This is a genomic window from Pseudomonas sp. B21-059, from assembly GCF_026016285.1.
Classification (GTDB): domain Bacteria; phylum Pseudomonadota; class Gammaproteobacteria; order Pseudomonadales; family Pseudomonadaceae; genus Aquipseudomonas; species Aquipseudomonas danubii.
On record NZ_CP087201.1, the window covers coordinates 1838078 to 1893093 of the forward strand.

Sequence of the window (55016 nt, forward strand, 5' to 3'; positions counted from 1 at the left end):
TATTCCTGCTGTCCGACGGGGTGATCGACACCTGCAACACCGCCGATGAGTTGTTTGGTGTGGAGCGGTTGCACCGGGTGTTTGCCGCCAACCGCGAGCAGGAGCGACTGTTCGAGGAGATTCAGCAGGCCCTGGAGGACTTTGGTGGCAGTGCCCGGGACGATGTGAGCATGGTCGAAGTCGGCTTGCCAGAATTTCCCAGGCTGGCGCCGCCGGCCCCGGTGTACTCCGACAGCGGCCAGTCCTGTCCGCTGGATTGGTCGGTGAGCTTCGAGTTCCGCGCCGCTACCCTCAAGCGCTTCAATCCTTTGCCGTATCTGTTGCAGTTGTTGCTGGAGGTGCACGGCCTGCGCTCCCAGAGCGGGGCTCTGTACAGCGTGCTGGCCGAACTCTATTCCAATGCCTTGGAGCACGGTGTGCTCAAGCTCGACTCCCGGCTTAAACGGGATGCCGAGGGCTTCAGCCGCTATTACCGCGAGCGATCCGTGAGGCTGGCGGAGCTAGAGGATGGCTTTGTGCGGGTGCATTTGCAGGTGCAGCCCCTGGAGACGGGAGGGCGCCTGATAGTGCGGATCGAAGACAGTGGCGAGGGGTTCGATGTCGCGGCGATCCTGGCTCGGCCCAACGATACCGAGCGCTTGTCGGGGCGCGGCGTGAGCCTGATCCGACAGATGAGCCGCCAGGCGGTGTGGGCGGACGATGGGCGCAGTGTCTGCGTGGAGTTTTCCTGGGAGGCTCTGGCATAATCCTGGGGTTCTTGATCAAGGAGTGAACAAGTGGCTGAGATACATCTGGACCACACGGTGCTCAACGCATTGCAGGAAGTCATGGAGGATGAATACCCCGTCCTGCTGGACACTTTCGTCTGCGACTCCGAGGAACGAGTGCGGCTGTTGCGCAAGTCCGAGGATGCTCTGCAGCTAGTGGCGACCGCCCACAGTCTCAAGGGCAGTAGCAGCAATATGGGGGCGATCCGCCTGGCTGAGCTCTGTCATGAGCTTGAGGTGCGGGCCGGACAGTCTGCCGTTGATGGCATTCGCCAGCTGGTGGGGGAGATCGATGGCGAGTTCGCCATTGTCCGGCGCTTGTGCGAGCAGGAATTGCAGCGCTTCCACTGCTGAGAAACGACCTTTTGTCAGCAGGTTGATAAAGCTGGCTCGACCTTTGCAGTCAAGTCTCTGAACTGTACCTTTGATCCCCGTGCAGCGGAGACTGTCCCATGGCTGTTACCCCTAATTCGCTTCTTCAGGCCACAGCTCAGGCCAACGCTAAGTCCAAGACTCAAGCGGCCCCTGCCAGCCCTCTGGCAAGCGTTGCCGAGCCTGGGGACAAGGCGTCCAGCTTCGCGCAGCTCTATGCCAAGGAGTCTCAGAGCAAGCCGCAGAACAAGTCGCCGGCCCTCGCCGACAACTCGCCCAAGCCCGTACGGGACAAGAGCGTCGACAACAGTCCGAAGAAGGATGTTGCCAGCGATCAGTCTGCCGCGCCGCAGCCGGCGGTTGCCGATAGCGGCAAAACCTTGCCTGCCGATAAGCCGGTGAGCAGCGACAGCAAGCCCGCCACTGCCGCCAGTGATGACAGCAAGCCGGCCGATACCACGCAGGCCGACGCCTCGGTGGATCCGGCGCCGGTGGACCCGAGTCTGTTGCCGGCGATCCAGCCGCAACCCCAGGTTGCTGAAGTGCCGCCGCCGGTAGTGGCTGCGCAACCTCAGGTGGAAGTGCCCGTGGCGCCGCCCGCTGGGGTGGTGGCAGCGGTAGTGGCGACGGTGGCGCCTGTGGCGGAGCCGCCCAAGGAGGCCTTCGATCCTGAGGCTGATCCGCTGGATGCCTTGCCAGCGCTGCGTCTGGCCATGGAGCAAGGCGGGCATGTCTCGGCTTCCAGTCAGTCTCAGCCCAAGGCTGCACCTGCGAATGCCGATGCCGACGGTCAGTTGACGTCGGTGCAGAACTTCGCCAATGGCATGGCCGGCATGCTTGAGCAGCACACTAGCAAGAACAGCACCGAGCAGGGCGGCGAAAAGGCCTTCACTGGCCTGATTGCCGACGGCCTGAAAGACCTCAAGGGGGCTTCCAGCGATACCCGGGTGGATGATTTCGCCAATCGTCTGGCGGCCCTGACTCAGGCCGCGACGCCGAAGACCGCCAATGCGGTGCCGGTCAACCAGCCGCTGGCCATGCACCAGAGCGGTTGGACCGATGAAGTGGTCAATCGGGTGATGTACCTGTCCAGCGCCAACCTCAGGTCGGCGGACATTCAGTTGCAACCTGCGGAGCTGGGACGCCTGGATATTCGCGTACACATGATTCCTGATCAGCAGACCCAGGTGACCTTCATGAGTGCCCATGCCGGTGTCCGTGAGGCCCTGGAAGGGCAGATGCACCGTATGCGAGACATGTTCAGCCAGCAGGGGTTGGGGCAGGTGGACGTCAACGTTTCCGACCAGTCTCGCGGCTGGCAGGGTCAGGAACAGGCGCAGCAGGAGCAGAACCGCAGGAGTGGTTCCAGCACCAGTGGCACGCGCCTGGACGGTGGCGACGAAGAGTTGCCCCATGGCGTGGCTGAAGTGGCTGCCCCGGTGCAGACCGTGATTGGCACCAGCGCTGTGGACTATTACGCCTGATTGAGTGACAGAGGGGGCGTGGCCGAGAGAGCTCGCCATGCCCCTTGCTTCTCCTTCCCCGCTGCTTATCCCCCCATTTCGGACAAATCTGGCATAACACTTGCTCTTGCCTTGCCGTGCGACTGTGAACCCCCGAATAGTGACGGATTATTGGCATGGCGAAGAGCGAAGCAGCAGAAAAACCCACCGCAGGGAAAAGCAAACTCAAGCTTATCCTCTTGATTGTTCTGGCGTTGTTGCTGGCCATCGGCTTGTCGGTCGGCGCCACCTGGTACTTCATGCACAGTGCTCAGAGCAAGCCTGCGCCGGTTGCGGAAACCGCCAGCAACGTCAAGCCGGCAGCGATCTACGAGCCCATGGCCCCGGCCTTCGTCGTCAACTTCACGCAGAACGGTCGTCAGCGCTATATGCAGGTGAGCATTACCCTGCTGGCGCGCAACCAGGCCGACCTGGATGCGCTGAAAGTGCACATGCCGGTGATCCGCAACAACCTGGTGATGCTGTTCTCAGGACAGAGTTTCGACACCCTGGCGACTCCGGTTGGCCAGGAAATGCTCCGCCAGAAGGCCACTGCCAGCGTCCAGGAAGTGGCGCAGAAAGAGGTGGGCAAAGTGGTGGTCGAGCAGTTGCTCTTTACTAACTTCGTACTGCAGTAGGAACACGACATGGCCGTGCAGGACCTGCTGTCCCAGGATGAGATCGATGCGCTGCTCCATGGCGTCGACGACGGTCTGGTACAGACCGAACACGCTGCCGAGCCCGGCAGTGTCAAAAGCTACGACCTGACCAGCCAGGATCGCATCGTCCGCGGACGCATGCCGACCCTGGAAATGATCAACGAGCGTTTCGCCCGCTATACCCGGATCAGCATGTTCAACATGCTGCGTCGTTCCGCCGATGTGGCGGTAGGTGGCGTGCAGGTTATGAAGTTTGGTGAGTACGTGCACTCGCTGTATGTGCCCACCAGCCTCAACCTGGTGAAGATCAAGCCGCTGCGTGGCACGGCGCTGTTCATTCTCGACGCCAAGCTGGTGTTCAAACTGGTGGACAACTTCTTCGGCGGCGACGGCCGCCACGCGAAGATCGAAGGGCGTGAATTCACGCCTACCGAGCTGCGGGTGGTGCGCATGGTGCTGGAGCAGGCCTTCGTCGATCTGAAGGAAGCCTGGCAGGCGATCATGCCGGTCAACTTCGAGTACATAAACTCGGAAGTGAACCCGGCCATGGCCAACATCGTCGGCCCCAGCGAAGCCATCGTGGTGTCGACCTTCCACATCGAACTCGATGGCGGTGGCGGCGACCTGCACGTGACCATGCCGTACTCGATGATCGAGCCAATCCGCGAAATGCTCGACGCCGGCTTCCAGTCTGACCTGGATGACCAGGACGAGCGCTGGAGCAAGGCACTGCGCGAGGACGTGCTGGATGTGGCAGTGCCGCTGAGCGCCACCGTGGCCCGTCGTCAGTTGCGCTTGCGGGACATCCTGCACATGCAGCCGGGCGATGTGATCCCGGTGGAACTGCCGGAAGACATGATCATGCGTGCCAACGGCGTACCGTCGTTCAAGGTCAAGCTGGGTTCCCACAAGGGCAACCTGGCGCTGCAAGTGATCGAGCCGATCGAGCGCCGTTGAGCGGCGCTCCAACCTGTTTGCTGTTCAATGAATTTTTGCCCGTCGAGGACCCAAGATGGCTGACGAAATTAACTCCCAGGACGACCAGGCACTGGCCGATGAATGGGCTGCTGCACTGGAAGAAACCGGTGATGCCGGCCAGGCCGATATCGACGCCTTGCTGGCCGCCGATGCAGGCGCCGCATCCGGCTCCGGGCGTTTGCAGATGGAAGAGTTCGGCAGCATGCCCAAGAGCCATGAGCCGGTCACGCTCGACGGTCCCAACCTGGACGTGATTCTCGATATCCCGGTATCGATCTCCATGGAAGTGGGCAGCACCGACATCAACATCCGCAACCTGCTGCAGCTCAACCAGGGGTCGGTGATCGAGCTTGATCGCCTGGCCGGCGAGCCGCTGGATGTGCTGGTCAACGGCACCCTGATCGCCCATGGCGAGGTGGTGGTGGTCAACGAAAAGTTCGGTATTCGCCTGACTGACGTGATCAGCCCCAGCGAACGCATCAAGAAGCTGCGCTAAGTGAACAAGCTGCTTGGCGTGGTCGTGCTCGGTTTGCCCCTGGGCGCCCTGGCTGCAGAGTCGGCGGTGACAGCTGCGGCTGCAGCCCCGGCAGTGGGCAGTGTCAGCGGGCAGTTGACCCAGCTGGTGCTGGGCCTGCTGCTGGTGATCGGGCTGATTTTCTTCCTCGCCTGGCTGCTGCGCCGGGTGCAGCAGGCCGGTCCCGCCGGGAAGGGGCAGGTGATCGAGTTGATCGGCTCCCGGGCCCTGGGGCCGCGCGATCGCCTGGTGCTGGTGCAAGTGGGCAGCGAGCAGATTCTGCTGGGCCTGACCCCGGGCACCATCACCCCGCTGCATGTACTCAAAGAACCGGTGCAGGTGCCCAGTGCCGAGCAGGCGACGCCCGAGTTTGCCCAGCGCCTGATGGAGCTGTTGGGCAAGGATCATAAGGATAAGAAGTAATGCCGTTGCGCATCATCTTGACGTTGGCACTGATGTTGGTGGCGCCGCTGGCGCTGGCGGCCGACCCGTTGTCGATCCCGGCGATTACCCTGGGCACCAATGCCGACGGTCAGCAGGAATACTCGGTCAGCCTGCAGATCCTGTTGATCATGACCGCGCTGAGTTTCATCCCGGCGTTCGTCATGCTGATGACCAGCTTCACCCGGATCATCATCGTTTTCTCGATCCTGCGTCAGGCCCTGGGTCTGCAGCAGACGCCGTCCAACCAGATCCTCACCGGCATGGCGCTGTTCCTCACCATGTTCATCATGGCTCCGGTGTTCGACCGGGTGAACCAGGATGCCTTGCAGCCTTACCTGGCGGAAAAACTCACGTCCCAGGAGGCGGTGGCCAAGGCTCAGGTGCCGATCAAGGACTTTATGCTGGCGCAGACTCGCAGCAGTGACCTGGAGTTGTTCATGCGCCTGTCCAAGCGCACCGACATTGCCAGCCCCGACCAGGCACCGCTGACCATCCTGGTGCCGGCCTTCGTCACCTCGGAGCTCAAGACGGCCTTCCAGATCGGCTTCATGATCTTTATCCCGTTCCTGATCATCGACCTGGTGGTTGCCAGTGTGCTGATGGCCATGGGCATGATGATGCTGTCACCGCTGATCATTTCCTTGCCGTTCAAGATCATGCTGTTTGTTCTGGTGGATGGCTGGGCCCTGATCATCGGCACCTTGGCGGGCAGTTTCGGTGGTGTTTAAAACCTTGTTTGCGGGTGCTCGACAATGACTCCTGAAGTCGCGGTAGACCTGTTTCGCGAAGCCCTCTGGCTGACCACCCTGATGGTGGCAGTGCTGGTGGTGCCCAGCCTGCTGGTGGGCTTGATGGTGGCCATGTTCCAGGCGGCCACCCAGATCAACGAACAGACCCTGAGCTTTCTGCCGCGCTTGCTGGTGATGCTGGTGACCCTGATTGTCGCCGGTCCCTGGCTGGTGCAAACCTTCATGGAATACATCCGTCAGTTGTACGGCAGTATTCCTCAGCTGATCGGCTGAGCCGATGTCCCTGTTGGCGCTGACCGACACTCAGATCAGTACCTGGGTGGCGAGCTTCATGTTGCCGCTGTTCCGGGTCACCTCGCTGCTGATGGTGATGCCGATATTCGGTACCACTCTGGTGCCGCGTCGCGTGCGTTTGTATTTCGCCCTGGCGATTACCGTGGTCATAGTCCCGGGCCTGCCGCCCATGCCCGAAGTGCGTGCCTTGGATCTCAGCGGCCTGCTGCTGATTGCCGAGCAGATTCTGATCGGTGCGGTGCTGGGGTTTTCCCTGCAGCTGTTCTTCCAGTCCTTTGTGATCGCCGGGCAGATCGTGGCGATCCAGATGGGCATGGGCTTCGCTTCCATGGTCGACCCTACCAACGGCGTCTCGGTGGCGGTGATCGGGCAGTTTTTCACCATGCTGGTGACCCTGCTGTTCCTGGCCATGAACGGCCATCTGGTGGTCTTTGAAGTCCTTACCGAAAGCTTCACCACCCTGCCAGTGGGCGGTGGCCTGATGGTCAACCACTACTGGGAGCTGGCGGGCAAGCTCGGTTGGGTCATGGGGGCTGCGCTGTTGCTGGTACTGCCGGCGATCACCGCGCTGCTGGTGGTCAACATCGCCTTTGGCGTGATGACCCGAGCCGCCCCGCAATTGAATATCTTCTCCATCGGCTTTCCCCTGACGCTGGTGCTCGGCATGGGCATTGTCTGGGTCAGCCTGGCTGACATTCTCAATCAGTATCAACCGCTGGCCTCCGAGGCCCTGCAGTTTTTACGCGAACTGGCAAAGGCGCGTTGAGCCATGGCAGAAAGCGAGAGCGGTCAGGACAAGACAGAAGACCCCACGGAGAAACGCAAGAAGGACTCCCGGGAAAAGGGTGAGATTGCCCGTTCCAAGGAGCTCAATACCCTGGCCGTCATGTTGGCAGGGGCGGGCGGTCTGCTGGTATATGGCGGTGGTCTGGCCCAGGACCTGCTGGAAATCATGCGTCTGAATTTCTCCTTGCCCCGGGAGGTGCTGCTCAGCCCGGGAGCCATGGGGCAGTACCTGCTGCACTCGGGCAAGATCGCCATCCTGGCGGTGCAGCCGGTGCTGCTGACCTTGCTGCTGGCGGCCATCATCGGGCCGATTTCCCTCGGGGGCTGGTTGTTCGCGGGCAAGAGTCTGGCGCCCAAGTTCAGTCGGATGAATCCGGCTAGTGGTCTTAAGCGGATGTTTTCCACCAATGCGTTGATCGAGCTGCTCAAGGCCCTGGCCAAATTCGGCCTGGTGCTGTTCGTGGCGCTTTCGGTGCTGTCGGCGGACATTGATGATCTGCTGCGCATTGCCCACGAACCGCTTGAACTGGCGATCATCCACAGCGTCCAGGTGGTGGGCTGGAGCACGTTGTGGATGGCGTGCGGGCTGATCCTGATCGCGGCGGTGGATGTGCCGGTGCAGATTTACCAGGCCCATAAGAAGTTGTTGATGACCAAGCAGGAGGTGCGTGACGAGCACAAGGACCAGGAAGGTCGTCCTGAGGTCAAACAGCGGATTCGCCAGACCCAGCGCGAGATGTCTCAGCGGCGGATGATGGCGGCAATTCCCGAGGCTGACGTGGTGATCACCAACCCGACTCACTACGCCGTTGCCCTCAAGTATGACGCCGAGAAGGGTGGGGCTCCGGTGTTGCTGGCCAAGGGCAGTGATTTCTTGGCCCTGAAAATCCGCGAGATTGCCGTGGCCCATGAAGTGATGCTGCTGGAGTCGCCGGCTTTGGCGCGTTCCATCTATTACTCCACTGAGCTTGAAGAAGAAATCCCTGCGGGCCTGTACCTGGCGGTGGCGCAGGTCCTGGCCTACGTCTATCAGATCCGCCAGCACCGCGCGGGCAAGGGCAAGCGTCCGGACCCGCTCAAGGACTTGCCGATTCCGGCGGATCTGCGGCGCGACACTGGCGGCAAGCAATCCTCGGGCGGCCCCATCGAGCCTGTGTAGCTGTAGGCATGCAGGGCCTGGCTTGCCAACGAGTGCGTCCTGCTTTCGTCAGAAAAATGGCTAATTGCCATTATTTCGCCTTGTAACCTTGTTTCTTGCAGCTGACCCAGGGCGCTTCGCTAGCCGACAATGGTGGTCCTGCGGTCTTGTTCGCCGGTAGCCCGGTTCTTCCTGGTCAAGGATGGGATTGCGCCGCTTTGGCAAAGTTGGAAGGCTTCTTGCAGTAGCAGCCCCGAGCCGCTTCAGGCGTCAAAAGTTTGCTTTACGGAACGGGGTAAATCGGTGGATCGCTCTCAGTTAATCAACACGGCTCGCAGTAACCTGGTTGACCTCGGTCGAGGCAACCTGGGTGTACCTGTGCTGCTGTTGGTCATGCTGGCCATGATGATGCTGCCAGTGCCGGCGTTCCTGCTGGATGTGTTCTTCACCTTCAACATCGCCCTGTCGATCGTAGTCCTGCTGGTCTGTGTGTACGCCCTGCGACCACTGGATTTCGCGGTGTTCCCCACCATTCTGCTGGTAGCCACCTTGTTGCGGTTGGCACTCAACGTGGCCTCGACCCGGGTGGTGATGCTCCACGGTCAGGAAGGCCATGCCGCCGCCGGTAAGGTGATCCAGGCCTTCGGTGAGGTGGTGATCGGCGGTAACTATGTCGTGGGTATCGTGGTCTTCGCGATCCTCATGATCATCAACTTCGTGGTGGTGACCAAGGGTGCCGGACGGATCTCCGAGGTGAGCGCGCGCTTCACCCTGGATGCCATGCCCGGCAAACAGATGGCCATCGACGCCGACCTCAACGCCGGCCTGATCGATCAGAATCAGGCCAAGCTGCGCCGTCTGGAAGTGGCCCAGGAGGCCGAGTTCTACGGCTCCATGGACGGTGCCAGCAAGTTCGTTCGCGGCGACGCCATCGCCGGCCTGCTGATCCTCTTCATCAACCTGATCGGCGGCATGGCGGTCGGTATCTTCCAGCACAACATGACCTTTGCCGACGCCGGCAAGGTCTATGCCTTGCTGACCATCGGTGACGGTTTGGTGGCGCAGTTGCCATCGCTGCTGCTGTCCACCGCGGCCGCCATCATGGTGACTCGTGCTTCGGGCTCCGAAGATATGGGCAAGCAGATCAACCGGCAGATGTTCGCTTCGCCCAAGGCGCTGGCAGTGGCTGCGGGCCTGATGGCGGTGATGGGGCTGGTGCCGGGCATGCCGCACTTCTCCTTCCTCAGCCTGGCGGCAGTGGCCGGTGGTGCGGCTTATCTGCTCTGGAGAAAGCAGAACCTGGTCAAGGTCAAGGCTCAGGAAGAAGTCCAGCGTCAGCAAGACTTGCTGCCTTCTCCGGCTCGGGCCATGGAGACCAAGGAGCTGGGTTGGGACGATGTGACTCCGATCGACATGATCGGCCTGGAAGTTGGCTACCGCCTGATTCCTTTGGTGGATCGCAACCAGGGCGGGCAACTGCTGGCGCGGATCAAGGGTGTGCGCAAGAAGTTGTCCCAGGACCTGGGCTTCCTTATGCCCACTGTGCATATCCGTGACAACCTGGACCTGGCCCCCAGTGCCTATCGCCTGACCCTGATGGGGGTGATCCTGGCGGAGGCGGAGATCTATCCGGATCGCGAACTGGCGATCAACCCCGGGCAGGTCTACGGCACCCTCAACGGTATCTCGGCCCGTGACCCGGCCTTTGGCTTGGAGGCGGTGTGGATCGAAATCAGCCAGCGGCCTCAGGCGCAGTCCCTGGGCTACACCGTGGTGGACGCCAGTACCGTGGTCGCCACCCACTTGAACCAGATTCTGTACAAGCACTCCAGCGAGCTGATTGGTCACGAGGAGGTGCAGCAGCTGCTGCAAGTGCTGGCCAAGAGTTCGCCGAAGCTGGCCGAGGAGTTGGTGCCGGGTGTGCTGTCGTTGTCGCAGTTGCTCAAGGTGTTGCAGGCGCTGCTGGCCGAACAGGTGCCGGTACGGGACATCCGCAGCATTGCCGAGGCGATCGCCAACAATGCCGCCAAGAGTCAAGATACTGCCGCTTTGGTTGCCGCGGTTCGGGTCGGCTTGTCTCGCGCCATCGTCCAAAGCATTGTAGGTACTGAGTCTGAGCTGCCTGTGATTACCTTGGAGCCAAGGTTGGAACAAATTTTGCTCAGCAGTTTGCAGAAGGCAGGACAAGGCCAGGAAGAAGGCGTTCTGCTGGAGCCAAGCATGGCTGAAAAGCTGCAACGTTCGCTGATCGAAGCGGCGCAGCGTCAAGAGATGCAAGGTCAACCGGTGATTCTGTTGGTAGCGGGTCCGGTCCGCGCCATGCTCTCGCGGTTCGGGCGTCTCGCCGTTCCCGGGTTGCATGTGCTGGCGTACCAGGAAATTCCCGACAACAAGCAAGTGACCATCGTTGCGACAGTAGGGCCCAACGGCTGAGGTAGTGGGTTATGCAAGTTAAGCGTTTTTTCGCCGCCGATATGCGTCAGGCCATGAAACTGGTTCGTGATGAGTTGGGCGCTGAAGCCGCCATTATCGGCAACCGGCGGATTGCCGGGGGCGTCGAGTTGACGGCTGCCCTGGATTACAAGTTGTCAGCCTTGTCGCCGCGGGTTCCGAACATGGAACTTGAAGACGAGTTGCGCAAGACCCAGTCGCGTATCGTCACCGCCCAGGCCGAACTGAGCCTGCGGGGCGAGGGCGACAGTGCCTCGATCACCAATCGCCAGTTGTTCGCCGGTCTGCCGTTGACTGCCGCCGAGCCGCTGATCGAGCCGACCCTGACCGAGCGTCCGCGTCCGGCCCCGGCTCCTGTTGCTCCGGCGCCCGATAACCGGGCCTTGGACTCCATGCGTTTCGAACTCAACGGTCTGCGTGAGCTGCTGGAAGTGCAGTTGGGCTCCCTGGCCTGGAGCCAGTTGCAGGGCAGCCGCCCGGAGCAGGCCAACCTCTGGCGTCGCCTGCAGCGCATCGGCCTGTCCGGCCCGCTGGCGCGCGACCTGCTGGCACTGATCAGCGAAATCGACGAGCCCCGGCAGGCCTGGCGCATGTTGCTGGCGCACCTGGCGCGGATGATCCAGACCCCGGAAGTCGAGCCACTCGAAGAAGGGGGGGTGATTGCCATGGTCGGTCCTGCCGGCATGGGCAAGACCACCACCCTGGCCAAGCTGGCAGCGCGCTATGTACTCAAGTACGGCGCACAGAACATTGCCCTGGTGAGCATGGACAGCTTCCGTATTGGCGCCCAGGAGCAGCTCAAGACCCTGGGGCGCATCCTTAATGTGTCGGTGACCCATGTCGATCCTGGTCAGTCCCTGGCTCAAGCCCTGGACCCGCTGCTGCGCAAGCGCGTGGTGTTGATCGACACCGCCGGCCTGCAAGCCAGCGACCCGGCGTTGCGCATGCAACTGGAAAGCCTGGCCGGTCGTGGGATTCGGGCGAAGAATTACCTGGTGCTTGCCACCACCAGCCAGAAGCAGGTGCTGACGGCTGCCTACCACAGCTACAAGCGCTGCGGTCTGGCCGGTTGCATCCTCACGAAACTGGATGAAACAGCTAGTCTTGGCGAGGTCTTGAGCCTGGCCATCAGTCACGAATTGCCAGTGGCCTATCTCACCGATGGCCCACGGATTCCCGACGATTTGCATCTGCCTCGCCGTCACCAGTTGGTGAGTCGTGCTGTCAGTGTGCAGATGCAGGAAGAACCCAGCGAAGAAGCCATGGCCGACATGTTCGCTGACCTCTATCACAGCCCGACCAAGCGGGTCGGCTGAGGTAGACATGAATAGATTGCAGTGTATCTACATCGATGGTCTGCCATGCATTGTTCCAATGGTGAACGCGCAGCCAGTTATGTGGCCCCGTCTAAGTAAGACAAGGTAAAGAAAGAACATGGGCAGCATGCATCCCGTACAGGTGATTGCGGTGACCGGCGGCAAAGGTGGCGTCGGCAAGACTAATGTGTCAGTGAACTTGTCCCTGGCTCTGGCTGAGCTCGGTCGGCGGGTCTTGCTGCTGGACGCCGATCTGGGACTGGCCAACGTCGATGTCCTACTGGGTCTGACCCCCAAACGCACCCTGGCGGATGTCATCGAAGGGCGCTGTGAGCTGCGCGACGTGCTGCTCCAGGGGCCTGGCGGCATTCGCATCGTTCCGGCCGCCTCGGGCACCCAAAGCATGGTGCACCTGAGTCCTGCCCAGCATGCGGGCCTGATCCAGGCCTTCAGCGACATCGGCGACAATCTCGATGTACTGGTGATCGACACCGCTGCGGGCATTGGTGACTCGGTAGTCAGTTTCGTCCGCGCAGCCCAGGAAGTGTTGCTGGTGGTCTGCGATGAACCGACCTCCATCACCGACGCCTACGCGCTGATCAAGTTGCTCAACCGCGACTACGGCATGAACCGTTTCCGGGTCTTGGCCAACATGGCCCAGAGTCCTCAGGAAGGGCGCAACCTGTTTGCAAAATTGACCAAGGTCACGGATCGTTTCCTGGACGTGGCCTTACAATACGTCGGCGCAGTTCCCTACGACGAAAGCGTACGCAAGGCCGTGCAAAAGCAGCGTGCGGTCTATGAAGCCTTTCCTCGTTCGAAGTGTGCATTGGCGTTCAAGGCCATCGCGCAAAAAGTCGATACCTGGCCGTTGCCGGCGAACCCACGCGGGCATCTGGAGTTTTTTGTCGAGCGCCTAGTGCATCAAACAGCGGGACCGGTGCTATGACTGCCAGCGGCTACAACCTCTACAAGAAGTCGGCACGTGACAGCCAATACGAATTGATCGAGCGCTATGCGCCACTGGTCAAGCGTATTGCCTATCACCTGCTGGCGCGGTTGCCGGCCAGTGTTCAGGTGGAAGACCTGATTCAGGCCGGAATGATCGGTTTGCTCGAAGTGTCGACCAAGTACGACGCGAGCAAGGGGGCGAGTTTCGAAACCTACGCGGGTATCCGTATCCGTGGGGCGATGCTCGACGAGGTTCGCAAAGGCGATTGGGCACCGCGTTCGGTGCACCGTAATACGCGCATGGTCAGTGATGCCATTCGCGCAATTGAAGCTAAAACCGGTCGCGACGCTAAAGATCACGAAGTTGCGGCCGAACTTCAATTGAGTCTCGACGATTATTACGGGATTTTGAACGACACCTTGGGCAGTCGCCTGTTCAGTTTCGACGATCTGTTGCAGGACGGCGAACATGAAGGGCTGCATGAGGATGGCGCCAGTGCTCATCTCGAGCCGTCACGGGACCTGGAGGATGAACGCTTCCAGGCTGCGTTGGCGGATGCGATTGCCAATTTGCCGGAGCGCGAGCGACTGGTGTTGGCGCTGTACTACGACGAAGAGCTGAACCTCAAGGAAATCGGTGAGGTCCTGGGGGTCAGCGAGTCGCGGGTCAGCCAGTTACACAGCCAGTGCGCAGCCCGCTTGCGGGGGCGTTTGGGGGAGTGGCGAGCGCGCTGACAGGCAGTGTGGGGACACTGCGATCAGGACCGGTGAAGCAAGCGCTGCACCGGTCTTGCAGTATGTGCTCCATGCAGTCGTTGTGTGTTATGCCGAATTGATTGAATGGCGCGTTCAGGTGCTGGATGCGTTTAAGACTGCTTGGAGGTCGAATTGGACAAGAACATGAAAATCCTCATCGTTGATGACTTTTCAACGATGCGGCGGATCATAAAAAACCTGTTGCGTGATCTGGGTTTCACCAACACGGTCGAGGCCGACGATGGCACTACCGCCATTCCGGTACTCAACAGCGGGAGCATCGACTTTCTGGTAACGGACTGGAACATGCCGGGCATGACCGGTATCGACCTGCTGCGCCACGTGCGTGCCGATGAAAAACTCAAGCACCTGCCGGTATTGATGGTGACTGCTGAAGCCAAGCGCGAGCAGATCATCGAAGCGGCCCAGGCCGGCGTAAACGGCTATGTCGTCAAACCATTCACGGCTCAGGCGTTGAAAGAGAAGATCGAAAAGATCTTCGAACGCATCGGTTGATGTACGTAGCCATTCCGCCACGGGGGAGCTATGGAGCATAACGAATCTTCACTGGGCGACTTTGAGTCGACCCTGAAAAAACATGCGCTGGAACTGGTCGAAAGCCTTGAAAAGGGCAGGTTTGGCGAAGCGGTGCAATTGATCCATGAGCTCAATCAGACCCGTGACCGCGGCCTGTATCAGGAAGTGGGCAAGCTCACCCGCGAGCTGCATAGCGCGATCGTCAATTTCCAGATTGACCCGCACATGCCGCAAGCCGAGGAAGTTTCACAGATCACGGATGCCACTGAGCGCCTGTCCTATGTGGTCCGGCTCACGGAAGCCGCCGCCAACCGCACCATGGATCTGGTAGAGATCAGCACTCCGTTGGTCAATGGCCTGAGCACTGAAGCCCAGGCCTTGAGCGCAGACTGGGGGCGCTTTATGCGGCGCGAGGTCGGCGCTGAAGAGTTTCGCGAACTGGCACGCCGGGTCGACAGTTTCCTGACGCGCAGCGAGCAGGAAACCCGCACCGTCTCGGGCCACCTCAACGACATTCTGCTGGCGCAGGATTACCAGGACCTGACCGGTCAGGTGATCAAGCGTGTGACCCAGTTGGTCACGGAAGTCGAAAGCAATCTGCTCAAACTCGTCTTGATGGCCAGTCAGGTCGATCGTTTCGCTGGCATCGAACATGACCGTGAATCGATCCTCGCTGAAAAAGATCCGCAAAAACATCTCGCCAAGGGTGAAGGTCCGCAGATTCATGCCGATAAACGGGAAGACGTTATGTCCGGTCAGGACGATGTAGACGATTTGCTTTCCAGCCTTGGATTCTAGGAGCACCCATTAATGAGCTTCGGCGCCGATGAAGAGATCCTTCAGGATTTCCTGGTTGAGGCCGGCGAGATTCTAGAGCAACTGTCCGAACAACTGGTCGAGCTGGAAAGCCGGCCAGATGATGCGGACTTGCTCAATGCAATTTTTCGCGGTTTTCACACTGTTAAAGGGGGCGCCGGCTTCCTCCAGCTCAATGAGCTGGTGGAGTGCTGTCACATCGCCGAGAACGTCTTCGACATCCTGCGCAAGGGTGAGCGGCGGGTCGACTCGGAACTGATGGACGTGGTGCTTGAGGCTCTGGACGCGGTGAACGGCATGTTTGGCCAGGTCCGTGAGCGCACCGAAATTACTGCCGCGACGCCTGAGCTGCTGGCCGCCTTGGCGCGCCTGGCTGAGCCTGCCGGTGCCGAACCTGCAGCGCCGGTGGTTGAAGAAGTGGCCGAAGCCGTTGTCGAGCCTGCGGCGCAGGCTCCGTCAGGGGACATCACCGATAACGAATTCGAACTCTTGCTCGACTCGCTGAATGCCGCCAAGGCCGACGCCGAAGCCGCACCTGCTGCCGCACCGGTGGCCGAGGGCGAGCCCGCCAGCGACGAGATCACCGATGCTGAGTTTGAGTCCCTGCTGGACCAACTGCATGGCAAGGGGCAGTTCGCACCCGATGCCGTAGCCACCGCAGCGCCTCCTGCTGCCGCTGGTGCTGCCGCGGCGGGCGACGAAATCACCGATGACGAATTCGAAGCCCTGCTGGACCAGTTGCATGGCAAGGGCAACTTTGCCGTGGACGCACTGGAGTCAGCAGTGGCCGCGGTGCCTGCCGCGCCGGCGCCAAGCGCCGCCGCAGCCGGTAGCGACCTGATCACCGATCACGAATTCGAATCCCTGCTCGATGAGCTGCACGGCAAGGGCAAGTTCTCTGAAGCTCCGGGTGCGGCCAAACCGGCAGCGGCTGTTGCCGCGGCACCGGCTGCTGCAACCAGCACCGCCGTCGCCAAGCCCGTGGCGAAGAAGCCCGAAGCCAAGGCTGAGGCGCCAAAACCGGCAGCGGCTGCAGCGCCGGCACCGGCTCGTGCCGCAGCTGCGCCACCAGCGGAAAAGCCTGCCAGCGAAGCAGAAACCACGGTGCGGGTCGATACCGCGCGCCTGGACGAAATCATGAACATGGTGGGCGAGCTGGTTCTGGTGCGTAACCGTCTGGTGCGCCTGGGGCTCAACAGCGGCGACGAAGCCATGTCCAAGGCCGTGTCGAACCTGGACGTGGTGACGGCCGACCTGCAGACCGCGGTGATGAAGACCCGCATGCAGCCGATCAAGAAGGTGTTCGGGCGCTTCCCGCGTCTGGTTCGCGACTTGGCCCGACAGCTCAAGAAAGAGATCAACCTGGAGCTGGTGGGGGAAGAAACCGACCTCGACAAGAACCTGGTCGAGGCCCTGGCCGATCCGCTGGTGCACTTGGTGCGCAACGCGGTGGACCATGGCATCGAGTCGCCGGAAGAGCGCGAAGCCTCGGGCAAGGCCCGTGGCGGCAAAGTCGTGCTGGCGGCGGAGCAGGAAGGTGACCACATCCTCCTGTCGATTTCCGACGACGGCAAGGGCATGGACCCCAACGTTCTGCGAGCCATTGCCGTCAAGCGCGGCGTGATGGACAAGGACGCGGCCGACCGCCTGAGCGACACCGAGTGCTACAACCTGATCTTCGCCCCGGGCTTCTCCACCAAGACCGAGATCTCCGACGTCTCCGGCCGTGGTGTGGGCATGGACGTGGTGAAGACCAAGATTTCCCAGCTCAATGGCTCGATCAACATCTACTCGACCAAGGGCCAGGGCTCGAAGATCGTCATCAAGGTGCCGTTGACCCTGGCGATCATGCCGACCCTGATGGTGATGCTGGGCAACCAGGCGTTCGCTTTCCCTCTGGTCAACGTCAACGAGATTTTCCACCTCGATCTGTCCCGCACCAATGTGGTGGATGGCCAGGAAGTGGTGATCGTGCGTGACAAGGCGTTGCCCTGTTCTACCTCAAGCGCTGGCTGGTCAGTTCCGCCGCTCATGAAGAGCAGCGTGAAGGCCACGTAGTGATCCTTTCTGTGGGCACCCAGCGGATCGGCTTTGTCGTCGATCAACTGGTCGGCCAGGAAGAAGTGGTCATCAAGCCCTTGGGCAAAATGCTTCAGGGAACCCCGGGCATGTCCGGCGCCACCATTACCGGTGACGGCCGCATCGCTCTGATTCTCGATGTTCCGAGCATGCTCAAGCGTTACGCCGCACGGCGTATTTGATTCGGCGGGGAGGGGCGGTTGGCCTCGCCCCACCTAACGGAGTGTTTATGGCAGTCAAAGTCCTGGTGGTGGACGATTCGGGTTTTTTCCGCCGCCGCGTCTCGGAAATTCTTTCAGCGGATTCGAATATCCAGGTCGTCGGTACGGCGACCAATGGTAAAGAGGCGATCGATCAGGCCCTGGCCCTCAAGCCGGACGTGATCACCATGGACTACGAGATGCCGATGATGGATGGCATCACCGCAGTGCGGCATATCATGCAGCGCTGCCCGACGCCGGTCCTGATGTTCTCTTCCCTGACCCACGAAGGCGCTCGAGTGACCCTCGATGCGCTGGATGCCGGGGCTGTGGATTTCCTGCCGAAGAATTTCGAAGACATCTCGCGCAATCCCGAGAAGGTCAAGCAACTGCTGTGCGAGAAAGTCCACAGCATTTCGCGCAGTAATCGCCGTTTCAGCAGCTACAGCGCCCCGGCGCCGCAACCGGCTGCACCGGCTCCGGCGCCGTCGAGTTTTGGCGGCAGTCGTCCGGCGCCTGCGCCTGCTCCAGTCCGTGCTCCTGCACCGGCTGCCGGCCCGGCATCGCCGGCGCCCAAGCGCAAGGCCTACAAGCTGGTGGCGATCGGTACTTCCACCGGTGGCCCGGTGGCGCTGCAGCGGGTCCTGACCCAACTGCCGGCCAACTTCCCGGCACCTATCGTGCTGATTCAGCATATGCCCGCGGCCTTCACCAAGGCCTTTGCCGAGCGTTTGGACAAGCTGTGCCGGATCAGCGTCAAGGAAGCGGAGGATGGCGACATCCTGCGTCCAGGCCTGGCGCTGCTGGCGCCGGGCGGCAAGCAGATGATGATCGACGGTCGTGGCGCGGTGAAGATTCTTCCCGGCGACGAGCGCCTGAACTACAAGCCGTGCGTGGACATCACCTTCGGCTCTGCAGCCAAATCCTACAGCGACAAAGTTCTGGCGGTGGTGCTGACCGGTATGGGCGCTGACGGTCGTGAAGGCGCGCGTCTGCTCAAGCAGGGCGGCAGCGCGGTCTGGGCCCAGGATGAAGCCAGCTGCGTGATCTACGGCATGCCCATGGCCATCGTCAAAGCCAATCTGGCGGACGCGGTGTACAGCCTGGACGACATCGGCCGGCATCTGGTCGAGGCCTGTCTCTGATGGATGTGCTCAGCCTTATCGGGATCATCATGGCGTTTGTCGCCATCATTGGCGGCAACTACCTGGAAGGGGGGCACCTGTCGGCCCTGGCCAATGGCCCGGCGGCACTGATCGTGCTCGGCGGGACCATCGGCGCGGCCTTGCTGCAGTCGCCGTTGAGCGCCTTCAAGCGAGCCATGCAGATCCTGGTGTGGATTCTGTTTCCGCCTCGGGTGGACCTGCCCGGGGGCATCGATCGGGTGGTCAACTGGAGCCTGACCGCGCGCAAGGAGGGCCTGCTGGGCCTGGAAGGCGTGGCGGACGCCGAGCCTGACACCTATTCGCGCAAAGGCTTGCAGCTGTTGGTCGATGGTGCCGAGCCGGAAGCCATCCGCAGCATCCTTGAAGTGGACTTCTACACCCAGGAAAGCCGCGATATCGAGGCTGCCAAGGTCTTCGAAAGCATGGGCGGTTATGCGCCGACCATCGGCATCATCGGTGCGGTGATGGGCCTGATCCACGTGATGGGCAACCTGGCGGACCCGTCGCAGTTGGGCAGTGGTATCGCCGTGGCCTTCGTCGCCACCATCTACGGTGTGGCTAGCGCCAACCTGGTGCTGTTGCCGATCGCGGCCAAGCTCAAGGCCATTGCCTTGCGCCAGTCCCGTTACCGGGAAATGTTGCTCGAAGGCATTCTGTCGATTGCCGAAGGCGAAAACCCTCGCTCCATCGAGTTGAAGCTGCAAGGCTTCATGGACTGATTATGGCTCGTCGTCGCCAGCAAGAAGAACACGTCAACCACGAACGCTGGTTGGTTTCCTACGCCGACTTCATCACCTTGCTGTTCGCGTTTTTCGTGGTCATGTACTCCATCTCCTCGATCAACGAGGGCAAGTACAAGGTGATTTCCGAAGCCTTGATCGGGGTCTTCACCGACTCCGATCGCAGTCTCAAGCCGATTCCCATCGGTGACGAGCGGCCCAAGACCGTGACCCCGGCCAAGCCGCTGGTCAAGGACAGCGAACAGACCGACGCCGGCATTTCCGGTGGCAGTGATCCGCTGAAAAGCATCGCCGATGACATCAGCGCCGCTTTTGGCGACCTGATCAGCTCCAACCAGATGACTGTGCGTGGCAATGAGTTGTGGGTGGAGATCGAACTCAACTCCAGCCTGTTGTTCGGCAGCGGCGATGCCATGCCCAGCGATCAGGCGTTCACCATCATCGACAAGGTGGCGAAGATCCTCAAACCCTTCGACAACCCGATTCATGTCGAAGGCTTCACCGACAACCTGCCGATCCAGACCGCGCAGTACCCGACCAACTGGGAGTTGTCTTCGGCCCGCTCGGCGAGCATCGTGCGGATGCTGGCGATGCAGGGGGTGAACCCCGCGCGAATGGCTTCGGTGGGGTATGGCGAGTTCCAGCCGGTGGCCAACAATGCCACCGCCGAAGGCCGGGCGCGCAATCGCCGGGTGGTGCTGGTGGTGTCGCGCAACCTGGATGTGCGTCGCAGCCTGACCGGTACCGGAACCGCCAACGCGACACCGGATGCGGCACTCAAGCGTGCTGGCACACAAACTGCACCAACCCCAGTGAAAACGCCGGTACAGGGAAGCGCCGTCAATTCTCCGTCACCCGCTTTATAACTTAGCGCTATGTCTCGCCCCGCTGTGGCCGGGCGGGAGGAACAAACCGAATGAGAGTCTGGGCAGTTGCCAATCAAAAGGGTGGTGTCGGTAAAACCACCAGTTCCATCGCTTTAGCCGGTTTGCTGGCCGAGGCGGGCAAGCGCGTGGTCGTGGTCGATCTCGACCCCCACGGTTCCATGACCAGCTACTTCGGCTATGACCCGGACAGCCTGGAGCACAGCAGCTACGACCTGTTCCTGCACAAGGGCAATGTGCCCCAGGACCTGCCGGGCCAGTTGTTGCTGGGCACCAGCCATGAGCGCATTTCACTGTTGCCGTCGAGCACCGCCCTGGCCACCCTTGAGCGTCAGTCACCGGGGCAGAGTGGTTTGGGCCTGGTGATCGCCAAGAGCCTGGCACAGCTGTGGCAGGACTTCGATTACGCGGTGATCGACAGCCCGCCGCTGCTCGGTGTGTTGATGGTCAACGCCCTGGCGGCCAGCCAGCAGCTGGTGATCCCGGTGCAGACCGAGCACTTGGCGGTCAAGGGGCTGGAGCGCATGGTCAACACCCTGGCGATGGTCAATCGCTCGCGCAAGCAGCCGCTGCCGTTCACCATTGTGCCGACCCTGTTCGACCGCCGGACCCAGGCTTCCCTGGGCACTCTGCGCATTCTGCGGGACAAGTTTCCCGACGAAATCTGGCAGGGCTATATCCCGGTGGATACCCGCTTGCGGGATGCCAGTCGGGCAGGGGTCACCCCATCTCAGTTCGATGGCAAGAGCCGCGGTGTACTGGCCTACAAGGCCTTGCTCAAGCATCTGCTGGCCCAACAACTCGTGGCGCAGGTGGCTTGACGTGAAGCGCTATTCAAGTCACTCGACCGCTCGGCCGATAACCCCTACAGATCACTGTATCGGGGTTTTTGCGTGGGCATCCTCATGAACCGTCCTCTGGATATCAAGAGCCGGCCTCAGCTGGCGCTGCAGTCGTACCTGGACGCTTTGCTGCAGGATGCTACCGAAGAGGAACAGCTACCGGAGCCTCCGGTCCAGGTTGCTCCGCCGGTCCCGCCGGTAATATCCTCGGCTTCCAGCGAAGTGCTGGATGAGTTCCAGGCTGCAGTATTGGAAGAGCAGGCGCGGGACGCACAGGCCCAGCACCAGGCGGCACCTGCTGTCCGGGATGCTGCACCTGCACCTGCACCTGCGGTAATGGAGGCGCCGGAACCCTTGCCGAGTTCGATCTCGCCGGTGGTGCCAATGCTCCAGGCCCTGGTGCCGCCACTGGTGGAAGTTCATCTGCCGCCGAACAATACACCGCCTCCGGTTTCCGGTAGCGACCGTCCCAGCTGGGCGGCCGAACCTTTCGAGTGCCTGTTGTTCGATGTCGCCGGCCTGACCCTGGCAGTGCCGTTGGTGTGCCTGGGGTCGATCTATTCCCTGGCAGGGCAGGAATTGACACCGCTGTTCGGCCAGCCGGAATGGTTCCTCGGCATCCTGCCGAGCCAGGCCGGTAATCTGAAAGTCCTGGATACCGCTCGCTGGGTCATGCCGGATCGCTACCGTGATGATTTTCGCCAGGGCTTGCAGTATGTGATCTCGGTCCAGGGCTACGAGTGGGGGCTGGCAGTGCATCAGGTCAGTCGCTCCCTGCGCCTGGACCCCAACGAAATCAAGTGGCGCAGTCATCGTGGCCAGCGTCCGTGGCTGGCCGGCACGGTGATTGAGCATATGTGCGCCTTGCTTGACGTTGCTGAACTGGCCGAGTTGATTGCCACCGGTGGCGCCAAGCAGATGGCTATCAGTCAAGCGGCCCACAAGCCGAAGTAAACCAACAACAGGCTACGTCCGTCGGACGTGGCCACACAGAACACACGCCGTTTTCAACGGTTTTTTGAGGGGTCAGGGTATGAATAAGTCGTCGTCTGCACAGGGTTCCGAAGATCCGATCCTGCAATGGGTCACCTTCAAGCTGGATAACGAGTCCTACGGCATCAACGTGATGCGCGTTCAGGAAGTCCTGCGCTACACCGAGATCGCTCCGGTACCGGGTGCTCCCAGCTATGTGCTGGGGATCATCAACCTGCGGGGCAATGTGGTCACCGTGATCGATACCCGTCAGCGTTTCGGCCTGGTGCCGACCGAAGTCAACGATAACACCCGGATCGTCATCATCGAAGCCGACAAGCAAGTGGTCGGGATCATGGTCGACAGCGTGGCGGAAGTGGTTTACCTGCGTCAGTCGGAAGTCGAGACCGCGCCGAATGTCGGTAACGAAGAGTCGGCCAAGTTCATTCAGGGTGTCTGCAACAAGAACGGCGAACTGCTGATTCTGGTTGAACTGGACAAGATGATGAGCGAAGAGGAATGGTCGGAACTGGAGAGTATCTGATTGATCCTCGAGGTAGCGGTGATTGTCCTGGCGATCCTTTGGGTCGCCACTGTGGCGCTATTCCTGTCGTACACCCGCAATCAGCGGCAGATCGCTGCCCAGCAGGCCGAAGGCGATGCCGTGCGCGACCAGCGGATCAAGGAGCTGGCCAAGCGCGTCGATCATTACCAGAACGGTACGGTGCGCATGGGCGAGGATCTGCACGAGCTGCGAGCGGTGGTGGCGCCGTTGCCGGACAAACTGGCCCAACTGGAGCAGCGTGACCCCTCCAGCCTGTCCTTCGCCCAGGCCGCGCGCCTGGTGGGCATGGGCGCCAGTGTCGACGAGTTGACCCAGTCCTGCGGCCTGACCCAGGCCGAGGCGGAGCTGGTCAGCAAGCTGCACAAAGGCTAGCCACAAGTCGCAAGCTTCCCGAGGGAGGCTTGCGACTTAGCGCTTACCGCGGCTTCTCTTCAATAATCGTCACCGCGCTCGGTGATGTCTTTCTCCAGTTCCACCTGATGCGGATCATGCCCGGCCGGAAACTTGCCCTTGAGGTTCCAGGCGAAGGCGATGATTTCGGCGATGGTCCGGTACAGCTCCGGTGGAATGCTCTCGCCCAACTCCAGGCGCGCCAACAGCTTCACCAGCTCGGCGTTCTCATAGATCGGCACTTCATAGTCCCGGGCGATCTTCAGGATGGCTTCGGCCAGTTCATCGTCACCCTTGGCGGTCAGGGTCGGGGCTTGCTGGCCGTCGTACTTGAGGGCAATGGCCTGGCGTGGAGGAGGTGTGTGCTTCATGCGGTTTCGTCGACCCAGCGTTGTTCCAATCGGGTTTGCGGGCCCTGGGGCGGGATGCCCAGGTGGCAGTCCAGGTCACCGACATCCAGCCCTGAAGCCAGCAGGCGTTCGCGCAGGTTGCCCAGGTGGCTTTCGATCAGGCTCGCGGTGTAGGGGCGTTCGGCCCACAGCTGGCTGGACAGCCGACCTTGAATCAGTTGAGCCTGGACCTGCAGCGGGCCCAGGGGCTCCAGGTCGAAGGCCAGATCGAGCCGCCACAAGGCCTGCTTGGATTCTCGCTCTTCACGTTTTTGTTGCGGCTCAGGCTCCGGCGCTTCTTCGCGCTGCATTTTGACCTGCAAGGGCACGATGTCCTGCAGGTTGCGCATGGGAATTTCCAGCTGCCAGGTGGTCAGTTGCCGGCCATCGTCGGTCTGGCCGCTTTGTTCCAGGCTCGCCAGTTGATGGCTCTGCAGGCGTGATACCGCAGCGGCGGCCAGGCGCAGCAAGTGTTCCAGATCGCCTTCGCCCTCCAGGCTTTGCAGCAGCCGTGCCGGCAGCGGGAAGCCGCTGGGTGAGGTCTTGGCGCTGACCTGGCCGAGGGTGCCCAGGGCGCTGCGCACGAAGCTCGGCAGCGATTGCGCCAGGGTGTTGGCGGCGATGATCGCATTGAAGCTGCTGGAGGAGGGCAGTCCCGGGGTCAACTGGGCGATCAGGCGTAGCAGGTCGCCCTTCAGGTCTGGCGTCTGACCGGGATTGGTGCCGGCCAGCAGCTTGGCTTCCAGAAACAGGCCGCTGCCCAGCAGAGCCTGGGCCACGCCGCGCGAGGTGCTCAGCTGCTGATGGTCCGGCAGGCCGGCCAGCAAGCGCTCCACGGCGGCCCGCAGGTCGGCGGAGGAAGTGGCCAGTTCGCTGTCGGCGGGCAGGTTCTGCAGAAGGTTGATCAGTCCGTTCAGGGAACCCTGGCGGCTTTGCTGGCTGGCCAGTTGTGCGGCGATGGCCAGTTGTTCCTGGCGGTTGCCCAGAGGGACGAAGTTCAGGGTCTGTGCATCCGCGACCTGGGCGCTGAGCAGGCTGCCGATACGCAGCGGCTGCGGGCTGTCGATGCTCAAGGTGGCGCCACTTTGCGCGGTGTTGAGCAGGCTCACCAGGGAACGGTAGATCGCCGGCTGATTGCTGCCCTGGGGCAGGAGCTGGGTAGTCAGCACCTTGCCCTGGAGCAGGGTGCCGGCGGGCAGTTGGCTGGTATCCAGGCGCGTCAGGGCGGCGACGCTGGAGGCAATGGCCTGCTGCACGGTGATCGCCAGGTTGCCGGCCGAAGGTTGGATCACCGCCAGGCTGGTGCCCTGGGGCAAGGGTTGGCTGCTGGTGGCTTGCACGGTGGTTTGCCGGCCGTTGTCCAGGGTCACCTTGAGCAACAGCTGGAAGGTCTGGTCGGTCTGCTTGAGCGACAGCACTTCAGCCTTGGCGCTCTGACCGGCGGCAATCAAGCCTTCCAGTGGCGGCACCAGCTTGAGCAGTTCGCCGCTGATCGGCTGAGGGCGCGAGGGGCCGGGAGCCGGCGCCTGGGGCAGTGGCAGGATGTTTATTTCGCCAGTCATTCGGACACAACCTGTGGAAATTAGCCCTCTTGAGAGTAGGGCTTCGCATGTATAATGCCGCCCGTCTTTGGGGGAGTGGGGAAAACATTGCAAATGTTTGACGCAGCTCTCTAGAACAGGCCGCCAATGCATTTATCCTGCATCCCTTTAACGGCCGCTCCACTGCCGACTTGAACCCGTAAAGGCCCACCATCCCTTGACCAGCCCTCTTCTCGAAGCCGTAGCACTCGCCTGTGAGCGCGACTGGCGGATGCTGTTTGAACACCTGGAGTTGCGTCTGACCGGCGGAGACATGGTGCAGATCAGTGGCCCCAACGGCAGTGGCAAGACCAGCCTGCTGCGTTTGCTCGCCGGCCTGATGCAACCCACCAGCGGTCAGGTGCTGCTCAATGGCCAGCCCTTGCATGCCCAGCGCGCCGAACTGGCGCGCAACCTGCTGTGGATTGGCCATGCCGCCGGCATCAAGGATGTCCTGACCCCCGAGGAAAACCTCAACTGGCTCTGTGCCTTGCACCAGCCGGCAACGCGCGACGCTATCTGGCAGGCTCTGGCGGCCGTCGGCCTGCGCGGCTTCGAGGACGTTGCCTGTCACACCCTGTCCGCCGGCCAGCAGCGTCGTGTGGCCTTGGCCCGGCTGTATCTGGACGGCCCGCCGCTGTGGATCCTCGACGAGCCCTTTACCGCCCTGGACAAACAGGGGGTGGCCCAGCTCGAGGAGCACCTGGCCAATCATTGTGAACGTGGTGGCATGGTGGTCCTGACCACTCACCACACGCTGACCCGTATGCCCTCCGGCTACCGCGATCTGGATCTGGGGCGGTGGGCGGCATGAGCGTCTTTGCCCAATTGCTGGCCCGTGAAGCGCGCTTGCTGTTCCGACGCCCGGCGGAGCTGGCCAATCCTCTGGTGTTCTTCGCCATCGTCGTTGCTCTGTTCCCATTGGCCGTGGGACCTGAGACAAATCTGTTGCAAACCTTGTCTCCCGGGCTGGTCTGGGTAGCGGCCTTATTGTCCGTCCTGCTCTCGCTGGACGGGCTTTTTCGCAGTGATTTCGAGGACGGATCCCTTGAACAGTGGGTCCTTTCGTCGCACCCCCTGCCTCTTCTGGTTTTGGCCAAGGTGCTGGCACACTGGGCCTTTTCCGGCCTGGCACTGGTATTGCTTGCACCCTTGCTGGCCTTGATGCTCGGCTTGCCTGCCGCCTGCCTGCCGGTGTTGCTGGCTTCATTGATGCTGGGCACTCCGGTGCTGAGCCTGCTGGGCGCAGTGGGCGCAGCACTGACGGTGGGGTTGAAGCGTGGAGGCTTGCTGCTGGCGTTACTGATCCTGCCTCTGTACATCCCGGTATTGATTCTCGGCAGTGGCGCCCTGCAGGCGGCACTGCAGGGCATGCCGGCGACAGGTTATCTGCTGTGGCTTGGGAGCCTGACCGCCCTGGCAGTGACCCTTACACCCTTTGCAATAGCTGCTGGCCTGAAGATCAGCGTCGGCGAATAATGAGGTCTGGTTGTTTTTTAACCAGTAAAGACCCTGGCTGTTCGTGAAAGCGAAGAGCAACCGTGATGGAAGCAATGAATGAACTGGACTTGGTTTCATAAGCTCGGCTCGCCTAAATGGTTTTACGGCATCAGCGGCAAGCTGCTGCCCTGGCTGAGCGTCGCCGCCGTGTTGCTGATCGGTATCGGCGTGGTCTGGGGCCTGGCCTTTGCGCCACCGGATTACCAGCAGGGCAACAGCTTTCGCATCATCTATATCCATGTGCCAATGGCGATGCTGGCCCAGTCCTGCTACGTCATGCTGGCCGTGTGCGGTGTGGTCGGGCTGGTGTGGAAAATGAAACTGGCCGATGTTGCCCTGCAATGCGCGGCGCCCATCGGGCATTCGATCACCTTCCTGGCCCTGGTAACCGGGGCGATCTGGGGCAAGCCGACCTGGGGTTCCTGGTGGGTCTGGGATGCGCGACTAACGTCGATGCTGATCCTGCTGTTTCTGTACGCAGGTCTGATTGCGCTCAATGCCGCCATCAGCAATCGTGACAGCGCCGCCAAGGCCTGCGCGGTGCTGGCGATTGTCGGCGTGGTGAATATCCCGATCATCAAATACTCGGTGGAGTGGTGGAATACCCTGCACCAGGGGGCGACTTTCACCCTCACCGAAAAGCCCGCCATGCCGGTGGAAATGTGGCTGCCGCTGCTGCTGACGTCCTTGGGTTTCTATTGTTTCTTTGGCGTGCTGCTGTTGCTGCGCATGCGCCTTGAGGTGCTCAAGCGCGAAGCCCGCACCAGTTGGGTCAAGGCCGAAGTCCAACGCAGCCTGGAGACCGCACAATGAGCTTTGCATCCTTCAGCGATTTTCTCGCCATGGGCCATCACGGCCTCTACGTCTGGTCGGCCTATGGCATTTGCCTGGTCGTCCTGGCTCGTGAGCTGGTGGCGCCGATCCTGGCGCGCAAGCGTTATCTGCAACAAGAGGCGCGTCGTCTGCGCCGGGAGAACGGTAAGTGAATCCGCTGCGTAAAAAGCGTCTTTTGATCATCCTGGCGATCCTGGTGGGCGTCGGCATTGCCGTCGGCCTGGCCCTCAGCGCGCTGAAGGAAAACATCAACCTGTTCTACACCCCGACCCAAATTGCCAATGGTGAAGCACCGCTGGACACGCGGATTCGCGCCGGCGGCATGGTCGAGGCCGGCTCCCTGCAACGTTCCGCCGACTCCCTGGACGTGAAATTCGTGGTCACCGACTTCAACAAATCGGTGACCATCACCTACCGCGGCATTCTTCCGGACCTGTTCCGCGAAGGGCAGGGCATCGTCGCCCTGGGCAAGCTCAACGCCGATGGCGTGGTGGTGGCCGATGAAGTGCTGGCCAAGCACGACGAGAAATACATGCCGCCGGAAGTCACCAAGGCGTTGCAAGACAGCGGCCAGTCGGCACCGACACCAGCGAAAGAGGGTTAAGCCATGAGTTCCGCACTGTTCGTTCCCGAACTCGGTCATCTGGCGATGATCCTCGCCCTGTGCTTTGCCCTGGTCCAGGCCGTGGTGCCATTGCTGGGCGCCTGGCGCGGCGACCGCCTGTGGATGAGCCTGGCCCAGCCAGCAGCCTGGGGCCAGTTCGCGTTCCTGGTATTCGCTTTCGGCTGCCTGACCTACGCCTTCATGAGTGACGACTTCTCGGTGGCCTATGTCGCCAGCAACTCCAACAGCGCCTTGCCCTGGTACTACAAGTTCAGCGCGGTGTGGGGCGCCCACGAAGGTTCGCTGCTGCTCTGGGCGCTGATCCTCGGGGGCTGGACCTTCGCTGTGTCGGTATTCTCGCGCCAGTTGCCACAAGTGATGCTGGCCCGGGTGCTGGCGGTGATGGGCATGATCAGCACCGGCTTCCTGCTGTTCCTGATCATGACCTCCAACCCGTTTTCGCGAATCCTGCCCCAGGTACCGGCGGACGGTCGTGACCTCAACCCGCTGTTGCAGGACATCGGCCTGATCGTCCACCCGCCCATGCTGTACATGGGTTACGTCGGTTTCTCGGTGGCCTTCGCCTTTGCCATCGCCGCGCTGCTCGGCGGTCGCCTGGACGCTGCCTGGGCGCGTTGGTCGCGGCCCTGGACCATTGTCGCCTGGGCCTTCCTCGGCATCGGTATCACCCTGGGCTCCTGGTGGGCCTACTACGAGTTGGGCTGGGGCGGCTGGTGGTTCTGGGACCCGGTGGAAAACGCTTCCTTCATGCCCTGGCTGGTGGGTACGGCCTTGATCCACTCCCTGGCAGTGACGGAAAAGCGCGGTGTATTCAAGAGCTGGACCGTGCTGCTGGCCATTGCCGCTTTTTCCCTGAGCCTGCTGGGGACCTTCCTGGTGCGCTCCGGGGTCCTGACTTCAGTGCACGCCTTTGCCTCGGACCCTGAGCGCGGCGTGTTCATCCTGATCTTCCTGCTGTTCGTGGTGGGGGGCTCCCTGACCCTGTTTGCCCTGCGAGCGCCGGTGGTCAAGAGCCACGTGGGCTTCAACCTGTGGTCCCGGGAAACCCTGCTGTTGGGCAACAACCTGGTGCTGGTGGTGGCGTCCTCGATGATCCTGCTGGGCACCCTGTATCCGCTGGTGCTGGATGCTCTGACCGGGGCCAAACTGTCGGTGGGCCCGCCGTATTTCAATGCGCTGTTCATTCCGCTGATGGCCCTGCTGATGGTGGTGATGGCGGTGGGCGTGCTGGTGCGCTGGAAAGACACCCCGGTGAAATGGCTGCTGGGCATGCTCGGTCCGGTGCTGCTGGGCAGCGTGGCCCTGGCCGTGGTGGCCGGCATTGCCTACGGCGACTTCAACTGGGCGGTGCTGGCGACCTTCTTGCTGGCGGCCTGGGTGCTGCTGGCCGGGGTGCGTGACATCTTCGACAAGACCCGCCACAAGGGCCTGATCAAGGGCCTGCCAAGCCTGACTCGCAGTTATTGGGGCATGCAGCTGGCGCACCTGGGCATTGCGATCTGCGCCCTGGGCGTGGTGCTGTCGAGCCAGAACAGCGCCGAGCGCGACCTGCGCCTGGAGCCAGGCGAGTCCATGGAACTGGCCGGTTATCAGTTCATCTTCGAAGGCGCCAAGCATTTCGAAGGGCCGAACTTCACTTCCGACAAGGGCACTGTGCGTGTGGTGCGCAACGGCAAGGAAGTGGCGGTGCTGCACCCGGAAAAACGCCTGTACACCGTGCAGAGCTCGATGATGACCGAAGCCGGCATCGATGCCGGTTTCACCCGTGACCTGTATGTCGCCCTGGGCGAATCCCTGGGGGATGGCGCCTGGGCGGTGCGGGTACACGTCAAGCCGTTCGTGCGCTGGATCTGGTTCGGCGGCCTGCTCACCGGGTTCGGTGGCTTGCTGGCGGCGATGGATCGGCGTTATCGGGTCAAGGTTAAAAGCCGCGTGCGCGAAGCGCTGGGCATGACAGGAGCTGCCGCATGAGACGCTGGATGATGATGTTGCCCCTGGCGGTGTTCCTGGTGGTGGCGGTGTTCCTCTATCGCGGGTTGTATCTGGACCCGGCCGAGCTGCCGTCGGCGATGATCGGCAAGCCGTTCCCGGAGTTCTCCCTGCCGTCGGTGCAGGGCGACAAGACCCTGACCCGCGCGGACCTGCTGGGCAAGCCGGCTTTGGTCAACGTCTGGGGCACCTGGTGCATTTCCTGCCGGGTCGAGCATCCGGTGCTGAACAAGCTGGCCGAGAAGGGCGTGGTGATCTACGGCATCAACTACAAGGACGTCAATGCCGACGCCCTGAAGTGGCTGGCCGAGTTCCACAATCCCTACCTGTTGGATGTGCGTGACGAGGAGGGCTCCCTGGGGCTGAATCTGGGTGTCTACGGCGCTCCGGAAACCTTCTTCATCGATGCCAAGGGCATCATCCGTGACAAGTTCGTCGGGGTGATCGACGAAGTGGTGTGGCGCGAACAGCTGGCGGCCAAGTACCAGGCCCTGGTAGACGAGGCCAAGCCATGAAGCGCTGGTTAGCCGCCGCCATCCTGGGCCTGAGCATCGCTGGCGTGGCCCACGCTGCCATTGATACCTACCAGTTCGCCAATGACACCGACCGCGAAAGGTTTCGCGAGCTGACCAAGGAACTGCGCTGCCCCAAGTGCCAGAACCAGGACATCGCCGATTCCAATGCACCGATTGCCGCCGACCTGCGCAAGGAGATTTTCCGCATGCTCGGCGAGGGCAAGGACAATCAGCAGATCATCGACTTCATGGTGGATCGCTACGGTGACTTCGTGCGTTACAAGCCGGCCCTGACCGGCAAGACCGCCTTGCTCTGGTTCGGTCCTGCCGGCCTGTTGCTGGGTGGGCTGGTGATCATTGCCGTGATAGTCCGGCGTCGTCGCGTCGAGCGCAGCGACAGCCCGAACACGCTTTCCGTCGAAGAGCGTCAGCGCCTCGACCAACTGCTGGATAAAACCCCCCATGATTGATTTCTGGCTTGCAGCAGGTCTGCTGCTCCTGATCGCCCTGAGTTTCCTGTTGATCCCGGTATTGCGTGAGCGTCGTGCCCAACGTGAGGAGGATCGTACCGCGCTGAACGTGGCGCTTTATGAAGAGCGCGTGGCCGAGCTGCATGGCCAGCAAGCGCAAGGCGTGCTCAGTGCCGAGCAGATGGACGCGGGGCGTGCGGAAGCGGCCCGGGAACTCTTGGCGGACACCGAAGGCAGCGGCCCAGTGCGGACCTCGCGTCTGGGCAAACCGCTGCCGCTGCTGGCGGCGCTGCTGGTGCCGGTGCTGGGCTTGGGTCTGTACCTGCATTTTGGTGCCAGCGACAAGGTCGAGCTGACCCGGGAGTTCGCCCAGGCGCCGCAGTCCATGGAAGAAATGACCCGGCGCCTGGAGCGCGCAGTGGCGGCCCAGCCGGATTCTGCCGAGGGCCTGTACTTCCTTGGGCGTACCTACATGGCCCAGGACCGTCCAGCGGACGCGGCGAAGATCTTCGAGCGTACCGTGGCTCTGGCCGGACGCCAGCCCGAGCTGTTGGGGCAGTGGGCCCAGGCTCAGTACTTCGCCGATAACAAGCAATGGTCGGACAAGGTCCAGGGCTTGACCGATGAAGCGTTGAAGGCCGATCCCAACGAAGTCACCAGTCTCGGGTTGCTGGGTATCGCCGCTTTCGAAGGCGGACGTTTCCAGGAGGCCATCGATTACTGGAAGCGCCTGCAGGCGCAACTGCCGCCGCAGGACAATTCCCGTGCCGCGCTGCAGGGAGGCATTGATCGCGCCAGCGAGAAACTGCTGGCAGCCGGTGGCAAGGTCGCGGCCGAGCCTGCGGTCAAGGCCAAGGGCGCCTTGCTCAAGGTCCGGGTCGATCTGGCGGCGGAGCTCAAGGCCAAGGTCCAGCCGGGTGACAGCGTGTTCATCTTCGCCCGTGCGACCCAGGGCCCGCCCGCGCCGCTGGCGGCCAAGCGCCTGACCGTCGCCGATCTGCCGGCCACTGTGGAGCTGGGGGATAGCGACGCGATGATGCCGCAGTTGAAACTGTCGAACTTCCCTGAAGTCCAATTGGTTGCGCGCATTTCCCGTGCCGGCCAGCCAACGGCCGGCGAGTGGATCGGGCAGAGCCAGCCCCTGCCCAGCAGCACCACGGCCGCGCAACAGCTGACCATCGACAGTCCGGATCAATAATCAGAGAAGCCGCCATGACCGCCATCGCTCGTATCACCCTGTTGTCACTGGTCCTGGGGTTGAGTGCTTGTACGGTCCACCGGCCGGCGCCGACCTCCTCTGAACCCATCCCGCCTGCGGGGCCGAGCACGCGCCCGGCCCCGTCCACGGCTCCTGCGCCAGGCAAGCCCGGGGCGCCGATTCCCGCCGCCAAGCCCCTGCCACGCACCTCCGCCAGCTTTGCTCCGCCACCCGGCGGGCACAGCCACTGGGATGCGCGGCTGGGGGTCTATGTGCTGGATAACCAGAGCAACACCTTCTATCGCCAACGCACCTATTACCGTTGGAACAACGGCTGGAGCCGCTCCATCAGCCCCGACGGTCCTTGGGAAGACACCGACATCCATGGTGTACCCGCAGGGCTGGGGCGTCAGTTCCAGTAATTTCCAACACCATTGACTGACTGCACAGGCGCGGGCCAGAGCCGGCGCCGGCCTTGCCATGGTCAGCGGATTATTTAAGCCCTGCCCAGGCTGGCCGATACAGCGGGGTGTTCCTGAGTATCAGCCGTTGAGCGCCCGATGAAGAAAGACCTGAACAAACCCTATGTCGCGCCGATGGTGTTCTGGCTGGCCGTGGTCTGCGTCCTGTTGCTGTTGTACGGCCTGGGGCCGGCGGACGTGCCGGAGCTGATCTATCTGTCCCTGGCACCGGTGTACCTGCTGGTGGCCTTCGCTTTCATGTACTACTTCTTCTGCTGGAGCCTGATCTCGGTTTTCCGCTTGGGGGAGGTCGGCTGGAAGAAAGTCGACTACGGCTGGTTGCTGCTGGCTGCCCTGGCCCTGATCAGCGCCACCCAGGCGGTGCGGGTGGACTGGTTCCAGAGTGACTACCAGCTGGCACAAAGTGCCCGGGACGCAGCGCAGCGCAGAGTGCTGGCCGAGATCGACGACATGCTCGGCAGCGCTCACTGCAAGGCGGCGCTGGAGCTGCATGAGCCCCAGGATGCCGCCCAGGTCATCAGCCTGTGCGAACGCTTTGGCACATTGGAGCGTTCTGCCGATGGGCGTCTTTCGGCTTTGGCCGTGATCAAGGTGCAGCAGGCCCTGGGCGACCTTCGTGGTGAGTATTCAGCGCCTCTGGTGCAGCAATGGCTGCAGCGTCTGGGGGACACCTTCGGTGAGCTGGAGCACCAGCGGGCCGAGGTACACCGTCTGCATGGCCTGACCGAGGCCAGTCAGACCGAGAGGATCTATGGCTACTGCGCACCTTTGCTGCTGGTGATCGCCCTGGCGCTGCGGGCGTCCAAGGTGACCGGCGAGGTACTGCTCAAGGCGCCGCGCCGGCGCAAGCTGTGGCTGATCGTCAACCGGCGGGTAGTGATCGACGGCCTGGGCTTTGTCCGCGGTGCCCGCGCGCGCCTGGACGAAGCCCTGAGGAACTGGCGTGTGGCGCAATGGGGCGTAGTGCACCTGTCCTGCCCGTTCATTGCCGGAGCTAGCCCCCAGGACACCCCGGTCCCGGTGATCCCAGGTTTCTACGAGAACGAGTTCCAGCTCGCCAGTCTTGGCGAGTTCGACAGCAGTGAGTTCGTCCAGTGGGCCGCTATCCAGACCATCGACGTCCTGTATCTGGTGGGTGAAACCGACCTGAGCCTGATCGACCGGCTGCGGCGCTGGGGTGAGGCGGCGAATATCGAAGTGCTGGTGCGCGAGCGGATCTGAGGCCGGGGTTTCACAGACGCTCCAGCAACTGCTCCACATAATCCACGAACGCCCGGGCCTTGGCACTCACCAGGCGCCCGCCGGGAAACACCGCCCACAGCTGTTGCCGGGGCAGTTGCCAATCCGTGAGCACGGCCTTGACCGCACCCTTGGCCAGCTCCGGGGCAAACATCCATTGCGAGGCCATTGCCAGCCCCTGATGGGCCAGTACCGATTCGCGCAAGCCTTCTGCGGCATTCACTCGAACCCTGCCACTGACACTTACCCGTTGCTCGTCGTCGCCTTGGGAAAAGTGCCAGAGATTGCCGGGCCCCCGGCTATAGATCACCGCTTGATGCCCGGTCAGTTCACCGGGATGCTGCGGCTCGCCGTGCTCGGCGAAGTACTCGGGAGTGGCCAGCAGCAGGCGCGGGCACTCGGCGATCTGGCGGGCGATGAGGGTCGAGTCGGCGAGGCTGCCCATGCGCAGGGCGACATCGACTCCCGCCTCCACCAGATTGATGGTGTGATCATCCATCACCACGTCGATCTGCAACTCGGGGTGCTGCTCCAGAAAGGGCCCCAGGTGAGGAATGATATGCAGGCGGGCGAAGGTCACCGCCGCACAGATGCGCAAGGTGCCACGCAACTGGGAGGCCGAGCCCCGGGCGGCATTTTCCGCTTCGCTGGCTTCCTCCAGGGTGCGTTTGGCCCGTTCGAAGAAGGCCAGGCCGGCTTCGGTGGGGCTCAGGCCGCGGGTGGAGCGCAGCAACAGCCGCACCTGCAGATAGGCCTCCAGTTGGGCGATGCTTTTCGATACGGCGGGCTGACCCAGGTTCAGACGCCGGGCGGCAGCGGAGAAGGAGCCGCTTTCCACCACATGTACAAAGGTTTCCATCGCGGCCAGGCGGTCCATCGGTTGTCCTTGCTGGGTTGAGAAGGGGTGAATCGGGGAGTGTGCGCCAAAACGTTCACCGAGTCCTGGGCGCACGGCCTAGGCGCTGGCCGCGCGGCGGTTGTCCGCCACCAGCAGGAAGCGCAGCAGGGCCAGCAGTGGAAACCCACTGCCCACCAGCACCACTCCCAGCCAGCCGCCGTGTTCGTACACCGCACTGGCAATCGACGAGCCGAAGGCGCCACCGATGAAGATGCTGGTCATGTACAGCGCGTTGAGGCGACTGCGACTGTGGGCGTCCAGGGCATACACCGCCCGTTGGCCGAGCACCATGTTCATCTGTACACAGAAATCCAGGACCACCCCGGTCACTGCCAGGCCGATGACGCTGTAGGCGGGATGGATCAGTGTCGGGATAAAGCTCAGGGCTGCCAGGAGCATGGCCAGCAGCGATGCGATGCGGGTATGGCCGGCATCCGCGAGACGTCCGCTGATGGGGGCGGCGATGGCGCCGATGGCGCCCACCAGGGCAAAGATCGCAATCTGGCTTTGTGACAGGCCGTGATGCCGTGCCAGTTCCAAGGGGGCGGCGGTCCAGAACAGGCTGAAGGTGGCGAACATGCAGCCCTGATAGAAGGCTCGCTGGCGCAGGACCGGCTGCTGGCGCAGCAGGCCGCCCAGGGAGCGCAGCAGTTGGCCGTAGGTGGCGCTGTGGGCCGGCTGGCGCTTGGGTATGGTCAGCATCAATACCAGGCTGATGGCGGCCATCAGCACGGCGGCGGCGATGAACATTGCGCGCCAGCCGAAGAGATCGGTCACCACGCTGGACACCGGGCGGGCCAGGAGAATCCCCAGCAGCAGGCCGCCCATGATGCCGCCCACCACTCGTCCTCGGGACTCCTCGGGGGCCAGGTGCGCAGCCAGGGGAATGAGGATCTGTACCGACACCGAGCTGAAGCCGATCAGCAGCGATACCAGGAGGAAGGCGTTGGGCTGCTGGGTATACGCAGCCCCCAGCAGGCTGGCGATGGCCACCAGGGTGGTGATGATCATCAACCGACGGTTTTCCAGCAGGTCTCCCAGGGGCACCAGGAAGAACAGGCCCAGGGCATAGCCGATCTGGGTCAGGGACACGATCAGGCTGGCCAGGGAGCTGGACAGGCCCAGGTCCGGGGCGATCAGCTCGATGATCGGTTGTGCGTAGTAGATGTTGGCGACGATGGCGCCGCAGCAGAAGGCGAACAGCAGCACCATGCCTCGGGTCATTGTCACGTTGCTGGCGGGCAGCACCTGGGTCGTGGAAGTCATCAGGTTTCTCTTGGCGGCGAAAGGATGGAACGAGGTTAAGAGACCGCGCAGTAACGCAGTAGAGAGGGCGGGGCGATAGCATTCATTCCTGCTGGGAATAAATCTCTGAGTCATGAGGCTCTGGAGATGGCCGGGGCGTGCCGCTGCCGAGGCCTGATGATACATTTACTTACATCTTGTTCGATAGCATGCTCATGTTCTTCACGGCCCTGGGGGCAGCCTGCGCAAGGCTGGCAACCCCGCGCTGAAGCTTGCGTTGCCAAATGTTGCTGCGCTGCGCTTGCAGTGGAAGTCGCTGAGGCCTTGGTTTAGGGTTTCCGGTCGTTCAGTGCGGTGGGAGTCCCTTATGGAAAAGTCAACGTTCAACCCAGCCAGTGTGTTCAATTCCCTGCAATACGGTTTCAGCCAGGCGGTGGAGGTGCGCGGCGGTCGACGCCTGCTGCTGTCCGGTCAGGTGGGTGTGGATGAGCAGGAGCGCACCGTAGGACCGGGCCTGCGGCAGCAGACCGAGCAGGCCTTCGACAATATCGAGAAGGTCCTGGCCGAGGCGGGAGGCCAACTGGCGGATGTGGTGATGTTGCGGATCTACATCGCCGAAGCGGCGCGGGATCAGCAGGAGCACATCAGCGCGGTATTGCTCGAGCGTTTTGCCAGCCAGCCACCGGCGTCCTCATGGATCATCGTCAGCGGGCTGTCGTTGCCGGAGTGGTTGATCGAAGTCGAGGCGGAGGCGGTGCTGGATGAGCGTTATCAGGCAGCCGAAGCCGCGCAGTTCAGTTCGGCGCGGGCTCTGTGACTCCCTGATCGGCGGCATAAAAAAAGCGACCTTCACGGTCGCTTTTTTTATCGGGCTACCAGCGTCACTTGGCGTTGGTATAGATCTGGTCGAAGACCCCGCCGTCGTTGAAGTGGGTCTTCTGCACGCTGCGCCAGTCGCCGAAGGTCTTCTCCACCGACAGGAAGTCGACTTTCGGGAAACGGTCGGTGTACTTGGCCAGGACTTTCGGGTCCCGTGGGCGCAGGTAGTTGTTGGCGGCGATTTCCTGGCCTTCCGGCGACCACAGGTACTTCAGGTATTCCTCGGCCGCAGCGCGGGAGCCTTTCTTCTCCACCACCTTGTCCACCACCGACACTGGCGGCTCGGCTTCAGCGGAGACGCTTGGGTAGATCACTTCGAACTGATCGCGGCCGAATTCGCGGGCGATCATTTCCGCTTCGTTCTCGAAGGTCACCAGCACGTCGCCGATCTGGTTGGTCATGAAGGTGGTGGTGGCGGCGCGGCCACCGGTGTCCAGTACCGGGGCCTGCTTGAAGAGTTTGCCGACGAAGTCCTTGGCCTTGTTCTCGTCGCCGCCGTTCTTCAGCACGTAGCCCCAGGCCGAGAGGTAGGTGTAGCGGCCGTTACCCGAGGTCTTGGGGTTGGGCACTATCACTTGCACGCCATCCTTGAGCAGGTCTGGCCAGTCTTTCAGGGCCTTGGGGTTGCCCTTGCGGACGATGAACACGGTGGCCGAAGTGAAGGGCGCACTGTTGTTCGGCAGGCGCGTTACCCAGTTGTCCGGCACCAGTTTGCCGTTGTCCGCCAGGGCGTTGATGTCGGTGGCCATGTTCATGGTGATGACATCCGCCGGCAGGCCGTCGATCACCGAGCGCGCCTGCTTGCTGGAGCCGCCGAAGGACATCTGCAGGGTGATGTTTTCGTTGTGCTCGGCTTTCCAGTGTTTCTGGAAGGCGGTGTTGTAGTCCTTGTAGAAGTCGCGCATCACGTCGTAGGACACGTTGAGCAGGGTCGGTGCGGCCTGGGCGACGCTGCCCAGGGCCAGGCCGGCGGCCAGAAGCGAGGCGCTGAAGAGTTTTTTCACTGCGCATTCCTTTTGTTCGAGAGTGAAGGCAATTTGCCGCCGACTATAGCCGGGGCGCTATATCTCTTTAAAGATTAAAAAGTACTTTGCTTATTCCATTTTCTTGAACAGCGCGTTGCCACAGCGGGAGCAGAAGGCCGCGGCCGGTTCGTGACTGTTCTTGCGGCACACCGGGCAGTCGTGCTTGAGCTGTTCGCCGCGCATGGCGCTGGCCAGCTCCGCGGTGAAGATCCCGGTAGGCACGGCAATGATCGAGTAACCGGTGATCATCACCATCGACGAAATAATCTGGCCGATTACGGTCTTGGGCACGATATCGCCATAGCCCACGGTGGTCAGGGTGACGATGGCCCAGTAGATGCCCTTGGGGATACTGGTAAAGCCATGTTCCGGGCCTTCCACCACGTACATCAGGGTGCCGAACACCGTGACCAGGGTGCAGACGCTGAGCAGGAACACCAGGATCTTCTGCTTGCTGCCGCGCAGGGCATCGAGCAGGTAATGGGCCTGTTTCAGGTAGGGCGACAGCTTGAGCACGCGGAAGATCCGCAGCATGCGGATGATACGAATGATCAACAGGTACTGGGCGTCGCTGTAGTACAGGGCGAGGATGCCGGGGACGATCGCCAGCAGGTCCACCAGGCCATAGAAGCTGAAGGCATAGCGCAGGGGTTTGGGGGAGCAATACAGGCGCAGTCCGTATTCGATGAGGAAGATCAGGGTGAAGCCCCATTCGATGTACGCCAGGACGTCGGCGTAGTTGCTGTGCACCTCGTCGATGCTGTCGAGAATCACGATCACCAGGCTGGCGAGGATGATCAGCAGCAGGGTCGTATCGAAGCGTCTTCCGGCCACCGTATCGGTCTGGAAGATCATCACGTAGAGGCGCTGGCGCCAGTTGTCGCGGTTAACCATGGGAATCGCCTGAATCAAAGATCAGCGAAGCCTAGGGGGAGTTGCCGGGGGAGCGCAAGGTGCGTGGTCCCCAGGCGCTGGCCCCAGGACCCGGGTGGCGACATGCATCAGCCAGCAGGCCAGGACGAAGGGGGCGGTGAGGGGCGCTAGCCCCAGGGCGACAATGCCTGGGGTGATCAGCAGCGCCAGGCACATTCCTGCCAGTGGCCGCCACGGACGTCGGGCTCCTTGGCCCAGGGCCAGGGCCACCAGTGCGCAGTTATAGCCGCCCAGGCCCAGCAGGGCACGGCCGGGCTCATGCAGCAGCAGTGTCAAGGCCAGGCCGCTGGCGGAACCGATCAGGGCCCAGGTCGCTGCGCGGCGGTTGGCCAGCAGCAGGCCGAGGAGAATCAACAATCCGGCCAGAGGCTGACCGAGGAACATGATCTGGCCCAGGCCCTGGAACACTCCGCTCAGCAGGCTCCACAGGGACAGGCCGGGCACCGCCTGGGGCATGGATTGCATGGGTTCCATCAGGCTCAGCAACAGCCAGCCCAGGCCCACGAAGGGCGCGGTGTAGGCCGGCAGGCTGGCGGGGCTGCGGGCCCGTTTCAGCCATTGCTGGGTGATGATCGCGCTGAGGCCGGCGGCGGCGATGATCAGCGGCGGCAGCAGCACCGACCAGGGCAGGTACAGGCTCAGCAGCAGGCCCAGGAGCACGCCGTTATAGCTGAAGAGTCCGGCTTGCCGGTCGGCCTTGGCATAGCCCCGTTGCTGGGCGGTGAGCAGGCCGGCCAGGGCACCCAGCAGGGCGCCCCCGAGCAGGGCCGGGGCGCTGATCAGGATCGCCAGCAGGCACAGCAGGCCGCACAGCGGGTGGCGCTGGAGGAAAATCTGACTGAAACCGTTGAGCAAGGCAGTGGCCCAGTCGGGGCAGAAGGCATTGAAAGACTGTGCAGGCATGACGAGAGTCGGCGAATGCGGTGGTTGTCGTACCGCAGCGTTCGACCCCAGCGGCATCCTCTTTGGGAGGCTCGCTGCAGGTCGCGGGCGCTGCGGCGGGTCAGAGAAGGGTTTCGACGCGCAGGGAGTTGGTGGTTCCGGGCTGGCCGAACGGCACGCCGGTGGTGATCACCACGGTATCCCCGCGTTTGGCCAGGCCCTGGGCCTGGGCGATTTCCAGGGCCGTGGCACAGACCTCGTCCACCTGGCGCAAGCGGTCATTGACCACCGAGTGCACACCCCAGGCCAGGCTCAAGCGGCGCGCTGTCTGCAGGTTCGGCGTCAGGTTGAGGATAGGTACCGAAGGACGTTCCCGGGCGGCACGCAGGGTGGAACTGCCGGACTCGCTGTAGTTCACCAGCACCGCCACGGGCAGGATGCTGCACACCCGGCGGATCGCGCAGCTGATGGCGTCGGATACCGTGGCTTCGGCCTGGGGGCGGCTGACGTCCAGTTGAGTCTGGTAGTCGGGGCCGGTTTCCACCTGGCGAATGATCTTGCTCATCATCTGCACCGCTTCCAGCGGGTATTCCCCGGAGGCGGTTTCCGCCGAGAGCATCACCGCATCGCTGCCTTCGGCCACGGCATTGGCGACGTCGGTCACCTCGGCTCGGGTGGGCGCCGGGGAGAAACGCATGGACTCCAGCATCTGGGTGGCGACCACCACGGGTTTGCCCAGCTGACGGCAGGTGCTGATGATGTTCTTCTGGATCTGCGGCACGCTTTCCGCCGGGACTTCCACCCCCAGGTCACCTCTGGCCACCATGATCGCGTCGCTCAGTTCGGCGATTTCCCGCAGTTGGGCCACCGCGGAAGGCTTTTCGATCTTGGCCATCAGGTAGGCCTTGTCGCCAATCAGGGTACGGGCTTCACGGATGTCTTCCGGACGTTGCACGAAGGACAGCGCCACCCAATCCACGCCCAATTCCAGGCCGAAGCTCAGGTCGCGGCGGTCCTTGGCGGTCAGCGGGCTCAGGTCGAGCACTGCCTGGGGCACATTGACGCCCTTGCGGTCCGACAGTTCGCCGCCATTGAGCACGGTGGTCTCGATGGCGTCCGCGTGCTTGGCGATGACCCGCAGGCGCAGCTTGCCATCGTCCAGCAGCAGGTCCATTCCGGGCTCCAGGGCCGCGATGATTTCCGGGTGCGGCAGGTTGACCCGCTGGGCGGTCCCCGGCGTAGGGTCCAGGTCCAGGCGCAGGGCCTGGCCGCGTACCAACTGCGCCTTGCCCTCGGCGAAGGTGCCAACCCGCAGTTTCGGTCCTTGCAGGTCCATGAGGATGCCCAGGGGGTAGTTCAGCTCGCGTTCGATCTGGCGAATCCACTCATATCGCTGAGCATGGTCGGCATGGCTGCCGTGGCTGAAGTTGAGTCGGAAGATGTTTACGCCGGCCTGCACCAGTTCGCGGATGTCCTCGATGCTGTCGGTGGCCGGCCCCAGGGTGGCGAGGATTTTGACTTTCTTGTCAGGCGTCATGTTTGGGGTTCTCGAGGATCAGGATGGCGCGGAAGTCGTTGACGTTGGTACGGGTCGGCTCGGTGATGATCAGGTCGCCCAGGGCTGCGAAGTAGCCATAGCCATTGTTGTTGTCCAGCTCGTCGCTGGCGCTCAGGCCCAGGGCCGCAGCCCGAGCGTAGCTGTCCGGGGTCATGATCGCCCCGGCATTGTCTTCGGAGCCGTCGATGCCGTCGGTATCGCCGGCCAGGGCGTAGATCCCGGGATGCCCCTTGAGGCTGTCGGTGAGGCTCAGGAGGAACTCGGCGTTGCGGCCGCCGCGACCTTTGCCGCGCACGGTAACCGTGGTTTCACCACCGGAAAGGATCACGCAGGGCGCCGCCAGGGGCTGGCCGTGCAAGGCTACTTGGCGGGCGATGCCGGCGTGAACCTTGGCCACCTCCCGGGATTCGCCTTCCAGGTCGCCGAGGATCAGCGGGCTGTAGCCGGCCTGGCGGGCTTTGACCGCGGCGGCTTCCAGGGATTGCTGGGGGCGGGCGATCAACTGGAAGTGGCTGCGTTCCAGGCACGGGTCGCCGGGCTTGACGGTTTCCGAGTCGGGGTTCTGCAACCAGTTGCGTACTGCTGCGGGTACTTCAATGGCATAGCGCTTGAGAATCGCCAGGGCTTCGGCCGAGGTACTCGGATCGGCCACTGTGGGGCCGGAAGCGATGACCGTGGCCAGGTCGCCGGGGACGTCGGAAATGGCATAGGTGTAGACCGTGGCCGGCCAGCAGGCCTTGGCCAGGCGTCCGCCCTTGATCGCCGAGAGGTGCTTGCGCACGCAGTTCATCTCGCTGATGGTGGCGCCGGATTTCAGCAGGGCCTTGTTGATGGCCTGCTTGTCGGCCAGGGTGATGCCCGTGGCGGGCAGGGCCAGCAGCGCCGAACCGCCGCCGGACAGCAGGAAAATCACCCGATCCTGTTCTGACAGGTTGCTGACCAGCTCCAGTACCCGCTTGGCCACGGCCAGGCCGGCCGCGTCGGGCACCGGGTGAGCGGCCTCGACCACTTCGATCTTGGTGCACGGGGCGCCGTGGCCGTAGCGGGTAACCACCAGCCCGGAGACGTCGCCCTGCCAGCTGCGTTCCACGACTTGGGCCATGGCCGCCGCTGCCTTGCCGGCACCGATGACGATGACGCGGCCGCTGCGGTCGCTGGGGAGATGGGCTTCGAGAACCTGTTGCGGATGGGCGGCGTCGATGGCTGTGGCGAACAGCTCTCGGAGGAATTGTTGCGGATCGACCGACATGGCGGGCTCCCGGATTTCTTGTTATGGGGGGCTTGAAACGGGTGTAGCCGCCACCTCAGGCGGCGACAAGGTCAGCAGGGCCTGTCCCTGGCCCGCCGTGAGGCGTTTCCTGCAAACCTTGGCGCTGCTTGGGGTAGCGGCTACGGACGCTGCTTATTTCTTATCGCGGATCGAGAAGTTGGCCATGTGTTCCAGGCCCTTGATCAGGGCCGAGTGGTCCCAGTTGCCGCCACCAATAGCGGTGCAGGTGCTGAACACTTGCTGGGTATTGGCGGTGTTGGGCAGGTTGATCCCCAGCTCGCGGGCGCCACTGAGGGCCAGGTTCAGGTCCTTCTGGTGCAGGTTGATGCGGAAGCCTGGATCGAAGGTGCCCTTGATCATGCGTTCACCGTGCACTTCAAGGATCTTCGAGGAGGCAAAACCGCCCATCAGCGCTTCACGCACCTTGGCTGGATCGGCACCGTTCTTCGAGGCGAACAGCAGGGCTTCGGCCACGGCCTGGATGTTCAGGGCGACGATGATCTGGTTGGCCACCTTGGCGGTCTGACCGTCACCGTTGCCCCCCACCAGGGTGATGTTCTTGCCCATGCTCTGGAACAGCGGCAAGGCGCGCTCAAAGGCCTGGCTGTCGCCACCGACCATGATGCTCAGGGTCGCGGCCTTGGCCCCGACTTCACCGCCGGACACCGGTGCGTCCAGGTACTGCGCGCCTTTCTCGTTGATCTTGGCGGCGAAGGCCTTGGTCGCGGTGGGGGAGATGGAACTCATGTCGATGACGATCTTGCCCTTGCCGATCCCGGCGGCAACGCCGTCGGCACGCAGCAGTACGTCTTCGACCTGAGGGGTATCGGGCACCATGATGATGACGAATTCGGCTTCCTGGGCCACTTCTTTGGGCGAGGCCAGGGCCACCGCGCCGGCGGCGATCAGGTCGGCCGGGGCCTTGCCGTGGTGTTCCGAGAGCAGCAGGGAGTGACCGGCTTTCTGCAGGTTTGCCGCCATGGGATGACCCATGATGCCGGTGCCGATAAATCCGATTTTAGCCATGATAAAAATCCTCTATTCAACGGGACCTTGTAGGAGCTGGCTGGCCAGCGAAGGCGCAGCACGGCTTGCGGGCCTGTTCGCCGGCAAGCCGGCTCCTACAGGGGGGGGCGGTTTCAGATTGCGTTGTGGGTTTTCAGCCAGCCGAGGCCCGCTTCGGTGGTGGTCAGCGGTTTGTACTCGCAGCCGACCCAGCCCTGGTAGCCGATGCTGTCCAGGTGCTCGAAGAGGAAGCGATAGTTGATCTCGCCGGTGCCGGGTTCGTTGCGTCCTGGGTTGTCTGCCAGCTGGATGTGGTTGATCTGGTTGAGGTGGTTGGCCATGGTCCGCGCCAGGTCACCTTCCATGATTTGCATGTGATAGATGTCGTACTGCAGGAACAGGTTGGCACTGCCTACTTGTTCGCGGATCGACAGCGCCTGGGCGGTGTTGTTGAGGTAGAAGCCGGGAATGTCGCGGGTGTTGATGGCTTCCATCACCAGCTTGATGCCGACCGCCTGCAGTTTGTCGGCGGCGTACTTGAGGTTGGCGACGAAGGTCTTTTCCAGCAACGCGGCATCAGCCCCCTGGGGACGGATGCCGGCCAGGCAGTTGACCTGGGTGTTGCCCAGGACCTGGGCGTAGGCGATGGCCAGGTCGACGCCGGCACGGAATTCCTCGACCCGGTCGGGCAGGCAGGCGATTCCGCGCTCACCCTTGCCCCAGTCGCCGGCGGGCAGGTTGAACAGCACCTGGGTCAGGCCGTGGGCATCGAGTTGCGCCTTGATCTCGGCGGAGCTGAATTCGTAGGGGAACAGGTATTCGACGCCGCTGAAACCGGCATCGGCGGCGGCCTTGAAGCGAGCGAGGAAGTCCTGTTCGGTGAACAGCATGGACAGGTTGGCGGCAAAACGCGGCATGGTGGTCTCCTGTGAATCGGTGAAGCCTGTAGAGCGGGCGAAGGCTGCAGTCGAGCTGCCCCGGCAGTGCCTCTTGAAGAGGGTGCGAGGCAGATCCCGGCCAGGTTCTGCGAACCTGATGGCAGCCTGGGGGCGCGGCTACAGGGTTTAGTCGAGCAGGGAAATGGCGGTCGGGGCGTCGTTGCCCACCAGCGCCAGGTCTTCGAACTCGTTGACCGCGTTGATTTCGGTGCCCATGGAAATGTTGGTCACGCGCTCCAGGATGATCTCCACGACCACCGGTACCTTGAAGGTCTGGAGCATTTCCTGGGCCTGGCGCAGGGCCGGCTGGATGTCCTTGGGTTCGAACACCCGCAGGGCCTTGCAGCCCAGGCCTTCGGCGACCGCGACGTGGTCCACGCCGTAGCCGTTGAGCTCTGGCGCGTTGAGGTTGTCGAAGGACAGCTGCACGCAGTAGTCCATCTCGAAGCCGCGCTGGGCCTGGCGGATCAGCCCCAGGTAGGAGTTGTTCACCACCACGTGGATGTACGGCAGGTTGAACTGTGCCCCTACTGCCAGCTCTTCGATCATGAACTGGAAGTCGTAGTCGCCGGACAGGGCCACCACCTGGCGGTTCGGATCGGCCTTGACCACGCCGAGGGCGGCGGGGATGGTCCAGCCCAATGGGCCGGCCTGACCGCAGTTGATCCAGTGGCGTGGCTTGTAGACGTGGAGGAATTGCGCACCGGCAATCTGCGACAGGCCGATGGTGCTGACGTAGCAGGTGTCCTTGCCGAAGACCTGGTTCATCTCTTCGTAGACCCGTTGCGGCTTGACCGGCACGTTGTCGAAGTGGGTCTTGCGATGCAGGCTGGCCTTGCGCTGCTGGCAGTCATGCAGCCAGGCGCTGCGATCTTTCAACTTGCCGGCGGTCTGCCATTCACGAGCCACTTCCAGCAGTACGGTCAGGGCGCTGCCAGCGTCGGAGACGATGCCCAGGTCCGGAGTGAATACCCGGCCGATCTGGGTTGGCTCGATGTCCACGTGAATGAACTTGCGGCCTTCGGTGTAGACGTCCACCGAGCCGGTGTGGCGGTTGGCCCAGCGGTTGCCGATGCCCAGCACCGTGTCGGATTTGAGCAGGGTGGCGTTGCCGTAGCGATGGGAGGTCTGCAGGCCGACCATGCCCACCATCTGTGGGTGATCGTCAGGGATGGTGCCCCAGCCCATCAGGGTCGGGATCACTGGAATGCCGGTCAGTTCGGCGAACTCCACCAGCAGGTCGCTGGCATCGGCGTTGATCACACCGCCACCGGCTACCAGCAACGGGCGTTCGGCCTGGTCCAGCAGGGCCAGAACCTTTTCCGCCTGCAGCCGGGTGGCCGCCGGTTTGGCCAGGGGCAGTGGCTGGTAGGCGTCGATGTCGAATTCGATTTCCGCCATCTGCACGTCGAACGGCAGGTCGATCAACACCGGACCAGGACGGCCGGAGCGCATTTCATAGAAGGCTTTCTGGAAGGCGTAGGGCACCTGGCCCGGTTCCAGCACGGTGGTGGCCCACTTGGTCACCGGCTTGACGATGCTGGTGATGTCCACGGCCTGGAAGTCTTCCTTGTGCAGGCGGGCCCGGGGCGCCTGGCCGGTGATGCAGAGAATCGGGATCGAGTCGGCCGAGGCGCTGTACAGGCCGGTGACCATGTCGGTGCCGGCCGGGCCGGAAGTGCCGATGCACACGCCGATGTTGCCGGCCTTGGTGCGGGTGTAGCCCTCGGCCATGTGCGAGGCGCCTTCGACGTGGCGAGCGAGGACGTGATCGATGCCTCCGACCTTCTGCAGCGCGGAATACAGCGGGTTGATGGCGGCACCCGGGATGCCAAAAGCGGTATCGACCCCTTCACGGCGCATCACCAGAACGGCGGCTTCGATTGCTCTCATTTTGCTCATGGTTTTGTGCCTCTTGCGTTTTGTAATTGTATACAAGTGGTTTTGCGCAAAGTGTATTCACGGCGGATGGCGCAGGTCAATCCATTTTCTTGAACGGTAGCGGCTTTCGATGGGGCCCTATAAACCGGCGTCCTTTTGTCGCATGAGCTACCTTTCTCGAATTATTGTATACAAAAAATAAATTCATTGTGTTCTATTTGCTGTATCGGACTTCTCCTGCAAGAAGCTTCCACCAGGCTTTCCCAATAACAAGATAAGGACGGCACCCATGAGCGCTTTAACCTTGAAAGTCGCAGTCAACCTGGCCAATCAGGCCATCAATGCGGGGCGCAAGATCAACGCGGCCCCGCTGACCATTGCGGTGCTGGATGCCGGCGGGCATCTGGTGACCCTGCAACGGGAGGATGGCGCCAGCCTGTTGCGTCCGCAGATCGCCATCGGCAAGGCCTGGGGCGCGGTAGCCCTGGGCAAGGGCTCGCGCCTGCTGGCGCTGGATGCGCAGCAGCGCCCGGCGTTCATCAGTGCGTTGAATGGCCTGGGACAGGGCAGCGTGGTGCCCGCGCCCGGCGGGGTGTTGATTCGGGATCAGGCGGGGGCGGTGCTGGGAGCGATCGGCATCAGTGGCGATACCTCGGACATCGATGAGCAATGCGCGATCAGCGCGATCGAGGCTCAGGGCCTGGCGGCGGACGCCGGCGTCAGCGCTTAGCCCTTAACCTTGCGGGCCCGGCCCTGGCCTGTAGCCGCTGCCGAGCCCGCGAGGCTGCGAAAAGGTCCGCAGGACCTTGCCTGGTGTCTTGATATTCCTGTGCGCAATTTGCAGCAACAACACCAATGCACGGGAAGGGGCCGAAACGCGATCAGCGATCCAGTTCACAGCCTTTGAGCACCAGGCGGATGATGGTCTGCGCGGCAGCTTCGTAGTCGTCTTCGTCAAGTTTGCTCTTGCCGGTGACCACCGAGATCTGCCAGTCGAAGTCGGCGTAGGTCTGGGTCGCGGCCCAGATGCTGAACATCAGGTGGTTGGGGTCGAGCGGGGCGATCAGGCCGCGATCGATCCAGGTCTGGATGCATTCGATGTTGTGCTTGGCCTGGGCGTTGAGCTGTTCCACCTGGTCCGGGCTCAGGTGCGGCGCACCGTGCATGATTTCGCTGGCGAACACCTTGGAGGCAAAAGGCAGGTCGCGGGAGATGCGGATCTTCGAGCGGATGTAACCGCTGAGCACTTCACTGGGTACGCCGTCGGCGTTGAACGGAGTGGAAGCCTGGAGAATCGGTTCGATGATGCTTTCCAGCACCTCGCGGTAGAGGTTTTCCTTGGACTTGAAGTAGTAGTAGACGTTGGGCTTGGGCAACCCGGCCTTGGCGGCGATGTCGCTGGTCTTGGTCGCTGCAAAGCCCTTGTAGGCAAACTCTTCACTGGCGGCCCGCAGGATCAGTTCTTTATTGCGCTCGCGGATGGTGCTCATAAACCGGGGGATTCCTTGCCTGTTCGGGCGGTTGCGCATGGTAGCACCGGGGTCGCGAGGGGCTCAAGAATGCCCGTTGGCCGCGGTTTTCCTGCTTCTGACATCTCGCTTGTCCGGCCTTTGACGCGGTATGCTGCGCGCCTTATTTAACGCAGGGAAGCCTGGCCCATGGCAGGAAGCAGTTTGCTGGTTTTGATCGACGACATCGCCGCAGTTCTCGATGACGTAGCCTTGATGACCAAGATGGCGGCGAAGAAGACCGCCGGGGTATTGGGCGACGATCTGGCGCTCAATGCCCAGCAGGTTTCCGGGGTTCGCGCCGAGCGGGAAATTCCCGTGGTCTGGGCCGTGGCCAAGGGCTCGTTTCGCAACAAATTGATCCTGGTGCCGGCGGCGCTGGCCATCAGTGCCCTGGCGCCCTGGCTGGTGACGCCGTTGCTGATGATCGGCGGGGCCTACCTGTGTTTCGAAGGCTTCGAGAAGCTAGCGCACAAGTACCTGCCCCACGGCGACGATGCGGCCGAACATGAGCAGACCTTGCGGGCGCTGGCAGACCCTCAGGTGGATCTGGTGGCCTTTGAGAAGGACAAGATCAAGGGCGCGATTCGTACCGACTTTATCCTTTCCGCGGAAATCATCGCTATTACCCTGGGCACGGTGGCAGGCGCCTCCCTGAGCCAGCAGGTGGTGGTGCTCTCGGGGATTGCGATTGTCATGACCGTTGGCGTCTACGGTCTGGTGGGGGGCATCGTCAAGCTCGATGACCTGGGGTTGTGGCTGGCGCAGAAACCGGGCGCCCTGGCCAAACGCATCGGTGGTGCCATCCTGCGAGCGGCGCCGTGGATGATGAAGAGTCTGTCGGTGATCGGCACGGCGGCGATGTTCATGGTGGGTGGCGGCATCCTCACCCACGGCGTCCCTGCCGTGCACCATCTGATCGAGAGCCTGGCCGAGCGTAGTGCCGCCGTCATGGGCCCGGTGTCGGTGATCATGCCGACCCTGCTCAATGCCGTGGCCGGGATCATTGCCGGTGGGCTGGTACTGCTGGCCGTGACGCTACTGGGCAAAGGCTGGCGGGCCTTGCGCGGCTGAGATACGAGTCAGCCGGTTGCCGCTCTTGCGGTCGGCAACCGGTACAGCGGGTTACTCGGCGATCTGCAGTTTGCGCGATTCGGTGTACACGTAGCGCACCTTCTCGTATTCAAACGGCGAGTTCAGCTGGCCATAGCGAAAGCTGGTCTGGTAGCGCTTGTCGACACCACGCAGCGCCCAGATCTCGGGGTGATTGCTGCTGACTTCCGAGACGTTGAGGAAGTTGATTGCCGATTCGGCGGTGTAGTCCACCGCCAGCCCGGCCGTATCCCTCAGGTTCGACGGGCCGAGGATCGGCAGCACCAGATAGGCGCCGCCGGGCACGCCATAGAATCCGAGGGTCTGGCCGAAGTCTTCGCTATGGCGTTGCAGGCCCATCTTGGTGGCCGGGTCCCACAGGCCGGCAACGCCGATGGTGGTATTGAGCAGCAGGCGCGCCGTGGTTTCCATCGACCGATGACCCTTGAACTGCAACAGACTGTTCATCAGGTTCGGGACGTCGCCGAGGTTATTGAAGAAGTTGCTGACCCCGCTGCGCAGGAAGCTCGGGGTCACATAGCGATAACCGTCCACCACCGGCAGGAACACCCACTGATCGAAGCGGTAGTTGAAGTGGTAGACCCGGCGGTTCCACGACTCCAGCGGGTCATAGATATTCAGTGCATTGAGGGTCGAGCGCTCGAACTCGCGCTGGTCCAGCCCCGGGTTGAACTTGAGTTTCTTCAACGGCTCGGTGAAGCCGTCGGGGTCCTGAACTGTGGAGGCGTGGGCCTTGCTGTTGTCGGCTTGGGCATAGCCTGCGCAGAGCAACGCAGCGATAAGCAGGAGATGTTTAGCCACGGAAGAACTCCAGCATGGCGTCGCTGTTGACGCGGTAGTTGAGGTTGCCGCAATGCCCGCCATGGGGGTAGACGGTCAGGCGGTCGCCAAAGGTTTTGCGCAGGAAACCCAGGTCGCCGGGGCCGAGGATCACGTCATCGGCGTTGTGCATCACGGCAATCTTCGGGCTGGCCTTGAGGTAGTCCTGCAGGGCGTAGAGGCTTACCTGGTCGATCAGTTGCAGCAGGCTGCCGCCGTCGGTGCGGGCGCGCCACATCGGGATCACCTGTTCGGTCAGGTAACAGTCGAAGTCGCACTGCAGGGCACGCTTGAGAAACGGGGTAAGGCTGGTGCCTTCGCGGATCGGGTACTTGGGCGGGGTGATCAGGCCGCGGCGGTTGATCAGGTCCGAGGTGAAGGCGATGTCTGCTGCCGAGAAGCGGAAGGAGGTACCGATCAGCATGGCCATCTGTTCGTTGGTCAGGTGTTGCTTGGACTGCTGGAAGTCGTAGAGCAGGGCGTCGTTGAGGTCGATGTAGCCCTTCTGCTGGAAGTAGCGGGTCAGCTTGCCCAGCACCAGTTCATAGAAAGTGGTGCTGTTGTTGATGCCCTTGACCTCGGTCTGTACCAGTTTGTCGAGGTTGGTGATCGAGGTGTAGAGGTTGACCGGCGGGTTGAGCAGCAGCACTTTCTTGAAGTTGAAGCTGCGTCGGGTCTCATCCAGTTTGCTGATGAACGCCGCGTCCAGGGCGCCGAGGCTGTAGCCGGTGAGGTAGAACTCGGTGATCGGCAGCTTGGGGTGCTGGGCCCGTACGGCCTGCATGACCCGGTACATGTCTTCGGCGTCTTCCTGGCTCACCCCGGGGGTGGCGAAGCGCGAGGCGGCAGTGATGAAGTCGAAGCTGGTGGGCGAGGATAGCTGCACCACATGGTAGCCGGCCTTGTAGTAGAGCTTCTTCAGGTACTCGTTGAGGCTGCTGTCGTAGCGCGCGCCGGTGCCGGCGATCAGGAAGATCAGCGGCGCGGCGTGGTCCTGGGTGGCGATGCGGTAGGTGAGCTTCTTCACCGCCCAGAAATTGTCCGGGAGGATGAACTCGCGCTCCGGCCGCAGGTTCAGGCTGTAGTCGGACTGACGGATGTCATCGTTGGCGGGCAGTTCCGGGCGCAGCTCCGGGGGGGTGGTGGCGATGGTGGCTTCAAAGGGGTTGGTCAACGGGTAGCCATAGCTGGCCGGGTCGACATCCACCGCCAGTGCGGACGCACTCAGGATAAGGCCGCCGAACAGGGCAGCGAGGCGCAAGGAACGAAGCATGACTGTATCCCTAGAAGGAAGGTACCGAATGAGGTTCGCAGGCTATGACCACCGCGCTGCTGCCGAAGTGCCATGGGTGGGCACAAATAACCCCGGCCACAGGCCTGCTGGGGGGTGATAGTAGCCGGACGATACACTTTGCCGCTATTTGCTGAACAGTTATCTGTGCGTCGTGCTTGCCAAGCGTCCGTGGGCGATTATGCTGGGCGCCGTTTTGATTGTTCGGAGTGTTTCATGTCCCGCCGCCTTCCCGTGATTGTGCTGCTCGTTGTCCTGCCGCTGTGGCTGGCCGCCAGTTATGGCCTGCGCTATGGCTTTATGGAGGATGCTCGGTGGGTGGGCGTCTGTGTTGATGAGGCCGGTCGCTGGGAGTGTTCGCTACGTTCCAGCCTGGGCTGGATGATCCACTTCAAGGTGCTGGGCTGGAGTGCCTTGGGCGCAGCGTTGCTGGGGTTTGTCGTGCCCGGTCGTGCCGGCTGGTGGCTGGCGGTGCTGGCCTTGCTGGCGGGCATTCCGGCCCTGGCCTTGTACAACACCACGCTGGCGGTGTTTGCGGTGGTGATTGCGGCCTTGCGCCTGGTGCGCGCCGCCAAGCCCTAGCCGCAGGCAAAACCTGCGGCTAGGGCTGTGTTCAGGCGATGCGGGCCCGCAGGCTGCGCCACAGCGCGGCCACCATCAGCAGGCTGACCAGGGCCCAGCCCCAGGCCTGCTGGTTGGCCAGGCCTTCCTGATACAGCTGCGGAGCGATGCCGGCACCCAGGATAAAGGTCAGCAAGGCGATTTCGCGGCGTGGCACGCGCACCGGGCGGCACAGGTAGACCAGCGCCGGCAGCAGCAGGGCCGCGCTCGGGAAGCTGCGGTAGCGCGGGTCGAACACCAGCTCAAGCATCATCACCGCGGCGGCGAATCCTGCCGTTGCCAGCAACCAGCCTGCACGCTTTTCCAGGGCATTGAAGGCCCGCAGACGCCAGCCTTCGCGAGGGCTCAAGGCCAGGGCGGCATGGGCCAGGATCAGCAGGTTCAGGCCCAGCAGCAGTCCGGCCCAGCACCATTCGCCAGCGAAGCGGCTGGTGACCCGCGCCAGTTCGCCCCAGGTGCCGATGGTGCACGCCGCCAGCGCGCCCAGCAGCGGCAAGAGCAGCGCAGCGCGTCGACTGCGAACCCGGCCACCCAGGATCAGGGTGCCGAGGAATATCACCGCGCCCGCCCCCAGCCATTGTGGCCAGTAAGGCAGGTTGGACACCGGGCCTGCGAGGATGCCCTTGTCCTGGCGATCGGCATCGAACAGCCCCCAGTAACCGCCGACTGCGCCCTCGCTGGCGCGTTTCCAGGGCTGGTCGAAGGCTTCGATCAGGTTGTAGTGCCAGCCGTTGTGTTCCGCCAGGGCAACGAAGCCACGAATGAACTTGGCCTCGTTGACTCGGCTCGGCAGCGCCGTTTCTCGCTGGCGGCCTTCGCTGGGCCAGCCGGTTTCACCGATCATCACGTCCTTGGGGGCAAAGCGGTTGCCGAATACCTGGCGTACCTCGGCCACGTGGTTCAGGGCCGCGTCGATGTTCGAGGGGTCGTCTTCCCAGTACGGCAGCAGGTGAATGGTGAGGAAGTCCACCGCTGGCGCGATCTCCGGGTGCTTGAGCCAGAATTCCCAGACATCGGCATAGGTGACCGGCTGCTTGACCCCAGCCTTGACCTTGAGGATCAGCCGCGCCAGTTGCGGCCCGGTGACTTCCTTGCGCAGCAGCGCCTCGTTGCCGACGATCACCGCGCTGACGACATCCGGGTTGGCATTAGCCGAGGCGATCAGCAGGTCGACTTCTTTCTCGGTGTCTACTGGGTTGCTATTGACCCACGCGCCGATCATCAGCTTCAGGCCATGCTTGCGCGCCAGCTCGGGCAGGGCTTCGAGGCCGGTCATGGAATAGGTGCGGATGCATTCGAAGCGGGTGGCCAGCAATGCCAGGTCGGCGTCCATGCGTTCGGGGCGCAGTTTGAACGGCTGGTCGAAGGGCGATTGGTCCTTGTCGAACGGCGTATAGGAGGCGCATTGCAGTTTGTGGCTGGCGCTGGCGACGTCCGGCAGCGACACCGGCCGGCCAAGGCCGTACCAGTAACTACCAAGGGCCAGCAGGCCGAGCAGGCAGGCAAACAGATAAGCGAGGGTGGGGAAGCGGGCTGTGGCGGGCATGGTCAGGCCGTAGTGGAACAAAGCGGGGCATCTTACCCGCATTTGTCCACAGCTTGGTGGCCTGCATGATTTTGACATGCAAAGTTTGGGCGGGCCCTGAGTCGAGGAGGTCGCAGCACCTGGTTACTGGCTATCTGATGTCGTTGCTGGTTGCCTTGAGGTCGCAGGCAGAGCAGGTCGCGGGCGGTGGCGGGTTGATGATCGAAGCATCAGTACTCCGCTGATGATCGAACGCGTTCGCGGTGAGGCGTGATGGGGGCGCTGAGCACCATAACCATACGTTGACGTGCCCGGCAGCCGCCTGGCACTGCACTTTTCGGGGAAGTAACGATGAAGATGCGACGACTCTTAGGCGCAGGTGCCGCACTGGTACTTGCCATCAGCTCCACTCTGGCCAGTGCCGACAGCAAAACCCTGAGCATCGGCTACGTCGACGGCTGGTCCGACAGCGTGGCGACTACCTATGTGGCGGCGGAGGTGATCAAGCAGAAGCTCGGTTACGACGTCAAACTGCAAGCGGTGGCGACCGGGATCATGTGGCAGGGCGTAGCCACCGGCAAGCTCGACGCCATGCTCTCGGCCTGGTTGCCGGTGACTCACGGCGAATACTGGACCAAGAACAAGGACAAGGTTGTCGACTACGGTCCCAACTTCAAGGACGCCAAGATCGGTCTGATCGTGCCGGAGTACGTCAAGGCCAAGACCATTGAGGACCTCAAGACCGATACCAGCTTCAAGAACAAGATTGTCGGCATCGACGCTGGTTCAGGGGTGATGCTCAAGACCGACCAGGCGATCAAGGACTACGGCCTGGACTACAAGCTGCAGGCCAGTTCCGGTGCGGCGATGATCGCCGAACTGACCCGGGCCGAGGATAAGCAGGAATCCATCGCCGTGACCGGCTGGGTACCGCACTGGATGTTCGCCAAGTGGAAACTGCGCTTCCTCGAAGATCCGAAAGGGGTGTATGGCGCCGCTGAAACCGTCAACAGCATCGGCAGCAAGGGCCTGGAGAAGAAGGCGCCAGAGGTGGCAGCGTTCCTGAAGAAGTTCCAGTGGGCGTCGAAGGATGAAATCGGCGAGGTCATGCTGGCCATTCAAGATGGCGCAAAACCGGATGTGGCAGCCAAGGACTGGGTGAGCAAGCACCCGGAGCGGGTTGCCGAGTGGACTGCTAAATAGCCGTCAGGCGTCTAGAACGAGGGTTGTGAGGCCGGCCGCTGAAATCAGCGGCCGGCCTTGTGTTTTTTTGGGGGGGAAGTTGGCGAGGTGGCTAATGTCGTTCTAATACTAAGGTCGTCTGGAACCTGCCTCACAGCCGCATAGAGTGGATTAGGTTCTACCTAAAATCTGTGCTGCGAGGATAAAAACAATGAACGACAGCATTTACCTCTCGATTCAAAACAGCCCGCGTTTCAAGGAGCTGGTCAGTAAGCGAGAGCGGTTCGCCTGGATTCTCTCGGCGATCATGCTTGGGCTTTACTCGGGCTTCATTCTGTTGATCGCTTACGGTCCGCAGATCCTGGGCGCCAAACTCAGTCCAACTTCATCCATCACCTGGGGCATTCCCATTGGTGTCGGCTTGATTGTCTCGGCCTTCATCCTGACCGGTATCTATGTGCGACGCGCCAACGGCGAGTTCGATGACCTGAACAATGCGATCCTGAAGGAGGCTCAGCAATGATCCGACGTCTATTCGCAGCACTCGGTCTTGCCGCTTTCGCTCCTGCCCTGTGGGCCGCAGACGCTTTGACTGGCGAAGTCCACAAGCAACCCCTCAACGTCTCGGCGATCGTGATGTTCGTGGTCTTCGTCGGGGCCACCCTGTGCATCACTTACTGGGCCTCCAAGCGCAACAAGTCGGCTGCCGACTATTACGCCGCGGGTGGCAAGATCACCGGCTTCCAGAACGGCC

58 protein-coding genes and 1 pseudogene (2 of these 59 running past the window's edge) are annotated in these 55016 nt (G+C 62.4%); 43 read left to right on the top strand and 16 right to left on the bottom strand.

Translation table 11 applies throughout. The features are described from left to right. The 25 genes and pseudogenes from LOY69_RS08305 to LOY69_RS08425 form a co-directional block, all read left to right on the top strand. Positions 1 to 746, top strand: the 3' end of a protein-coding gene (locus LOY69_RS08305) for a fused response regulator/phosphatase (RefSeq protein ID WP_110595159.1). The gene continues 961 nt to the left of window position 1, outside the view; the window shows 746 of its 1707 coding nt (coding positions 962–1707); its start codon lies beyond the left edge, outside the window; its stop codon occupies positions 744 to 746. 30 nt (positions 747 to 776) lie between these two features. After that, positions 777 to 1121, top strand: coding sequence for an Hpt domain-containing protein (locus LOY69_RS08310; RefSeq protein ID WP_102864019.1), 345 nt, complete (start codon positions 777 to 779; stop codon positions 1119 to 1121). Positions 1122 to 1219: 98 nt separating this feature from the next. Further along, positions 1220 to 2623 carry a flagellar hook-length control protein FliK gene (locus LOY69_RS08315; protein WP_110652163.1) on the top strand — a complete coding sequence of 468 codons (1404 nt, stop codon included), beginning with the start codon at positions 1220 to 1222 and terminating at the stop codon, positions 2621 to 2623. Between the two features lie 155 nt (positions 2624 to 2778). After that, entirely contained in the window at positions 2779 to 3279 is a 501-nt protein-coding gene (gene fliL, locus LOY69_RS08320; RefSeq protein WP_102864017.1) for a flagellar basal body-associated protein FliL, read from the top strand. Positions 3280 to 3288: 9 nt separating this feature from the next. Next, the gene (fliM, locus tag LOY69_RS08325) at positions 3289 to 4257 is read left to right on the top strand and encodes a flagellar motor switch protein FliM (protein WP_011059984.1); all 969 of its coding nucleotides are present in this window, start codon (positions 3289 to 3291) and stop codon (positions 4255 to 4257) included. A gap of 55 nt (positions 4258 to 4312) precedes the next feature. Then, a complete protein-coding gene (gene fliN / locus LOY69_RS08330) occupies positions 4313 to 4774 on the top strand; it encodes a flagellar motor switch protein FliN (protein WP_102864016.1) in 462 nt (153 codons plus the stop codon). Further along, positions 4775 to 5215: a flagellar biosynthetic protein FliO gene (fliO, locus tag LOY69_RS08335; protein WP_265074375.1), complete on the top strand. Its 441-nt coding sequence runs from the start codon at positions 4775 to 4777 to the stop codon at positions 5213 to 5215. After that, on the top strand, positions 5215 to 5964 hold the full coding sequence (fliP, locus tag LOY69_RS08340; protein ID WP_102864014.1) for a flagellar type III secretion system pore protein FliP: 750 nt from the start codon (positions 5215 to 5217) through the stop codon (positions 5962 to 5964). Before fliO ends, fliP begins: the two co-directional genes overlap by 1 nt. A gap of 24 nt (positions 5965 to 5988) precedes the next feature. Further along, positions 5989 to 6258, top strand: coding sequence for a flagellar biosynthesis protein FliQ (fliQ, locus tag LOY69_RS08345; protein ID WP_102864013.1), 270 nt, complete (start codon positions 5989 to 5991; stop codon positions 6256 to 6258). 4 nt (positions 6259 to 6262) lie between these two features. Then, entirely contained in the window at positions 6263 to 7045 is a 783-nt protein-coding gene (fliR, locus tag LOY69_RS08350) for a flagellar biosynthetic protein FliR (protein ID WP_102878865.1), read from the top strand. 3 nt (positions 7046 to 7048) lie between these two features. After that, positions 7049 to 8224 carry a flagellar biosynthesis protein FlhB gene (flhB, locus tag LOY69_RS08355; protein WP_110595161.1) on the top strand — a complete coding sequence of 392 codons (1176 nt, stop codon included), beginning with the start codon at positions 7049 to 7051 and terminating at the stop codon, positions 8222 to 8224. 282 nt (positions 8225 to 8506) lie between these two features. Continuing rightward, on the top strand, positions 8507 to 10636 hold the full coding sequence (gene flhA, locus LOY69_RS08360) for a flagellar biosynthesis protein FlhA (RefSeq protein WP_102864010.1): 2130 nt from the start codon (positions 8507 to 8509) through the stop codon (positions 10634 to 10636). 11 nt (positions 10637 to 10647) lie between these two features. Continuing rightward, a complete protein-coding gene (flhF, locus tag LOY69_RS08365; RefSeq protein ID WP_102864009.1) occupies positions 10648 to 11970 on the top strand; it encodes a flagellar biosynthesis protein FlhF in 1323 nt (440 codons plus the stop codon). Between the two features lie 118 nt (positions 11971 to 12088). Beyond that, positions 12089 to 12919 carry a flagellar synthesis regulator FleN gene (gene fleN, locus LOY69_RS08370; RefSeq protein WP_016963180.1) on the top strand — a complete coding sequence of 277 codons (831 nt, stop codon included), beginning with the start codon at positions 12089 to 12091 and terminating at the stop codon, positions 12917 to 12919. Next, positions 12916 to 13656: an RNA polymerase sigma factor FliA gene (gene fliA / locus LOY69_RS08375; protein ID WP_011060003.1), complete on the top strand. Its 741-nt coding sequence runs from the start codon at positions 12916 to 12918 to the stop codon at positions 13654 to 13656. The genes fleN and fliA overlap by 4 nt, the downstream gene beginning before the upstream one ends. A 165-nt stretch (positions 13657 to 13821) precedes the next feature. Continuing rightward, a complete protein-coding gene (locus LOY69_RS08380) occupies positions 13822 to 14193 on the top strand; it encodes a chemotaxis response regulator CheY (protein ID WP_003183998.1) in 372 nt (123 codons plus the stop codon). A gap of 30 nt (positions 14194 to 14223) precedes the next feature. Next, positions 14224 to 15012 carry a protein phosphatase CheZ gene (locus tag LOY69_RS08385; RefSeq protein ID WP_102864008.1) on the top strand — a complete coding sequence of 263 codons (789 nt, stop codon included), beginning with the start codon at positions 14224 to 14226 and terminating at the stop codon, positions 15010 to 15012. Positions 15013 to 15024: 12 nt separating this feature from the next. Continuing rightward, a pseudogene (locus LOY69_RS08390) lies at positions 15025 to 17291 on the top strand (chemotaxis protein CheA). 47 nt (positions 17292 to 17338) lie between these two features. Beyond that, complete coding sequence (locus LOY69_RS08395; protein WP_102864006.1) at positions 17339 to 18454, top strand: protein-glutamate methylesterase/protein-glutamine glutaminase; 1116 nt, start codon at positions 17339 to 17341, stop codon at positions 18452 to 18454. Further along, positions 18454 to 19194 (top strand): flagellar motor protein, encoded by a 741-nt coding sequence (locus LOY69_RS08400; protein WP_102864005.1) that lies wholly within the window; start codon positions 18454 to 18456, stop codon positions 19192 to 19194. The genes LOY69_RS08395 and LOY69_RS08400 overlap by 1 nt, the downstream gene beginning before the upstream one ends. Further along, positions 19194 to 20081 carry a flagellar motor protein MotD gene (gene motD / locus LOY69_RS08405; RefSeq protein WP_371826159.1) on the top strand — a complete coding sequence of 296 codons (888 nt, stop codon included), beginning with the start codon at positions 19194 to 19196 and terminating at the stop codon, positions 20079 to 20081. Before LOY69_RS08400 ends, motD begins: the two co-directional genes overlap by 1 nt. A 50-nt stretch (positions 20082 to 20131) precedes the next feature. Next, on the top strand, positions 20132 to 20920 hold the full coding sequence (locus tag LOY69_RS08410) for a ParA family protein (protein ID WP_102864003.1): 789 nt from the start codon (positions 20132 to 20134) through the stop codon (positions 20918 to 20920). An 84-nt stretch (positions 20921 to 21004) separates the two neighbouring features. Further along, positions 21005 to 21895 (top strand): CheW domain-containing protein, encoded by an 891-nt coding sequence (locus tag LOY69_RS08415; protein WP_265074376.1) that lies wholly within the window; start codon positions 21005 to 21007, stop codon positions 21893 to 21895. 79 nt (positions 21896 to 21974) lie between these two features. Beyond that, positions 21975 to 22457, top strand: coding sequence for a chemotaxis protein CheW (locus LOY69_RS08420; RefSeq protein WP_011060011.1), 483 nt, complete (start codon positions 21975 to 21977; stop codon positions 22455 to 22457). Then, positions 22458 to 22850, top strand: a complete 393-nt coding sequence (locus tag LOY69_RS08425; protein ID WP_016965424.1) for a DUF2802 domain-containing protein — start codon at positions 22458 to 22460, stop codon at positions 22848 to 22850. A 59-nt stretch (positions 22851 to 22909) separates the two neighbouring features. Here LOY69_RS08425 and LOY69_RS08430 read toward each other — a convergent pair whose 3' ends face one another. Both LOY69_RS08430 and LOY69_RS08435 read right to left on the bottom strand, forming a co-directional pair. Next, a complete protein-coding gene (locus LOY69_RS08430; protein WP_102878869.1) occupies positions 22910 to 23239 on the bottom strand; it encodes an EscU/YscU/HrcU family type III secretion system export apparatus switch protein in 330 nt (109 codons plus the stop codon). Further along, complete coding sequence (locus tag LOY69_RS08435; RefSeq protein WP_102878870.1) at positions 23236 to 24819, bottom strand: flagellar hook-length control protein FliK; 1584 nt, start codon at positions 24817 to 24819, stop codon at positions 23236 to 23238. The genes LOY69_RS08430 and LOY69_RS08435 overlap by 4 nt, the downstream gene beginning before the upstream one ends. A gap of 196 nt (positions 24820 to 25015) precedes the next feature. On the opposite strand from LOY69_RS08435, the gene ccmA reads away from it, so the two are divergent. The 11 genes from ccmA to LOY69_RS08490 all read left to right on the top strand — a co-directional run bounded on the left by ccmA (position 25016) and on the right by LOY69_RS08490 (position 33671). Continuing rightward, positions 25016 to 25651, top strand: coding sequence for a cytochrome c biogenesis heme-transporting ATPase CcmA (gene ccmA / locus LOY69_RS08440; RefSeq protein WP_102878871.1), 636 nt, complete (start codon positions 25016 to 25018; stop codon positions 25649 to 25651). Beyond that, the gene (gene ccmB, locus LOY69_RS08445) at positions 25648 to 26316 is read left to right on the top strand and encodes a heme exporter protein CcmB (protein ID WP_102864110.1); all 669 of its coding nucleotides are present in this window, start codon (positions 25648 to 25650) and stop codon (positions 26314 to 26316) included. The genes ccmA and ccmB overlap by 4 nt, the downstream gene beginning before the upstream one ends. A 78-nt stretch (positions 26317 to 26394) precedes the next feature. After that, the gene (locus LOY69_RS08450) at positions 26395 to 27150 is read left to right on the top strand and encodes a heme ABC transporter permease (RefSeq protein ID WP_102863997.1); all 756 of its coding nucleotides are present in this window, start codon (positions 26395 to 26397) and stop codon (positions 27148 to 27150) included. After that, positions 27147 to 27323: a heme exporter protein CcmD gene (gene ccmD, locus LOY69_RS08455; RefSeq protein ID WP_011060018.1), complete on the top strand. Its 177-nt coding sequence runs from the start codon at positions 27147 to 27149 to the stop codon at positions 27321 to 27323. The genes LOY69_RS08450 and ccmD overlap by 4 nt, the downstream gene beginning before the upstream one ends. Beyond that, the gene (gene ccmE, locus LOY69_RS08460) at positions 27320 to 27775 is read left to right on the top strand and encodes a cytochrome c maturation protein CcmE (RefSeq protein WP_102863996.1); all 456 of its coding nucleotides are present in this window, start codon (positions 27320 to 27322) and stop codon (positions 27773 to 27775) included. Before ccmD ends, ccmE begins: the two co-directional genes overlap by 4 nt. Before the next feature lie 3 nt (positions 27776 to 27778). Then, positions 27779 to 29767, top strand: a complete 1989-nt coding sequence (locus LOY69_RS08465; RefSeq protein ID WP_110595165.1) for a heme lyase CcmF/NrfE family subunit — start codon at positions 27779 to 27781, stop codon at positions 29765 to 29767. Further along, the gene (locus LOY69_RS08470; protein WP_060838164.1) at positions 29764 to 30300 is read left to right on the top strand and encodes a DsbE family thiol:disulfide interchange protein; all 537 of its coding nucleotides are present in this window, start codon (positions 29764 to 29766) and stop codon (positions 30298 to 30300) included. The genes LOY69_RS08465 and LOY69_RS08470 overlap by 4 nt, the downstream gene beginning before the upstream one ends. Then, positions 30297 to 30770 carry a cytochrome c-type biogenesis protein CcmH gene (locus LOY69_RS08475; RefSeq protein ID WP_102863994.1) on the top strand — a complete coding sequence of 158 codons (474 nt, stop codon included), beginning with the start codon at positions 30297 to 30299 and terminating at the stop codon, positions 30768 to 30770. Before LOY69_RS08470 ends, LOY69_RS08475 begins: the two co-directional genes overlap by 4 nt. Next, the gene (gene ccmI, locus LOY69_RS08480) at positions 30763 to 31968 is read left to right on the top strand and encodes a c-type cytochrome biogenesis protein CcmI (RefSeq protein WP_102863993.1); all 1206 of its coding nucleotides are present in this window, start codon (positions 30763 to 30765) and stop codon (positions 31966 to 31968) included. The genes LOY69_RS08475 and ccmI overlap by 8 nt, the downstream gene beginning before the upstream one ends. 14 nt (positions 31969 to 31982) lie before the next feature. Continuing rightward, positions 31983 to 32390 (top strand): hypothetical protein, encoded by a 408-nt coding sequence (locus LOY69_RS08485; RefSeq protein ID WP_102863992.1) that lies wholly within the window; start codon positions 31983 to 31985, stop codon positions 32388 to 32390. A gap of 138 nt (positions 32391 to 32528) precedes the next feature. Further along, positions 32529 to 33671: a hypothetical protein gene (locus LOY69_RS08490; protein WP_265074377.1), complete on the top strand. Its 1143-nt coding sequence runs from the start codon at positions 32529 to 32531 to the stop codon at positions 33669 to 33671. Positions 33672 to 33681: 10 nt separating this feature from the next. Here LOY69_RS08490 and LOY69_RS08495 read toward each other — a convergent pair whose 3' ends face one another. Further along, entirely contained in the window at positions 33682 to 34566 is an 885-nt protein-coding gene (locus LOY69_RS08495; RefSeq protein ID WP_102863990.1) for a LysR family transcriptional regulator, read from the bottom strand. A 78-nt stretch (positions 34567 to 34644) separates the two neighbouring features. Then, positions 34645 to 35853, bottom strand: a complete 1209-nt coding sequence (locus LOY69_RS08500) for an MFS transporter (RefSeq protein WP_110595169.1) — start codon at positions 35851 to 35853, stop codon at positions 34645 to 34647. Positions 35854 to 36199: 346 nt separating this feature from the next. Here LOY69_RS08500 and LOY69_RS08505 point away from each other — a divergent pair, with 346 nt between their 5' ends. Beyond that, positions 36200 to 36649 carry a RidA family protein gene (locus LOY69_RS08505; protein WP_102863988.1) on the top strand — a complete coding sequence of 150 codons (450 nt, stop codon included), beginning with the start codon at positions 36200 to 36202 and terminating at the stop codon, positions 36647 to 36649. Positions 36650 to 36713: 64 nt separating this feature from the next. On the opposite strand, the gene LOY69_RS08510 is transcribed toward LOY69_RS08505, so the two are convergent. From LOY69_RS08510 to gcl, 8 genes are all read right to left on the bottom strand, one after another. Then, entirely contained in the window at positions 36714 to 37715 is a 1002-nt protein-coding gene (locus LOY69_RS08510; RefSeq protein ID WP_110595170.1) for a sulfate ABC transporter substrate-binding protein, read from the bottom strand. Positions 37716 to 37805: 90 nt separating this feature from the next. After that, positions 37806 to 38630, bottom strand: coding sequence for an ion transporter (locus LOY69_RS08515; protein ID WP_102878876.1), 825 nt, complete (start codon positions 38628 to 38630; stop codon positions 37806 to 37808). Positions 38631 to 38651: 21 nt separating this feature from the next. Next, positions 38652 to 39572, bottom strand: a complete 921-nt coding sequence (locus LOY69_RS08520) for an urea transporter (protein ID WP_265074378.1) — start codon at positions 39570 to 39572, stop codon at positions 38652 to 38654. 100 nt (positions 39573 to 39672) lie between these two features. Next, positions 39673 to 41088 carry a pyruvate kinase gene (pyk, locus tag LOY69_RS08525; RefSeq protein WP_102878878.1) on the bottom strand — a complete coding sequence of 472 codons (1416 nt, stop codon included), beginning with the start codon at positions 41086 to 41088 and terminating at the stop codon, positions 39673 to 39675. Beyond that, positions 41078 to 42358, bottom strand: a complete 1281-nt coding sequence (locus LOY69_RS08530) for a glycerate kinase (RefSeq protein WP_123392150.1) — start codon at positions 42356 to 42358, stop codon at positions 41078 to 41080. The genes pyk and LOY69_RS08530 overlap by 11 nt, the downstream gene beginning before the upstream one ends. Before the next feature lie 153 nt (positions 42359 to 42511). After that, positions 42512 to 43405 (bottom strand): 2-hydroxy-3-oxopropionate reductase, encoded by an 894-nt coding sequence (locus LOY69_RS08535; RefSeq protein WP_102878880.1) that lies wholly within the window; start codon positions 43403 to 43405, stop codon positions 42512 to 42514. 113 nt (positions 43406 to 43518) lie between these two features. Continuing rightward, on the bottom strand, positions 43519 to 44301 hold the full coding sequence (gene hyi, locus LOY69_RS08540; RefSeq protein WP_102878881.1) for a hydroxypyruvate isomerase: 783 nt from the start codon (positions 44299 to 44301) through the stop codon (positions 43519 to 43521). 147 nt (positions 44302 to 44448) lie between these two features. Then, on the bottom strand, positions 44449 to 46224 hold the full coding sequence (gcl, locus tag LOY69_RS08545; RefSeq protein WP_102863981.1) for a glyoxylate carboligase: 1776 nt from the start codon (positions 46222 to 46224) through the stop codon (positions 44449 to 44451). 268 nt (positions 46225 to 46492) lie between these two features. Between gcl and LOY69_RS08550 the strand changes: the two genes are divergently transcribed. After that, positions 46493 to 46933 carry a GlcG/HbpS family heme-binding protein gene (locus LOY69_RS08550; RefSeq protein ID WP_265074379.1) on the top strand — a complete coding sequence of 147 codons (441 nt, stop codon included), beginning with the start codon at positions 46493 to 46495 and terminating at the stop codon, positions 46931 to 46933. Positions 46934 to 47084: 151 nt separating this feature from the next. Here the strand turns inward: LOY69_RS08550 and LOY69_RS08555 are convergent, their stop codons facing one another. Continuing rightward, complete coding sequence (locus LOY69_RS08555; protein WP_265074380.1) at positions 47085 to 47693, bottom strand: TetR/AcrR family transcriptional regulator; 609 nt, start codon at positions 47691 to 47693, stop codon at positions 47085 to 47087. A gap of 168 nt (positions 47694 to 47861) precedes the next feature. On the opposite strand from LOY69_RS08555, the gene LOY69_RS08560 reads away from it, so the two are divergent. Next, positions 47862 to 48785, top strand: a complete 924-nt coding sequence (locus LOY69_RS08560; protein ID WP_110595173.1) for a DUF808 domain-containing protein — start codon at positions 47862 to 47864, stop codon at positions 48783 to 48785. A gap of 51 nt (positions 48786 to 48836) precedes the next feature. Here LOY69_RS08560 and LOY69_RS08565 read toward each other — a convergent pair whose 3' ends face one another. After that, entirely contained in the window at positions 48837 to 49625 is a 789-nt protein-coding gene (locus tag LOY69_RS08565; protein WP_213664940.1) for a VacJ family lipoprotein, read from the bottom strand. Beyond that, positions 49618 to 50916, bottom strand: a complete 1299-nt coding sequence (locus tag LOY69_RS08570) for a serine/threonine protein kinase (protein ID WP_102863976.1) — start codon at positions 50914 to 50916, stop codon at positions 49618 to 49620. The genes LOY69_RS08565 and LOY69_RS08570 overlap by 8 nt, the downstream gene beginning before the upstream one ends. Positions 50917 to 51150: 234 nt before the next feature. Between LOY69_RS08570 and LOY69_RS08575 the strand changes: the two genes are divergently transcribed. Next, complete coding sequence (locus LOY69_RS08575) at positions 51151 to 51516, top strand: hypothetical protein (protein WP_102863975.1); 366 nt, start codon at positions 51151 to 51153, stop codon at positions 51514 to 51516. Between the two features lie 31 nt (positions 51517 to 51547). On the opposite strand, the gene LOY69_RS08580 is transcribed toward LOY69_RS08575, so the two are convergent. Continuing rightward, positions 51548 to 53101: a beta (1-6) glucans synthase gene (locus LOY69_RS08580; protein ID WP_265074381.1), complete on the bottom strand. Its 1554-nt coding sequence runs from the start codon at positions 53099 to 53101 to the stop codon at positions 51548 to 51550. A 330-nt stretch (positions 53102 to 53431) separates the two neighbouring features. On the opposite strand from LOY69_RS08580, the gene LOY69_RS08585 reads away from it, so the two are divergent. The 3 genes from LOY69_RS08585 to LOY69_RS08595 form a co-directional block, all read left to right on the top strand. Then, a complete protein-coding gene (locus LOY69_RS08585; protein WP_102863974.1) occupies positions 53432 to 54283 on the top strand; it encodes a glycine betaine ABC transporter substrate-binding protein in 852 nt (283 codons plus the stop codon). A gap of 190 nt (positions 54284 to 54473) precedes the next feature. Next, positions 54474 to 54785 carry a DUF485 domain-containing protein gene (locus LOY69_RS08590; protein ID WP_102863973.1) on the top strand — a complete coding sequence of 104 codons (312 nt, stop codon included), beginning with the start codon at positions 54474 to 54476 and terminating at the stop codon, positions 54783 to 54785. Continuing rightward, positions 54782 to 55016, top strand: the beginning of a protein-coding gene (locus tag LOY69_RS08595) for a cation acetate symporter (protein WP_102878885.1). It continues 1424 nt past the right edge of the window; 235 of the gene's 1659 nt are visible here — the first part of the coding sequence; its start codon is at positions 54782 to 54784; its stop codon lies off the right edge, out of view. The genes LOY69_RS08590 and LOY69_RS08595 overlap by 4 nt, the downstream gene beginning before the upstream one ends.

What these genes read in the sequence shown, in the direction of transcription:
- flhF (WP_102864009.1), top strand. Translation starts at nt 10,648, where the DNA reads ATGCAAGTTAAGCGTTTTTTCGCCGCCGATATGCGTCAGGCCATGAAA.
- LOY69_RS08400 (WP_102864005.1), top strand. Translation starts at nt 18,454, where the DNA reads ATGGATGTGCTCAGCCTTATCGGGATCATCATGGCGTTTGTCGCCATC.
- gcl (WP_102863981.1), bottom strand. Translation starts at nt 46,224, where the DNA reads ATGAGCAAAATGAGAGCAATCGAAGCCGCCGTTCTGGTGATGCGCCGT.
- LOY69_RS08555 (WP_265074380.1), bottom strand. Translation starts at nt 47,693, where the DNA reads ATGAGCACCATCCGCGAGCGCAATAAAGAACTGATCCTGCGGGCCGCC.
- LOY69_RS08570 (WP_102863976.1), bottom strand. Translation starts at nt 50,916, where the DNA reads ATGCTTCGTTCCTTGCGCCTCGCTGCCCTGTTCGGCGGCCTTATCCTG.
- LOY69_RS08575 (WP_102863975.1), top strand. Translation starts at nt 51,151, where the DNA reads ATGTCCCGCCGCCTTCCCGTGATTGTGCTGCTCGTTGTCCTGCCGCTG.
- ccmI (WP_102863993.1), top strand. Translation starts at nt 30,763, where the DNA reads ATGATTGATTTCTGGCTTGCAGCAGGTCTGCTGCTCCTGATCGCCCTG.
- LOY69_RS08475 (WP_102863994.1), top strand. Translation starts at nt 30,297, where the DNA reads ATGAAGCGCTGGTTAGCCGCCGCCATCCTGGGCCTGAGCATCGCTGGC.
- fliL (WP_102864017.1), top strand. Translation starts at nt 2,779, where the DNA reads ATGGCGAAGAGCGAAGCAGCAGAAAAACCCACCGCAGGGAAAAGCAAA.
- LOY69_RS08585 (WP_102863974.1), top strand. Translation starts at nt 53,432, where the DNA reads ATGAAGATGCGACGACTCTTAGGCGCAGGTGCCGCACTGGTACTTGCC.
- LOY69_RS08450 (WP_102863997.1), top strand. Translation starts at nt 26,395, where the DNA reads ATGAACTGGACTTGGTTTCATAAGCTCGGCTCGCCTAAATGGTTTTAC.
- LOY69_RS08380 (WP_003183998.1), top strand. Translation starts at nt 13,822, where the DNA reads ATGAAAATCCTCATCGTTGATGACTTTTCAACGATGCGGCGGATCATA.
- LOY69_RS08315 (WP_110652163.1), top strand. Translation starts at nt 1,220, where the DNA reads ATGGCTGTTACCCCTAATTCGCTTCTTCAGGCCACAGCTCAGGCCAAC.
- LOY69_RS08505 (WP_102863988.1), top strand. Translation starts at nt 36,200, where the DNA reads ATGGAAAAGTCAACGTTCAACCCAGCCAGTGTGTTCAATTCCCTGCAA.
- LOY69_RS08530 (WP_123392150.1), bottom strand. Translation starts at nt 42,358, where the DNA reads ATGTCGGTCGATCCGCAACAATTCCTCCGAGAGCTGTTCGCCACAGCC.
- flhB (WP_110595161.1), top strand. Translation starts at nt 7,049, where the DNA reads ATGGCAGAAAGCGAGAGCGGTCAGGACAAGACAGAAGACCCCACGGAG.
- pyk (WP_102878878.1), bottom strand. Translation starts at nt 41,088, where the DNA reads ATGACGCCTGACAAGAAAGTCAAAATCCTCGCCACCCTGGGGCCGGCC.
- LOY69_RS08515 (WP_102878876.1), bottom strand. Translation starts at nt 38,630, where the DNA reads ATGGTTAACCGCGACAACTGGCGCCAGCGCCTCTACGTGATGATCTTC.
- LOY69_RS08470 (WP_060838164.1), top strand. Translation starts at nt 29,764, where the DNA reads ATGAGACGCTGGATGATGATGTTGCCCCTGGCGGTGTTCCTGGTGGTG.
- ccmD (WP_011060018.1), top strand. Translation starts at nt 27,147, where the DNA reads ATGAGCTTTGCATCCTTCAGCGATTTTCTCGCCATGGGCCATCACGGC.
- LOY69_RS08420 (WP_011060011.1), top strand. Translation starts at nt 21,975, where the DNA reads ATGAATAAGTCGTCGTCTGCACAGGGTTCCGAAGATCCGATCCTGCAA.
- LOY69_RS08500 (WP_110595169.1), bottom strand. Translation starts at nt 35,853, where the DNA reads ATGACTTCCACGACCCAGGTGCTGCCCGCCAGCAACGTGACAATGACC.
- LOY69_RS08560 (WP_110595173.1), top strand. Translation starts at nt 47,862, where the DNA reads ATGGCAGGAAGCAGTTTGCTGGTTTTGATCGACGACATCGCCGCAGTT.
- LOY69_RS08415 (WP_265074376.1), top strand. Translation starts at nt 21,005, where the DNA reads ATGAACCGTCCTCTGGATATCAAGAGCCGGCCTCAGCTGGCGCTGCAG.
- fliR (WP_102878865.1), top strand. Translation starts at nt 6,263, where the DNA reads ATGTCCCTGTTGGCGCTGACCGACACTCAGATCAGTACCTGGGTGGCG.
- LOY69_RS08520 (WP_265074378.1), bottom strand. Translation starts at nt 39,572, where the DNA reads ATGCCTGCACAGTCTTTCAATGCCTTCTGCCCCGACTGGGCCACTGCC.
- hyi (WP_102878881.1), bottom strand. Translation starts at nt 44,301, where the DNA reads ATGCCGCGTTTTGCCGCCAACCTGTCCATGCTGTTCACCGAACAGGAC.
- LOY69_RS08430 (WP_102878869.1), bottom strand. Translation starts at nt 23,239, where the DNA reads ATGAAGCACACACCTCCTCCACGCCAGGCCATTGCCCTCAAGTACGAC.
- LOY69_RS08580 (WP_265074381.1), bottom strand. Translation starts at nt 53,101, where the DNA reads ATGCCCGCCACAGCCCGCTTCCCCACCCTCGCTTATCTGTTTGCCTGC.
- ccmB (WP_102864110.1), top strand. Translation starts at nt 25,648, where the DNA reads ATGAGCGTCTTTGCCCAATTGCTGGCCCGTGAAGCGCGCTTGCTGTTC.
- LOY69_RS08590 (WP_102863973.1), top strand. Translation starts at nt 54,474, where the DNA reads ATGAACGACAGCATTTACCTCTCGATTCAAAACAGCCCGCGTTTCAAG.
- LOY69_RS08385 (WP_102864008.1), top strand. Translation starts at nt 14,224, where the DNA reads ATGGAGCATAACGAATCTTCACTGGGCGACTTTGAGTCGACCCTGAAA.
- LOY69_RS08495 (WP_102863990.1), bottom strand. Translation starts at nt 34,566, where the DNA reads ATGGACCGCCTGGCCGCGATGGAAACCTTTGTACATGTGGTGGAAAGC.
- LOY69_RS08465 (WP_110595165.1), top strand. Translation starts at nt 27,779, where the DNA reads ATGAGTTCCGCACTGTTCGTTCCCGAACTCGGTCATCTGGCGATGATC.
- fliM (WP_011059984.1), top strand. Translation starts at nt 3,289, where the DNA reads ATGGCCGTGCAGGACCTGCTGTCCCAGGATGAGATCGATGCGCTGCTC.
- LOY69_RS08410 (WP_102864003.1), top strand. Translation starts at nt 20,132, where the DNA reads ATGAGAGTCTGGGCAGTTGCCAATCAAAAGGGTGGTGTCGGTAAAACC.
- LOY69_RS08535 (WP_102878880.1), bottom strand. Translation starts at nt 43,405, where the DNA reads ATGGCTAAAATCGGATTTATCGGCACCGGCATCATGGGTCATCCCATG.
- LOY69_RS08490 (WP_265074377.1), top strand. Translation starts at nt 32,529, where the DNA reads ATGAAGAAAGACCTGAACAAACCCTATGTCGCGCCGATGGTGTTCTGG.
- LOY69_RS08435 (WP_102878870.1), bottom strand. Translation starts at nt 24,819, where the DNA reads ATGACTGGCGAAATAAACATCCTGCCACTGCCCCAGGCGCCGGCTCCC.
- fliN (WP_102864016.1), top strand. Translation starts at nt 4,313, where the DNA reads ATGGCTGACGAAATTAACTCCCAGGACGACCAGGCACTGGCCGATGAA.
- fliA (WP_011060003.1), top strand. Translation starts at nt 12,916, where the DNA reads ATGACTGCCAGCGGCTACAACCTCTACAAGAAGTCGGCACGTGACAGC.
- fliP (WP_102864014.1), top strand. Translation starts at nt 5,215, where the DNA reads ATGCCGTTGCGCATCATCTTGACGTTGGCACTGATGTTGGTGGCGCCG.
- LOY69_RS08395 (WP_102864006.1), top strand. Translation starts at nt 17,339, where the DNA reads ATGGCAGTCAAAGTCCTGGTGGTGGACGATTCGGGTTTTTTCCGCCGC.
- fliQ (WP_102864013.1), top strand. Translation starts at nt 5,989, where the DNA reads ATGACTCCTGAAGTCGCGGTAGACCTGTTTCGCGAAGCCCTCTGGCTG.
- fleN (WP_016963180.1), top strand. Translation starts at nt 12,089, where the DNA reads ATGGGCAGCATGCATCCCGTACAGGTGATTGCGGTGACCGGCGGCAAA.
- LOY69_RS08485 (WP_102863992.1), top strand. Translation starts at nt 31,983, where the DNA reads ATGACCGCCATCGCTCGTATCACCCTGTTGTCACTGGTCCTGGGGTTG.
- LOY69_RS08550 (WP_265074379.1), top strand. Translation starts at nt 46,493, where the DNA reads ATGAGCGCTTTAACCTTGAAAGTCGCAGTCAACCTGGCCAATCAGGCC.